This is a genomic window from Nocardia neocaledoniensis (assembly GCF_029868625.1).
Taxonomy (GTDB): domain Bacteria; phylum Actinomycetota; class Actinomycetes; order Mycobacteriales; family Mycobacteriaceae; genus Nocardia; species Nocardia neocaledoniensis_A.
Genome location: NZ_JARWOJ010000067.1, coordinates 1 through 40464, shown reverse-complemented (window position 1 = coordinate 40464; position 40464 = coordinate 1). Strand labels below are relative to the sequence as shown.

Genomic DNA, 40464 nt, shown 5'->3' with positions numbered 1-40464 from the left:
CGGCACCTGGAGCGGGTCGTGCAGGCGGAGGGTCCGCAGACCATCGCGGCCATTCTGGTCGAGAGCGTGCCGGGCACCGGGGGGGCGGGCACCCCGGTTCCCCCCAGCCGCACGGTCATCGCGCCGCGCCCCAGCGCACGGCGGCGGCGCCGGCGAAATCACCCGCGTGCGCGAACGCCGACAGCAGCACCACCGACCCGTTGCGTAGGCGTCCGGCCCGGTTCTCCACATCCAGGGTGACGGGAATGCCCGCGGCGAACAGGTTTCCGCACCGGTCGAACGTGTCGGGATGACGTTCGGCGGGCAGTTCGAGCGCGTCGTGCCAGTTGCGCAGGAACAGCCGGTTGGGCTGATTGGTGACGAAGGTGTCGATATCGCGCCCCTTCACGCCGATGTGGTCGCAGACCGCCAGCGCCACCTCGGGGACGAGGCGATTGCCGCGCGCGAACACCTTGGTGATCTTCGATTCGGTGAAGCTCACGCAGCCCTGGCCCTCGCCCGGTTCCCAGTACTTGCGTGGACCGTTGGTGGAGAAGTCCATGTCACCGGCGAATTCGGGGTAGGTGCGGCATTCGATGTCGAGGATCGGCGCCGTGTCGTCCTTGCGCAGCAAGCCGATACCGCAGCCGTCACCCGGCACCGGCGCCTGTGCGAGCTTGCGGATCTCGGGCTGGGTGAACACCGGTCCGGCGCAGTTCTGGGTGGCGACGATCAGCGCGGTGCGGGCATCGCTGGTGGCCATGATCATCCGCGCCAGCGACATCATGTGCACGAAGGCCGCGCAGCCGCCGTTGTGCACGTCGAACACGTGCGCCGGCTTCGCGCCGAGCCGTCGCGCGAGCTCGGGACCGGCGCCGAGCACCGGATTGTCGGGGAGCTGGGTGTGGGTGATGATGATGTCGATCTCGCCGGCGAGGCCGTCACCGTGCCGTTCGCGCAGCGCCGCGAAGGCCCGTTCGGCCATGTCGACGGCGGTTTCGTCACGAGAGACGTGATGACGGCCGGTCGGGGACCGGAACATCACGTTCTTGGCCATCCGGTCGGAACGCGAGAACTGGGTGAAGTACTCGGTCGGGACGGGGTCGCCGGGCAGGTAGCTCGCGACGTCGACGAGGCTGACAGTCGGGAGGTTCATCGCATCCACTCCGGCTTGATCGGCAGCCCGTGCGCCGCGCGGTATTCACAGATGGCCTTGAGGTTGTCCAGCTCGAGCTGGTGCCCGGCGGAGAACATCTCCCAGAAATCGCCCACCCACACCGGCCGCTTCGGCGGCGCTGTCTCGGGATAGCCGTTCTCGTCGTAGAAGGGGTGTTTGCAGTTGACCCACAGCACCACCGAGCCCGGCTTGTCGAACACCACCTGCGCGTCGACCACCCGCATCAGGTAGATCATCCACAGGTGCTCGGACTGGTCCCAGGCGCAGTGGTAGTCCACGGTCATGGCGTCGGGGTGGGCGACGGTTCTGGTGTAGCACTTGGTCGCATCGCCGAGCCGGTCATAGGACAGCCACAGCCCCGGCTCGTCGGTCTCGGTGAATCCGCGCAGGCTGTAGGTCCATTCCTCGAGCGAGCGGGTGTCGGCGAGATACTCGAAGACCTCGCGCGGTGGTGCGGCGATGTAGGTCTGCACCGGGCAGTAGTCGCCGTAGATCTGATCGTGCGGGTACACCGACCGCAGCATGTCCATGATGATCGGCGTCGTGGCGTCCCGGTCGGAGTTCTCGATCCGCAGGACGCCGGGGATCACCGCGTCGGGGATGTCGCTGAGGGCGGGCAGGGCGCTGGTGGTCACGGGGTACTCCTCGAAGCGTCGATGGTCGACAGAAAGGGCAGGAACGGCGGTATCTCGTCGGGGTCGCACAGGATTTCGAGAAAGGACGGGCCGGTGGCGGTGACACCGGCACGCAGGGCTGCGGCGAGTTCGCCGGGCTCGGCGACGGTGCGCGCGGGCAGCCCCGGGAACATGGCGGCGATGCCGGCGCCGAGGTGCGTGCTACGGAACCTGTTGAAGCTGTAGCGATCTCGGTAGTAAAGCTGTTCTCTGGTGACGCACATGGCGTGCGCGTTGTTGTTGAACACCACGAAGGTGACGGGCAGGTCGTGTTCGACGGCGGTGTGCAGCTCCATCCCGTGCATGTAGAACGAGCCGTCGCCGGCGATCACGATCGTGCGATGCGGACCGTCGGCGGCGTGGCGGCGGGCGAACGCGGACCCGATGCCCGCGCCGAAGGCGTATCCCATGCCGCCCATCCCGAGGGCGACGACGAATCGTCCGTCCTCGGGCACCCGTAGGTAATGCACCACGGCCGCGCCGGTGTTACCCGCGTCGACGAAAATGTCCGCGCCGCTGGGGAGTTCGCGCTGAATCGCCTCGACGACAGTGCGATACCGCAGGCCGGGACCGTCGGCCGCGGGCACCGGCATCGGGGTGAGGTCGGCCGCCGCCTCGCCGCGGGCCGGGGCGGTGCCTAGCCGCGTGAGCAGCTCGGTGATGGTCGCGGCGAGGTCGGGACCGTCGAGGTGGCGCGCCGCCGGATGCGGCGGCAGCACCCCGATGCTGAGGACGGGAAGTTCGGTGAGGAGTGCGTCGAGGCCGGCGCGGGCGGTCACCGGGAGGCGGGTGCCGACCAGCAGGCAGGCACTGGCCGACCGCAGCGCCTCGACGAGTTCGGCGTGGCCCATGCTGCCCGCCACGCCGCAGTAGCCGGGCCCGGTGTTCGGGTAGACGTCCTTGGCGTCGGGCGCGAGGCCGATCGAGGCGTCGAGCGCGGCGACGAGTTCGGCCAGTTCGGCGCGCGCGTCGTCGCGGGCGACCTGGTCACCGGCGATGAGCACGATCTTGCCGGTGCGCCGGGCGGCGGCGAGTTCGGCGGCGAGTTCGGCGACCGTCGGATGACCGTCGGCAGCGCGGGGCCGAGTCGCCCTGCTCGGCGGAGCGGGCGGATCGATCGGCATGGATTGTTGCTGAACATCTTTGGGCAGTAGCAGGACGGCGGGGCCGCCGCCTTTCGCCGCGGTCACCGCCGCCGCGAGATGTCCAGGCAGCTCGGCCGGGTCGTCGACGCGCGCGCAGTATCGGCTGACGGTCGCGAACAGTGCTGCCGCGTCGATGGATTCGGCCAGTCCGCTCGAATCCTGAAAGGCGCCGCGCCCTTCCAGGCTGGTCGGTGGTTGTCCGATCAGCGCGAGGACGGGCACCCGCGAGGTGTAGGACTCGGCGAGCCCGGCCACCAGGTTCATCGCGCCACCGCCCGAGGTGGCGACGACGATGCCGAGCCCGCCGGTGCTGCGGGCGTACCCATCGGCCATGGTGGCGGCGGAGAACTCGTGCTTGGCGACGACGCCCACCGGCCCGTTCGCGTCGAAGATCGCGTCGTAGACGTCTTCGATATTGGCGCCGTCGACCCCGAAGATATGGGTGATCCCCAGATCGGCGATCATGTCCACCAGATAGTCGACCACTCGGCCCGGCATCGGCCCTCCTCCTGACACGCCCGCCGTGTCCAGCGGACGACGACGGACGGATCGTCCGTACACGAGTGATACGGCGCCGCGCCGAGGACGGTTCACCGGGCCGCGAAGTTCCCTCTTGCTTGTACGTATACATCTACGTATAGTGAGTTCATGCCCAACAAGACGATCTACGTTTCCGACGACGACCTGTCGCTGTTCCAGCGCGCGCAGGAACTCGTCGGCGGAAATCTGTCCGGCGCGGTCGTCACCGCGCTGCGTCGCTTCATCGACCTGGAGGAAGGTCGCCAGGCGGGGTTCGACGAGATCGTCCTGCAGGTCGGCCGTGACGGCGTGCGGCAGGTGCGCTTCCAGGGTTCCCTGCTGGGCGAGTGGCGCGATGTCGGCGACGAGCGCGTCCTGGATCAGAAGGTCTACCGCAGCCGCAAGGGCAAGCTCGTGCTGCACACGCACACGGCCCTGTGGAAGGACTACCCCACCGGCGAGGCGGCCGGTGACATGAAGGACTGGAAGTACTGGCGCCGCATGTTCGGCATCGGCGACCGGCCCTGGGACTGGGGCGATTACGAATACGAGATCCTCGACGACGTCGCGGCGCTGAAGGGTCGCGTCCCGGACAAGCTCTACCGCAAGGTCGAGGACATCTACTCGCATCCGCAGATCGAGGAGCTCGACATCTAGCGGCTCGCGACAACCACACACCGACAACCAGCACCGCAGCCCCGGAGGGGCTGTGTGGGTAACTCATGCGCTTATTCGCAACAATGAATGCAATTCTCTGGAAAGGGACGACCATGGTCAACTCGGCCATCACCGCACGCGGCCTGCGCAAGGCCTATGGCGAGCACACGGTCCTCGACGGCATCGACCTCACCGTCGCCGAGGGCACGATCTTCTCCCTGCTCGGCCCCAACGGCGCGGGCAAGACCACCACCGTGCAGATCCTCACCACGCTGATCGGCGCCGACGGCGGCGAGATCACCGTCGGCGGCCACGATGTGGTGACCGGGCGGGACGGGGTACGTGAACTGATCGGCGTCACCGGGCAGTTCGCCGCGGTCGACGAACTGCTGACCGGCCGCGAGAACCTGCACCTGATGGGCGATCTCAACCATCTGCCCCGCCGCGAGACCAGCCGCCTCGCCGCCGAACTGCTCGACCGGTTCGACCTGATCGAGGCGGCTGACAAGCCCGCGAGCACCTACTCCGGCGGCATGACCCGACGGCTCGATCTGGCCATGACACTGGTCGGCGACCCGCGGGTGATCTTCCTCGACGAGCCGACCACCGGCCTCGATCCGCGCAGCCGCCGCGCCATCTGGGACATCATCCGCACGCTGGTCGACGACCGCGGCGTGACCGTCTTCCTCACCACCCAGTACCTCGAGGAAGCCGACCAGCTGGCCGACCGCATCGCCGTACTCGACCACGGCAGCATCGTCGCCGAGGGCACCGCGGCCGAACTCAAGCGCCTGATCCCCGGCGGCCACATCCGCATCGACTTCGCCGATCAGCGGGCCATGACCGCCGCCCAGTACGCGTTCGGCTCGACCGCTCGCGTCCTCGAGGGCGGCGACGGGCTCACCCTCGCGGTGCCGAGCGACGGCGGCGTGCGCTCGCTGCGCGCGGTACTCGACCTGCTCGACGCCGAGCACATCGAAGCGGGCGGCATCTCCGTGCACACCCCGAATCTCGACGACGTCTTCCTCACCCTCACCGGCCGCGCCACCACTGAGCAGGAGTCTCTGGCATGAGCACACCGACCGTTTCGAACCATGCGCTCGCGGACACCATGACGATGTTGCGGCGCAACATCATTCACGCCAAGCGCTACCCGAGCATGGTGTTCGGCATCCTCATCATGCCGACCGTCCTGCTGCTGGTGTTCAACTTCGTCTTCGGTGGGGCGCTGGAGAAGTCCTCCGGCGGCGAGTACATCGACTATCTGGCGCCGGGCATGCTGCTGTTGCTGCCCGCGTACATGACGGTCTCGGTGGCGGTCTCCATCGCCACCGACAAGAGCAAGGGCATCGTGAATCGCTTTCGGGTGATGGCGATCTCGCAGTCCTCGATGCTCACCGGGCACGTCATCGGCACGCTCATCCAGGCGCTGGGCGGCATGGCCGTGATGACCGGCGTCGCGCTGCTGATCGGCTTCCGGCCGACCGCGAACCCGGTCGAATGGGTGGCCGCCCTCGGCCTGCTCATGCTGGTGACCTTCGCCTTCGCCTGGCTGGCCATCGCGCTCGGCCTGCTCTCGCCCAACCCCGAAAGCGCGAGCAACGCACCGTTTCCGATCGTGATGATGCCGTTCCTCGGCAGCGGCCTGGTGGCCACCGACACCATGCCGATCGGCCTGCGCCAGTTCGCCGAGTACCAGCCCTTCACCCCTATCACCGAGACCCTGCGCGGGCTGCTGATGGGCACCGAGATCGGCGTCAACGGCTGGGTCGCGCTGGCCTGGTGCGCCGTGATCGCCGGCGGCGGTTACCTCTGGTCGAAGTCCATCTTCCGCAAGCAAGCTGACTGATCGGGCGTCAACGGATCCGGCCACCCCGCGCGGGTGGCCGGATCTTCGGCGTTCACACCTGGGCGACCAGGACGGTGCGCCCGGAATCCACCGACGTGATCTCCACGGCGTCGACGGATTCCGGCGCTGCGTCGATCGTGCGGTCGACGGTCAGTTCGGTGCCGGGCCCGGCGGGCCACTGGTCCAACGGGATTCGCTCGCCGTCCACGGTGACCACCAGGCCGTAGTCGTAGGCGGTGCCGTAGCCGTAGTCGACGCCGCCGTAGCGGCAGGTCATCACCAGGCGGGTGCGGTCGCCGTCGCGGACCAGTTTCACCTCGGCGGTGATCGGGGTCTGCTCGACCGCGCGCATCTGCTGCTGGGCAACGACCTGCTCGGTGGGCGAGTCGGACCCGGCGACCGTCATCGTCACCGGCACGGCGACCGCCACCGTCGCGGCGACCGCGGCCACCGCGCTGCCGATGCCGAGCAGGCGGGTACGCCGCCTGCGCCGCTCGGCCGCCGCGGCCAGGGTGGGCAGCAGGTCGGGAGCGGCGGACGTCGCGGGCTCGGGCGATTCGATCATCGACAGCGCGGTGTCGCGGTCGACCAGCGCGAGCATGCCGGGCAGCCCGGCCAGCTCGGCGACGGCGTTCTGGCAGTGCGGGCAATCGCGCAGATGGGCCTCGAATTCGCGGCGCTCGGCGGCGCCGAGGGAACCGAGCACGTAGGCGGCGTCCCAGGTGCTGTACTCGTCGGCGAGATCGGTCATCTGTTGGTCACCCCCATCTCCTGTAAGGCCAGGCGCATCGCGCGCATGCCGTAGTGCAGCCGGGATTTCACGGTGCCCGGCGGAATGCCGAGCTCGTCGGCGATCTGCTGCATGCCGAGCCCGCGATAGTAGGCGCGCACGATCACCTCGCGGTGATCCGGGCTCAGCTTGCTGAGCGCGTCGGCGACCAGCCAGCCGTCCAGCGCCCGATCGGACTGGTCGGGACTCACCTGCTCCGGCGGGGTATCGGTGCCGAACTCGCGGCGGTGGCGGGCGCTGCGGTGTTCGTCGACGGCGAGGTTACGCGCCACGGTGAACAGCCAGGCGCGCGGCGAGGTCTCGGTCTGTTCCAGCACCGCGGGCCGCTGCCAGGCCCGCAGCAGGGTCTCCTGCACGATGTCCTCGGCCCGGCCGGGATCGCGGGTGAGGCCGAGGGTGAAGCGCCACAGGGCGGGCGCGTGCTCGGCGTAGAGCGCGCGCATCAGTTCGTCGCGACCGTCGTCCATCGGCGGCCGTGCTCACTGCTCGTCGATATTCATGGGTGTCACTCCTGCCTGTTCGAAGGAGTAACGGGGTCAGTTGCGCTCGAGTTCAATCGGATGCGTGGCCAGCAGGGCCAGCGGCAGCGGCTGACGGCGCAGCACGGCCGCCCACAGATCGTGCTGGTCGGTGGCGAGCGGGTCCGAGGGCAGCGCCGAGACCACGACCCAGTCGTCGTTGTCGAGTTCGCCGTCGAGCTGACCCATCGACCAGCCCGCGTACCCGGCGAAGATCCGGACGCCCTCGACGAGCGGCCCGATCTCGGCCGGATCGGCGTCCAGGTCGACGAGGACCACCCGGCCGTCGACCCGCCGCAGCCCGCGGACATCGGAGATGTCGGCCCCGGTGCGCAGCGTGCCGAGGCACAGCGCCGCGTCCCGTTTCACCGGCCCGCCGATGTACAGGTCGGTCGGCGCCGCGGCCAGCGCGCTCCACGCGGGCAGCACATCGCGCACCGGCGTCTCGCTGGGCCGGTTCAGCACGACGCCGAGACTGCCCGCGTCGTTGTGCTCGATGACGTACACCACGGTGCGCCGGAAGGTCGGTTCCACCAGGTCGATCGCCGACACCAGCAGGTTGCCGGCGCGCACGCCCACCGCGGGTTGCCCGCGCCGCCGGTCATCGCCGTGCCCGTCGCGAGTCCGGCGCTCGTCCGGGTCGTCTCCGCGTGGTGCCACCGAGCCATCATCGCACTGGACGGGCGTCGCGCGCTCCCCGGCGACGGCTCCGGACCGGAAAATTTCTCCTCCGACCGGCCGCGGGCGCGCCCGGTAGGGTCGCGGCATGCACTCGCCCGAGGTTGTTCTCGAAGACAGCGACGCCGTGTACGACTACTACCTGCGACATCAGCAGAACCGCTGGAAGGCGCTGGCGTCCTATGCCGTGCTGGCCCGCCGCTTCCGGCCGAGGGTGAGCTTCGCCGAGGGCGCGAAACAGCAGTTGAAGGCCCTGCTCCGCAGCGGTCGTCCGGTGATCTACGCCATCAACCACCTCTCCACCAGCGACCCGTACACCGTCGCGGCGACGGCATGGCGCTCCCCGCTGCGCACGAAGATCGGGCGTGTGCGGGTGCTGGCCAAGGACGAGTTGTTCCTCGACGCGGAGCAGCGCCGCAAGGTCGACATGATGGGCGGGATCCCGGTCTTCCGCGGCAAGGACCACGGGATCAGAGCGGTCAACGCCGCAGGTCAGCGCATGATGGACGTGTGCGCGCAGCGGCTGGCCGCCGGTGACCACCTGGCGATCTTCCCCGAGGGCACCTGCAACGACGCCGATCCGGCGAAGGTCCAGGCCGTGGGCAGCGGGATCGGGCACATCGCCTTCCGCGCGGCCAAGCTGGACGCGCCACCGGCGCTGGTGGCGCTGGCCATGAGTTACGGACCGCATCTGGAACCGACCGCCGAGCAGGTGCGCTCGGCGAGCTTCTACTTCCGCGCGCCCGTGCTCGAGTTGCCGCAGCGGCCCGCCGACATCGCGCGCCTCGTCAAGGACGAATTGCAGCGCGCGGTCGACGCCGCGGTCGCGAACTACTGAGGCAATCCGAACAGGGCCCTGGCCCGCTGCGGCACCAGTGCGATGTAATCGGGGTGGGTCGTGATGAAGTGCAGGACCATCGGACACAGCGGCAGCACCTCGAAGCCCTCGCCGCGGCTGGCGTCCAAGGCGTGCTTGACCAGAACGTTCGCCAGTCCCTGCCCTTCGAACCGGGGAAAGACCTCGGTGTGCACGAGGGCGCGTTCGGCCCCGGTGTCCTGATACTCGATGTAACCGGCGGGCACCCCGTCGGCCGTGAGTTCGAACCGCTCGAGCGCGGCATTTTTCCGGACCTCGGTCGCCATGCGTCGAAACTACTGGAAGGGGACAATGTCGGGATGACCGATGGACCACGTGTGGTGCTCGCCCCGGACAAGTTCAAGGGTTCCCTCACCGCGCCCGAGGTCGCCACGGCCCTCGCGGCCGGGATCCGGCGCGCCGACCCCGGCGCCGACGTGCGCTGTGTGCCGGTCGCCGACGGCGGTGACGGAATGGTCGACGCGTTCGTCGCGGCGGGCTGGCGGCGGGTGGAGGTGGCCGCCCCCGGCCCGGTCGGCGAGCCGTCGCGCGCGGTGTACGCCGTGCACGAGCGGACGGCGGTCGTCGAGTTGGCCGCCGCCGTCGGCGCGGCGAAACTGCGCGGCAGGCTCGACCCGCTGCGCTCGAACACCTACGGCCTCGGTGTCGTCGTCGCGCACGCGCTCGACAACGGGGCGGAGGAGATCGTGCTCGGCCTCGGCGGCAGCGCGTCCACCGACGGCGGATCCGGCCTGCTGCGCGCCCTCGGGCTGCGGCTGCTCGATCGCGACGGCGTCGAATTGGACGGCGCCGCCAGCGACGTAGTGACGCTGCTCGACACCGTGGCCTCGGTCGATCGGGCAGGCCTGCATCCGGCGATCGCCCGGACCAGGTTCACCCTCGCCTGCGATGTGGACAACCCGCTGCTCGGCCCGGCCGGTGCGGTAGCGGTGTTCGGGCCGCAGAAGGGCGCGGGCCCGAAACAGATGCTCGAGCTGGAAGCCGCGCTCACCAACTGGGCGGCCGTGCTCGGCACCGGCTACGCCGAGATCGGTGGGGCGGGCGCCGCGGGCGGCACCGGATTCGGCGTCCTGGCCGTGCTCGGCGCGCAGGTGCGCAGCGGCATCGACGTGCTGCTCGAGCTGCTGGAATTCCCCGACCTGGTCGGCGGTGCCGCGCTGGTGGTGACCGGGGAGGGCTCGCTGGATCACCAGAGCATGCACGGCAAGGCGCCGGTCGGGGTCGCCGCGGCGGCCAAGGCGGCCGGGGTTCCGGTCGTCGCCGCGGTCGGGCGGACGCTGTTGTCGCCGGGGGAGATCCGTGCCGCCGGGTTCGCCGGGTGCTACGCGCTGAGCGACCTCGAACCCGATCCGGGACTGTCGATCGCGCACGCGGCGGAGCTGCTCGAGCGCGTCGGCGAGCGCATCGCGGCGGAGCGCTGGTAGCGGCTCAGATCGCGATGCTGGTGGCGGGGCGCGGTGGCGCGGGCACCGGGGCGGGCGCGGACAGTTCCGCGCGGTGGGCGTCACCCCACTGTTCGAGCGGGACGAGCGCCTGGCGCAGGGTCTCGCCGAGCGGCGTCAACGAGTACTCGACCCGGGGCGGGATCTCGGGATAGATCTCGCGGTGCACCACGCCGGTGCTCTCCAGGTGCCGCAGGTTCTCGGCGAGCACCTTCTCGCTGACGCCGTCGAGCATCCGCCGGATCTGCCCGAACCGCTGCGGGCCGTCGCCGAGCACCCACATCAGGTGCAGTCGCCACTTGCCGCCGACGACGTCGATGGCCAAACTCATGCCGCACACATCGTGATCTACGTCACTGCTCATCTTCGGGGCGCCCTTCTGACCGTATTTCGAACCTCTGGGTAAGCAACCGCACGTCGACGTTCGGTCTTCCCCGACGATACCGACGCGACCACCATTGATCTCGGCGCCGAACCAGCAAGCAACGAGAATCGAAGGGACACCCCATGTCCGAGCAGAACACCCCCCGCTCCGTCTCCGTGCTCGGCCTCGGCCCGATGGGCCAGGCCATGGTGCGGGCGTTCCTGGACGCCGGCGTCGAGGTGACCGTGTGGAACCGCAGCACCGCCAAGGTCGACGCCATGGTGGCGCTGGGCGCCAAGCGCGCCGAGACGGTCGCCGAGGCGCTCGCCGCCAACGAGGTGTCGGTCCTGAGCCTGACCCACTACGCCGCCATGTACGACGTCCTCGGCCAGGCACCGGAGGCGCTGGCGGGCAAGGTGATCGCCAACCTGTCCTCGGATTCGCCGGAGAAGGCGCGGGCCGGCGCGGCCTGGGTCCGTGAGCGCGGCGCCGAGTTCATCTCCGGTGGCGTGATGTCGGCGGGCGACAACCTCGTGCACCCCGCGTCCTACATCTTCTACAGCGGCCCGAAGGCGGTGTTCGACGCGCACGCCGAACTGCTGCGCCCGCTGAGCCCGCAGGAGTACCTGGGCGCCGACGACGGCCTGGCCCAGATCTACTACCAGGCCCTGCTGACCATCTTCCATCCGTGGCTGCTCGCCTTCGACCAGGCCACGGCGGTGATCGCGAAGTCGGGCCACGACATCACCGGGTTCGTCCCGTTCGCGATCCGGGCGAGCGAGGCCTTCCCGCACTTCATGACGGAGTTCTCGAAGGCCAACGCGGCAGGCGGCTGGGCCGATCTGGCCAGCCTGAAGATGATGGACGCCGGCGCGCAGCACATCATCGACGCCAGCGAGGAAGTCGGCGTCGACGCGGGTTTCTCGCACCTGGCGCAGTCGTACTGGCGCAAGGCCGTCGCCGCCAGCGAGGCCGCGGGCAAGGCGATCTCCACCTTCGAGCTGATGCGCGACGGTCAGCGCTGACCCGCACGGACGAAACCGCCCGGCATGAGCTGCCGGGCGGTTCGTCTCACGCGGTCTCGGCGCCGAGCCGGGGGAACGGCTCGGTGGCGAACACCACCTCCACCGCCACCTCGAAATAGGCCGCGATCCGCAGGGCCAGATGCAGGCTGGGACTGTATTCGCCCCGCTCGAGGTAGCCGACGGTCTGATAGTGCACACCCAGCGCCTCGGCCAGGTCCCGTCGCGAGATGCCGCGTTCGGCGCGCAGCATCGCGATGCGGTTGTAGATGACCTCAGAAGGCACGCTGCATCGCCTTTTCCTTTCGCGCCGCCATGGTCGCGCCCGACTCGCGCTCAGCCATCCGGCGCAGCACCACCGGTGCGAGCAGCAGGCCAACGGCGGCCCAGGCACCCAGTACCGCAACGGTTTCCAGATGACGCCAGGACTGTCCGAGCTCGATGGCGACCGCGTCGGCGGGCAGCAACGCCGAGCGCATGCCGAGGCCGAGCCAGTACATCGGGAACACCTGGCCCACCGCCTGCAGCCAGCCGGGCAGCGCGGTGATCGGATAGAAGATGCCGGAGACGGCGATCAGTCCCATCAGCGGCATGGTGAGCAGGAAGGCCGACCTGGTGTCGAGGTAGCTGCCGAGGATCGCGCCGAACGGCAACACGGCCAGCAGGCCGAGCGCGACGACCCACGCGAAGGTCGCCACCGCTCCCGCTCCGCTCAGCGAGGAGCCGCCGATGATCACCATGCCCACCCCGAGCACGATAACGACCTGCGCGAGCACCGAGCCCGCGGTGGCCACGATCTTGCCGACGAAATAGCCGACCATGCCCTTCGGCACCGCCTTCGCGCGCAGCAGCGTGCCGTCCTCGCGGTCCTGCACCAGCACGTTGAGCAGGGCGTACATGCCGTTGAACGCGATGATGCTGCCGAGCAGACCCGGCACGGCGAGTTCGGCGACCGACATGCCGCTCTCGCCGTACATCTTGTCGCGCAGCAGGAACAACACCCCGATTGTGATGGCGGAGGTGAGGAATTGACCGATCAGGTCCGTCGCGTTGGTGAACTGTTGCCGCAGCTCGATCAGGCCGCGGCTGATGCCGATTCGGATCGCGTTCATCGGGTGACCTCCGCGAGAGTGTGGACGGGGGCGGCGTCCTCGCCGGATTCCGCGCGCCGGACCAGTGTCATGTAGGTGTCCTCGAGGGAGGCGCGCCGCACCTCGAGGTCGCCGACCGCCTCGCCGTGCTGCTTGAACAGCTCGTGCACGTACTTGGTCGACTCGGTGGTGGTATGCACGAAGCGCTGCCCGTCGACGGTCCAGCTCACCTGCGCCTCGCCGGCGATCGAGCGGGACAGCTCATCGGGCGAGCCGTCGGCGATGACGCGACCACCGGCCAGGATCAGGATCCGGTCGGCCAGCTTCTCGGCCTCGTCGAGGTCGTGCGTGGTGAGCAGCACGGTGGTCTCCTCCAGGTCGGCGAGCCGGTGCACCAGGTCGTGGAAGTCGCGCCGCGCCGCCGGGTCGAAACCCGCGGTCGGTTCGTCCATGAACAGCAGGTCCGGCTTGCCCACGACGCCGATCGCCACATCCAGCCTGCGCCGCTGTCCACCGGAGAGGGTCGCGATCTTGGCGTCGGCCAGCTCGGTGAGTCCGACCAGCTCGATGAGTTGGTCGGTGTCCCAGGGTCGTTGGGTGCGGGCCGTCGCGTAGGGGCGGTAGTACGTGCCCAGATGGGTGAGCAGTTCGCGGACCCGCCATTTGGCGTGATCACGCCAGGACTGCAGCACGACGCCGATCCGCGCCCGCCACTGCTCGTCACCGTGTTCGGGATCGGTCCCCAGCACCTCGACCTGACCGGCCGACCTCCTGCGGAACCCCTCGAGGATCTCGATCGTGGTGGTTTTGCCCGCGCCGTTGGGCCCGAGCATCACGAGCACCTCCCCGCGCCCGGCCTGAAATGTCACGTCGTGCAGCACATCCGTCTCGGCATACCGCATACGCAGTTGACGGACGTCGAGAACAACGCCGTTGCTCGAAGCCATGAGTCCTCCCAGTCATCGACCTTCGATGGTATGTAGCATATGTACTACATTTCATCGTGGCAATACTTCAGGGGAATCCGACATACCGGAAAGTGAGAGCACTGCTCTTGACAACTGCCCCCGTCGCGCGCATGCTTCTATCAACAGAGAGCAGTGCTCACAGTTCAGGAGTGATCAAGATGGACAACGCGACCCGCTACCTCCGCCCCACCGGCCTCGACCCGATCATGAACAAGATCGCCAACCTGCTGCCCAAGCTGGGCATCAGCGTCGCTGGTTCGCGGCTGCTCGCCGTGCGCGGCCGCAAGAGCGGCGAATGGCGCACGGCCATGGTCAACGTGCTCACGGCCGCCGACGGGTCGCGCTACCTGGTCGCCCCGCGCGGGCACACCCAGTGGGTGCGCAACCTGCGCGTCGCGGGCGACGGTGAGCTGCGCCTCGGCCGCAAGGTCGAAACCTTCACCGCCACCGAGGTTCCCGACGCGGCGAAGGTGCCGCTGCTGCGGCTCTACCTGGAGAAGTGGGGTTGGGAGGTCGGCAAGTTCTTCGAGGGCGTCGACAAGAACGCCGACGACGAACAGCTCGCCGCCATCGCGCCGGGGTTCCCGGTCTTCCGTCTCGCCTAACGCGAGCCGAGGAACTCGATCGCGGCGGCGTAGCCCTGGATGCCGAGGCCCGCGATCACCGCGGTCGCGATCGGGGAGACGAACGAATGGTGCCGGAACTCCTCGCGGGCGTGCACATTGCTGATGTGCACCTCGACGATCGGCACCTCGGGGATGACGAGCGCGTCGCGCAGCGCCACCGAGGTGTGGGTGAGTCCACCCGGATTGATCACGATGGCCGACACCTGGCCGCGCGCCTCGTGGATCCGATCGATCAGCGCGCCTTCGTGATTGGACTGGAAGGCCACCACCTCGCGCCCGAACCGGGCAGCCGTCTTCGTGCACAGCGCGACCACGTCGTCGAGGGTGTCGGCACCGTAGATCTGCGGCTGACGGGTGCCGAGCATGTTCAGGTTCGGCCCGTTGAGTACCAGGATCGGACCGGTGGCCTGCACGTTCTCCATGCAGGCCACCTTAATTCACAGTCCGGTCGGGCCCTCCGAGCGCAGGTCGTCGACCTTGCGCATGGCCTCGCGGAGTTCGGCCAGCCAGCTCTCGGCGTGCTTGCCCGCCAGCTTCACCGTCCAGGCCAGCGCGTCGGCGCGGGAGCGGGCGACGCCCGCGTCGATCAGCGTGTCGAGGACCTGCCGTTCGGGCTGGCGCAGCCGCGTCATCACCGGAACCGCGAGGTGGGTGAACAGGACGCGCTCCCCGTCGAGCCGCACGCCCCAGGCGACGCTGCGGCGATAACGGCGCTGGGCCTCGTCGGCGATCTGCATCCGGGCGGGGCGGGTCGACTCGCGCCAGCGGGCGAGCGCGCCCTCCTTCGTGGCCGCCGAGACCGGCGCTCCGTCGGCGGCTTCGGGCGGCGGCAGTTCGCCGACGACCACGATCTCGTCGCGGTCGATCTCGATCTCGGGCGGCCCGGTGAACCAGTCGGCGGGCAATCGTCCGGCGAACCAGTCCGGCGCGTCGGACGGGTCGGGGAGGTCCGCTTGCTGCCAGCCGCCTGGCCGGCCGAATCCGCGTTCGCGATGAGCGTTCCGCATGGCAATCACCTGCTGTCTGTGTAGCGCACGTTGCGTTGATTACAAGATTACGCCGATATATGCGCGGTGACTTATGCTCTGCGAGAACGTCGCTTCCGGGTGGATTCCGATCGTCGGTCGCCGGGGTTGAGCGGGGGCGGGCCTGGGTATCCTCGCGTTGAATCGCCGGGACAATGCGAGATGCACACAACCGGGCGGGCCTGCCGGTACGGTTAGCGCGCCAGTTGTTGCCACTGGCTGGGCGAGGTTCGAAATCGGCCCCTCGGCAGGGGGAGATATCGGGCACAATCGAGGTGCTGTGGTCGGGTAGTCGTCCCGTGTTACCGGGGCATCGGAGACGGGTCAACTTCCGGTACGGTGGATTTGTTACCGGAGTGGCAAGAGTGAAGAGTGGGCGATATGGATGTGTGGGGATCCCGCCGCTTTCGGGTCCGGGGCGCAATGGCGATCGCGGGGGTCGCGACCCTCGCCATCGCGCTGTGCTCGTGCGGGGTGGGGGACAAGTCCAGTGAGTCGGAATCGGTTGTCCAGCGGTTCACCGACTTGCTCGACGAGCAGGACTACACCAAGGCCGCCGACCTGACCTCGTACCCCGCCGCCGCTTCGGCAACCATGAAGCAAATGTTCGAGGGCCTCGCGACCGGCACGGTCGACTACGAGAAGACCCAGGTCATCGATCTCGATCCGCAGTCGGCCATCTTCAGCATGGACGTCGCCTGGAACTTCGGTGAGCGCAAGGACTGGACCTATACCCTCCAGGGCACCGTCCGCAAGCTCGCCATCGGCTGGCGCATCACCTGGGAGCCCGCGGTCGTGATGCCGCAGCTCACCAACAATCGCACCGTCAAGCTGGTGCGCACCACCGCGAAGCCGCCGCCGCGGGTCGTCGACCTGGCCGGTGAGCCGCTGATGACCGAGCAGACGATCAATGTCATCAAGATCGATCCGAGCCGCACCGGCGACCTCGTCGGCTCGACCAACGCGCTGGCCGAGGCCATCGAACCGGTCGCGCCGCTGATCACCGGGCCCTCGCTGATGCAGCAGCTGGCCGCGTCGCAGGGACAGCCGGTGGTCGCGGTCAACCTGCGCGAGGGCGATTTCGCGATCCTGGAACCGCGGATGGCCAAGGTGCCCGGTGTGGTGATGGAGAAGCAGCCCAAGCTGATCTCGGCCGACCGGCGCACCTGGTCGCCCATGCTGGACGCGCTGCGCGAGGTGTGGTTCGACAGCCAGGAGGCCACCGCGGGCTGGGGCGTGCAGATCTTCGAGGCCGATGGCCGGTTCGTCAACCAGGTCGCCGGGTACCAGGGCCCGGCCGGGCCGGACATCTCCGCGACGATGGACCAGCGGTTGCAGCGCGCGGCCGAGGACGCGGTCGTCAGCGTCGGCACCCCGGCCTCGGTGGTGGCGATCCAGCCGTCCACCGGCGCGGTCGTCGCGGTCGCGCAGAACAGCTACGCCACCGAGAAGGGGCCGATCGCGTTCACCGGTCTGTACCCGGCGGGCGGCACGATGGAACTGTTCCGCACCGTCGCCGCCGCGACGAAGAACAAAGCGCCACAGGATGTCTCGGAGCAGGAGGCGGCCGAGGCGGCCACCGCGCTCGGCGTCGGCGTCGACTTCAAGGTGCACGGGCTCGACGAGGTGACCGGCCGGATCGCCGCGCCGGGACGCAGCACCGAACAGGTGCGGCAGGGAGCGGGCTCCGACGCCGTGCTGGCCAGCCCGTTCGGCATGGCCATCGCCGCCGCCGCGATCACCCGCGGCTCGGTGGTCCCGCCGATGATCGAGAACGGCAAGCCGAGCACCACCGAGACCCCGGTGCCCGCGCTCCCGCAGCCAGCGGTGGACCGGTTGCGCGCCATGATGCACGAGGGCATCGGCAAGCCGGAGGCCGCCGCGCTGCGCGGTTTCCGCGATGTCACCGCCTTCACCGCGACCGGCGGCTCCGACGGCTGGCTGCTCGCGGCCATGGGCGACCTGGTCTTCGCGGTGCACATCGCCGACGCCGACAGCGGCGACGCCACCTCGCGACTCGCGTCCGTCCTGCTGAAATCCCTGGCCACGCCCGAACCGTAAGCGCGGATGTGCGTGCAGATCGCGCACTGGTCAGGGGCGGTGGGGCCGGTCTCGATGTCGATCATGAACGGTTAGGCTCCAGGCGTGAGGAGATTCGCGCCGTTGCTTGTCGATGCCCTGCTGGTGATCGTTTTCTGTGCGATCGGTCGGCGCAGTCACGACGAGGCGGTGCTGGCGGGTCTGCTGAAGACGGTGTGGCCGTTCGGGATCGGGCTGCTCGTCGGCTGGGCGGTCGCGGTGTTCATCGCGCGTGGCAGTCGATTCGACGCGACGGCGGTGTGGCCGAGCGGGCTCGTCATCTGGGCGTGCACCCTCGTCGGCGGCATGCTGTTGCGGGCCGTGAGCGGGCAGGGGGTGGCCGTGAGCTTCATCATCGTCGCGGCGAGCGTCCTCGCGCTGTTCCTGCTCGGCTGGCGCGCGGCGATCCGGGCGCTGCGCTAGATCCGGCGCTGCCGCTTGAACTCCTGCTCGTACTCGTCGTCGTCGGCGTGTGGGGTGCGGTAGAGGAACGCGAAGACGATCCAGCCGACGATCGCGACGAGGATGAAGCTCACGAACCGGTAGACGAACGCGGCCGCCACCGCCTGTGAGGCGGGCAGACCGGCGCCGGCGGTGAGGCCGTAGATGAGAGTCGCGTCCACGTAGACGATGCCGCCCGGCGCGAACGGGATGGAGCCGACGGCCTTGCCCGCGGTGAACGCGATGAGCAGGCCGGACAGCTTGGGATCGGCGCCGACCGCGTAACAGGCCGCGCCGAGACAGGCCACGTCGGCGAACCGGTGCACCAGCGCCCACACCCCGACCAGCGCCGCGTCCTTCTTGCCCAGGTCCACCGATTCGAGCTGGGCCCTGATCTCGGCCAGCTTCGCGATGCCGTTGCCCGCGGGCTTCTTCCTGATCCGGTTCACCAGCGCGAGCACCCGCTTGAGGATCGCCTCCAGGGTGCCGGGATGCCTGGCCAGGTAGTTCGCCGCGATCAGCACCACGCCGAGGATCACCACCGAGGCGATCAGCTTGCCGCCGATCTGCGTGCCGACCAGCAGAGCGCCGCCGATGCCGAGCAGGGCCAGCCCGGCCGCGGCCACCACGCCGGAGAACACCAGCTGCCAGGACGCCACGATCGGGCTCGCTCCCCAGCGCCGGGTCTGGCGGTAGGTGAACGCGGTGGAGAACACCTGACCGGCGGGCAGCGTCACCGACATGGCGGTCGCGCCGTACACCACCGACACCGACTTGCGCTGGCTGACATCCACCCCGCCCGCGTGCAGCAGCTGCTTCTGCACCCGGCCGAAACCGCTCATCGACATCGCCTGCAACACGATGCACAGCAGCAGCCAGCCCCAATGGATCTCGGTGAGCGTGCGCCAGGATTCGTGCAGCCGCGGCCACAGGTAGACGCCCTCGCCGACGAGCAGGGCGAGCAGCACCGCACCGAGCACCCACTTGACCCACCGGAACCGGCGGCGGCGCTCGGTCGGTGGCGAGGCGGGTTCGCCTGCTAGGTCGCCGTCGGCCGTCACGGTCTCAGCCTAACGAACGCAGCTGTTCGCCCTGCTCCTCGTCGGGCGCGACCGCCGCCGGCTTCGGCCAGGCCAGGCGGGTTTTTCTGCGTCTGCCACGCAGCTGGACCTCGTCGCCGGTTTCCCAATGGTCTTGCTCGCTTTCGTCGGCGAAGTAGAGCGCGCTGCCCGAAGCGAGAACGCGGCCGGGTTGATCTTTGGCCAATTCGGTGAGCCGCGACGCCTCGTTGACGGGGTCGCCGATCACCGTGTATTCGAAACGATTTGCGGCGCCGATGTTTCCGGCGACGGCCAGGCCGGCCGAGACGCCGATGCCGACGTCGAGGCTGGTCACCTCGCGCAGTGCCTCCCGCAGATCGCGGGCGGCGGCCAGCGCGGCGCTCGGTGCGTCCGGACGGTCCAGCGGCGCGCCGAAGATGGCGAGCGCGGCGTCGCCGACGAACTTGTTGACGAAACCGTGGTGGCGATCGATCACGTCGACCACCACCCGGAAGAACTCGTTGAGCAGGCTGACGACCTCGGTCGGCGGTCGTTCGGCCGCCGCGGCCGTCGAGCCGACCATGTCGACGAACAGCACCGCGACGAACCTCGTCTCACCGCCGAGCTCGGTGCCGTAGTCGAGCGCGCGCTGGGCCACCTCCTCGCCGACGTGCTGGCCGAACAGTTCCTGCAGCTTGCGCCGCTTGGCCGCCTCTTCCATCATCCGGTTGAAACCGACCTGCAGCAGCCCGATCTCGCTGCCGTCGTACACCTCGACCTGCACGTCGCGCGCGCCGGCCTGCACCCGGTCGATGGCCTGGGACAGCTGCCGCACGGGGTCGGAGATGGACGAACCGGTCAGCATCGACAGCGCCAGCGCCTGCATGATCACCACGCCGCACAGCAGCAGGATCGAGATGGCCAGCGAGTTCGCGGAGAACTTCACGTCGGAGGAGATCTGGGTGACGCACAGCAGCACGATCGCGATGGTCGGCGCGAAGGTGCCCATGCCCCAGGTCATGGCCATCCTGGTGCCGACGCCCGGGGTGAGGGTGTGGTCGAAGGTGCCCTCGGTGAGCGCCTCGGCGGCGACCGGGCGCAGGATGCGTTCGCCCAGCATGTAGGTGAAGCCGAACACGATGGTGGCGGCCATGCATTCGGTGATGATCACCGCGCCGGCCAGCTCGGGCGATTCGACGATGATCAGCGCCGCCAGGATGCCGCCGCCGATGATCCACAGCACCAGGTGCACGATCGCCTGCCGAAGCGGCACATGCAGGGCCGCCATCTGCTCACGCCTGCTCGGCGGGCCGCCGCGCATCTGCCAGCGCATCACCGGCCGCAGCATCAGCGCCGCGGCGAAGATGCTGAGCACCGCGGCCGCGCCGAAGACGAGCACCGGCGCGAGCAGCCCCGTCTGGCGCACCGCACCCGCCTCCCCCTCGGGGACCGGCAGACCGTACTGGATGAACGCCCACACCAGTACGGCGCCGAAGGCGTTGGCCAGCAGCACCGACGTCAGATACAGCGGCCAGCGCGTTCGCATGGTCTGTTTGACCGCTTCCAGTGGCGCCGACACGACCACCAATCTAGCGTTCGGACCGATAGGCTCTCTCGGGTGACCGACCAGAAGGTAGATTCCGTGTCCCCGCCCGCGCCTTGGCGCGCGGACGCGGAGGCAGTACATCCCCTGGTCCGGAAAGCGGCGGCATGGAGCTGGCGGCTGCTGATCATCTTCGCCGCCCTCCTCGCGGTCGGCATGTTGGTCCAGAAATTCGCCACCGTGGTGATCCCGCTGGCGATCGCGCTACTCGCCGCCGCGCTGCTCGCGCCCCTGGTCGACTGGATGCAGCGGGTGGGGATTCCGCGCTCGCTGGGCGTGTTCGTCGCCCTGGTCGGGTCGATCGGGCTGCTCGCCGGGATCATGACGTTCGTCGTCGAGCAGTTCGTCGACGGTGTGCCCGGCCTGTCCAACGAGGTCACCAACAGCGTGCACAAGGTGCAGGACTGGCTGATCAACGGCCCGGCGCATCTGAGCGATCAGCAGATCCGCAGCGCGGGCGACACCATCGTGCGCACCGTCCAGGACAACCGCGAGGCGCTGACCAGCGGCGCGCTCACCACCGCCACCACGATCGGGCACATCCTCACCGGTGCGTTCCTGATCCTGTTCATCCTGATCTTCTTCCTCTACGGCGGCGACCAGATCTGGCACTTCATCACCAGGATCATTCCCACCGCGCATCGGGAAAAGGTCCGCACCGCCGGTGAACTGGGCTTCGGCACACTGGTCGGGTTCGTCCGCGCGACCGTCGTGGTGGCCGCGGTCGACGCGATCGGCATCGGTGCCGGCCTGGCGATCCTGCACGTGCCGTTGGCCCTGCCGCTGGCGTCGCTGGTGTTCATCAGCGCGTTCATCCCGATCATCGGCGCGTTCTTCGCCGGGTTCGTCGCGGTCTTCATCGCGCTGGTCACCAAGGGCCTGGTGACGGCGCTGATCGTGCTCGGCATCATCATCGCGGTGATGCAGCTGGAAGGCCATGTGCTGCAGCCGCTGCTGCTCGGGCGCGCGGTGAGCATCCATCCGCTGGCCGTGGTGCTGGCGATCGCCGCGGGCCTGGTCGTCGGCGGGATCGCGGGCGCGCTGCTGGCCGTGCCGTTGATCGCGGTCGGCAACACCGCGATCCGGTATCTGCTGGCCGACAGTCCCGAGGAGGTCTACGGCGAACTCGCGGGCGGCGAGGAACGCAGGCTCTTCTCGGCCGAGCCGGACAAGCCGGAACCCGGCCGGTTCGACATCACGCGCACGCTGCGCAAGGCGGAGTCCGGCGATGCGGACCCACACAGCTGAGCTGAGCTCGACCGACGCGGCGACCGCGCCCCTGTGGCGGGCCGCCCAGGCCTTCCGGCTGGTCACCCTGCTGTACGCGATCGGCCAGCAGATCGCCTCGGCGCCCTACTATCAGCATCCGCGGCTGAGCTGGGTGCTGATCGCGGTGATGGTCATCTGGTCGGGCACCTCCGCGCTGTTGCTCTCGCAGTGGTACTTCCCCGCCGCCACCGGGCGGATCCGCGGCTGGGTGGTCTTCGGCGACCAGGTGGTGACGGTGCTGCTGATCGCCTCGACCCGGCTCGTCGCCGATTACGGCTGGTACCACGGCCATCAGACGCTGCCGACCACGTTGTGGATCGCGAATTCGGTGATCTCCATGGCGATTCTGCGCGGCCCTGTCGCCGGGGTGATCGCGGGGCTGGCCATGTCGGCGGTGGTGGTGACCGTGCGCGAACAGTGGGGGCAGGACGTGTGGGGCGACGCGACGGCGCCGGTGCTCGTCTCCGTCGGGCTCGCACTGGGTTTGGCCGCCAACACCGCGCGCCGCGCCCAGGTGCAGGTCGAGCGGGCGCTGCGGATCACCGCCGCCGCCCAGGAGCGGGAGCGGATCGCGCGCGAGGTCCACGACGGTGTGCTGCAGGTGCTGGCCTACATCAAACGGCGCGGCTCCGAGATCGGTGGTCCTGCGTCCGAACTCGCGCAGCGGGCCGGGGAACAGGAAGTGGCGCTGCGGGTCCTGCTCTCGGAACAGGCCGAACTGCCCGATGCGGGCGAGGCCGAGGTCGATCTGCGGCCGCTGCTGACCGCGCAGGCCAGGCCGAAGGTGACGGTGGCGACGCCCGGTGACCCGGTGCTCGTCGCCCGCTCCGCCGCGCACGAGATCGCCGCCGCCGTCGCCACCGCCCTGTCGAACGTCGACCTGCATGCCGGGCCGGACGCGAAAGCCTATGTGCTGCTGGAGGACACCGGTGACATGCTGGTGGTGAGCGTGCGCGACGACGGCGTCGGCATCCCCGCAGGCAGGCTGGCGGCGGCGGAAGCAGAAGGGCGGATGGGGGTTTCGCGCTCCATCGTCGGCCGGATCACCGAGCTCGGCGGCACGGTCGAACTGCTGAGCGAGGGTGACGACCTCGGCACCGAATGGGAATCCCGGATTCCGCGCCGGCCGGCGCGGTGAGCGAAGGAGCGGCGATGACCGACGACGCGATCACGGTGATGGTGGTCGACGATCACCCGATGTGGCGCGAGGGCGTCTCCCGCGACCTCACCGAGGCGGGCTTCGCGGTGCCCGCCACCGCCGACGGCGTCGGCACCGCCACCCGGCGCGCCGCCGCCGTCCAGCCCGACGTGGTCCTGATGGACATGCAGCTCACCGACGGCAACGGCGCCACCGCCACCGCCGAGGTGCTGCGGGTGTCTCCGCACAGCCGGGTGCTCGTGCTGTCGGCCTCGGCCGAACGCGACGACGTGCTCGACGCGATCAAGGCCGGGGCCAGCGGTTACCTGGTGAAGAGCGCGTCGGCGGCGGAGCTGATCGAGGCCGTGCGCGCCACCGCCGCCGGTCAGCCGGTGTTCACCCCCGGCCTCGCCGGTCTCGTCCTCGGCGAGTACCGGCGGATGGCGACCGCGCCGGAGGCCGCCGACCAGCCGCATCGGCCGTCGCTGACCGAGCGGGAGACCGAGGTGCTGCGGATGGTCGCCAAGGGGCTCTCGGCCAAGCAGATCGCCTCGCGGCTGAGCCTGTCGCATCGCACGGTGGAGAACCACGTGCAGGCCACCCTGCGCAAACTTCAGCTCGCCAACCGGGTCGAGCTCACCAGATACGCCATCGAGCAGGGCCTCGAGTGAACGGAATTGGGGGTTTGCCCTGATGTGCCGACCCTGATCCGCTGGCTACCCTCGATCACATGGGCGGTCCCGAATCCCTCTCCGTACCCGGCGCCACGGCCTTCGGGCCGGTCGGCGACCGCGACCTGCGCGTCTCCGACGCCGAACGCGAACACGTCGGCCAGCTGCTGCAACGCGCCGTCGGGCTCGGCATGCTCTCGCTCGGCGAGTTCACCGAACGCATGGACACCGCGCTAGCCGCGAAGACCCGCGGCGAACTCAACGCGGTGCTCGTCGACCTGCCCGGCATGCGCGTCGCGGGCGCGCCGCAACCCGCCGCCATGCCGAGACCGCGCCCCGTTCCGCCCGGCGGGTCGACGCCCGGTCTGATCCGCAGCCGCCTGTCCGGCGTGCACCGGCGCGGGCCGTGGCAGGTGCCGCCGGTGCTGCACCTCAACAACCTCATGTCGGGCGTGACCCTCGACTTCACCGAGGCCGTCATGCAGACCCAGATCGTCGAGATCAAGATCGACGACTACTGCACCGGCATCACCCTGATCGTCCCCGCGGCCGCCACCGTCGACCTCAACGGCCTCGACCTCATCGGCTCCAGCGTCAACAACAAGGTCCGCACCGGCCCGCCCATCGGCCCGCTGCACCTGGTGGTGCACGGCCGCGTCCGCTTCGGCTCGGTCACCGCGAAGTACCCGCTGATGGTGCAGTGGCGCCGTTTCCTCGGCGCCTGACCGTTTTCGGGTAGGACCCCCACGCCCCACCGGGTGTTTCTACTCATGTCCTGAGCTGGCCGTTCGCCGACCATGAGGACATGAGTACCGCCATCGATCCCACCCTGGTCGCCCGCCTCGCCGACGAGTTCACCACCCTCGGCACCCAGATGGGCCGCCTCGGCGTCGACCTGGACGCGCTGCGTGCGCAGTTGCAGGGGTCCCGCCTGTCGGCCGCCGAGGAGGGGCCTGACGCACAGACCGCTGTGGACGCCTGTGGACAGTCGGCTCCACCATCGCGTGCGGACGACCCGCCACGGCGTACCGAGAGCTCGGGACCCGGCCGCGCTGCGGGCGCGCCACCCGCGGCCCAGCCTTCCGGCGTTGTGGGCGACACGGCTGTGGATGACGCGGAATCGAAGCGCGGTCGGACCGCTGTTCCGGCGGCGGGTGTGGGCGGTGCGGGGATGCCGGGATCCGCTGCGGCCGGGTCGGGTCTTCCAGCTGGGTGGGGGTATGGCGTGCCCGTTCCCGGTGGGGTTCCAGGCAACGCTGGTTGGGGGCGAGGTGGGTGGAGCGGGCATGTCGTTCCTCCGCCGGGTGTGGGCGCGCAAGGCGTTGGGGCGCAGGGGCAGCCGGGGCCGTACTCGGGTCCGCCGATGATGCGGGGTGGACGGGCGGCGCCGGGCTGGCATGGTGCGCCCGGCTATGCGCGCGGTGGGCCGGTGGCGGCTGGGCAGGGCGGTTGGGCCGCGCGGCCGCCGCGGACTCCGTGGTGGCAGCGGGAAGGGGTGATCTCGCGGGCGCTCGCGGTGGCGGGCGTCGGGGTGACCCTCGTCGGGGTGTTGATGCTGTTGGTGTTGGCGGCACAGGCCGGGTTCTTCGGGCCGGTAGCGAGAGTTGTTGCCGGTGGCGTCTTTTCGGCCGCGCTGGTCGGTGCCGGGTTGCGGGTGTTCGGGCGGCCGGGCGGCCGGGTCGGTGGGATCGCGTTGGTGGCCACCGGGATCGCCGGCGGATATCTCGACGTCGTCGCGGTGACCGGGTACTACCACTGGGTGCCGGCCGGCGTCGGGCTGGTGGCGGCGCTGGCTGTCGCGCTGTTCGGCCTCGGGGTGGCGATGCGGTGGCAGTCGCAGCCCCTGGCGGTCGGCGTGGTGCTCGGTGCCGCGCTGTTGTCGCCCGCGCTCACAGTCGAATTGATGCTGCTCGGCTTCCTGTTGGTGCTACAAGCGGTGGGAGTACCCGTGCAGATGCGCCGGAGTTGGCCGGTCCTGCATGTGGTGCGCACGTTGCCTGTCGTGTTCGCGTCGCTGTGCATGGTCGCGGTGCACGGTCTCGCGGGGGCGACTTCGACCAGCGAGGTGGTACGGCGCGGTGGGCTCACCGCCGCCGTTATCGCCTGCGCGGCGATCGGTGTGGTCGGCGCGCTGCTCGTGACACGCCGCCGCCCCGGCGATATCACCGCCGGCATCACCATCGCGGTCACGGCGCTGCCGGTGCTGGCCGTTGCGGTGCTGTTCGATCGGCTGCCGTCGGCGGCGATGACGGGCGGACTCGCCGCCGTCCTGCTCGCGCTCGCGGCGACCACACTGGTTCCCGCGCTCGCGAACGAGCTGCGCATCCCCGGGCACACCGCCCTGGTCTGCGCGCTGACCGGCGCTGTTGCCCTGCTCCAGACCTGCACCACGGCCACCGGTGCCGAGCCCGATCTGCTGCCCACCGCGCTCTTCGCTGTCGCGTTGGCCTTCCTCGCCGTCGCGGCGACCACCCACACCCGCGTCGGTGCCGGGCTCGGCCTCGCCTTCGCCGTACTCGGCGGCCTCATCCTGTTCGCGACGGCGAATCCGGAAACCCTTGCCCTGCAACGCCTCGCTGACCAGAACCTCGATCTCGCGACCGCCGTGTCGGCACTGCTCGGCCTCGGAGTCGCGGCCATGGTCGTCTGGACGGTCCCCCGGCTCCCGGGTTGGCGTGAGCAGGTGCTCGTCACCGGGGTGTGGATCGCTGTGAGTATCGGCGGACTCTACTTCGTGCTGGTCGCCGCCGTATCACTCGGCGTAACCTTTGGTGCCGCAGACGGTTTCGTCGTCGGCCACAGTCTCGCGACGATCGTCTGGATGGCCGCCGCGACGGTCTCGCTGTTCTACGGGCTGCGCAGGATCACCCGCTCGCCCGCGGTGGCGAAGGTCTGCCTGGCCTCCGGCCTCCTGGTCGCGGCCGCCGCACTGGCCAAGCTGTTCCTGTTCGACCTCGCGACGCTGTCCGGACTCGTGCGGGTCGCGGCCTTCCTCGCGGTCGGAATCCTGTTGCTGCTCACCGGAACGCGGTATGCCCGTGCCTTCGCCGACTCCGGCGTGTCCAAGACGTAGGGTCCCCCGGCAGCGAGCGAGACGAGCGCCTGCGAGACAACGGAACCCACGGCGCGATTCTCGCCGTGGGTTCCGCCGTGTCAGCTGATCGGCCCGCTCAGTCGGAGTCGTCCTCGCGGCGACGCAGCAGTTCGTTCACGCTCACCGTGCGTCCGTCACCGGCCTGGTGACGACCCTCGTCGGGGGTCGTGCTGCCGCGTCGCGAGGACCGCAGCTGCGCCATCCAGTTCTCGATCTCGTTCCGGTTGTTCTGTGGCGCATCGGCTGCCTCGTCGCCGGAGTCGTCGGTGGCGCGCTCACCGCTCGGCGTCGGCACGGCGGTGAATCCGGCGGGAGCCTGCCACTGACCGGCCGACTCCGCGGGGCCACTCTGCGAGTCATCCGCACCGCGGCTATCGGATTCGTTTGCGGCGCGCGTCGCGGACTCGGTATCGCCGGTGGGCACCGCCGTGAACCCCGGCGGCGCGACCTGCGGCCGAACCTCACCGCGCACCGAATCCTGCTCCGCCGCAGCCTCAGCCGGCGAGAAGCGTGCCCCGCCGTCGACCTGCGGGGCCTGGAACCCGCCGGGCGCACCCAAGGAGGCACGGCGAGGTCCGGCTGCATTCTCGCCACTCTGCGCCGGCTCGGCCGCACCGTCTCCGCGGCTCGTCCCGTGCGGATCGGCGGCCCTGTTGCGATGGCCAGTCGCCGCGAGGCCCTCGCGTCCCGGCGTGCTCGGTTGTGTGGTGCCGTAGCCGCCGTCGGCGGGTGCTGTGCCGCCATGACCCGGCGAAGCGGGGTGGGCGGCGCTGTCTCCGCGGCCCGGCGCGATCGGATCCGCGTCGTATCCGCGATCCAACGGTGCCGAGCCGGTCGCGCTGGTGCCGCGATCCGGCGTCACCGGGTCGGCGGGGTGCTCCGCGCGACTCGCCGCATCCGGCTGCCCGTCTTCGAAGTCCGGGGCGGCTCCGCGACGCGGCAGCGGCGGATTCGCGGTGCCGTTCTCGCGGCTACCGAGTGGGCCGACCGCCGGCGGGTTGGCAGGGGCGGCACCGAATCCACCATGGGCGGGACCGGATTCAGGGGCGCGGAATTCGTTCGCGGCCGTGGGGGCGCCGGCTTCCCGCCAGGAGGGCGAGGGCGACTGGGGCTCCACCGGGACCGGCGTGCCGAAGACGCCGCGTGCGGCGGGCTGGTCGGCGTCGGGGGTGTCGCCCGCAGGTGCGCGGTGGGCGCCCGGCGTCGCTTGGCTCGGCGGCGGGAAGGAGCGCGAATCCTGTTCGGGCGCGGGCCCTTCCGGCTCCGGTGCGGCCTCGTGACCGACCGGGGTGAATCCACCGAACGTGCCACCGGCGGGCGGGTCGACCGGTCGCGGCGTGGGCGAGACGATGCTCGGCGGCTGCGGGTTGGCGATCCTCGGCACCGGCGGGACGAGACCCGGCGGTGGGTTGACGATGCTCGGCGCGGGCGGCGGCACGATGCCCGGCGGCGGCGTGCTCACGCTGGGCCGCGACTGGTTGACGATCGGTCGCGCCGAATCCTCCACGGGCGCACCGAAGCCGGGCGCCTCATCGGGCGTCGACACCCTCGGCACGGGCGGCCGGTCGGCCGAAGGCGGCGTGAAGCCCGCCGGGGGCTGCACCCGCTCCGCACCGCGCGGCGGCGTGGTCTCGCGAGGGACGCGGGTCGGCAGCTCGCCGCCGATGACCCCCGGCGTACCACCGTCGCCGAAGCCTCCACCGATGACGCCGTTCTCGCTGAGCCCGGAACCCGAAGCACCACCGGTACTCTCGGTATCCCCGAACCGTGCCCGACCTTCGCCCGGCATGCTGAGCCGAGGCCCACCCTCCGGCTCGGAAGTCGCCGCGCCCGACGCACCGAAGGCCGAGCCGACGTTGGGGTCGGCCGAGTCGGGCCCGCTCGATGCGCCGCCGGAGCCGAGGTCTTCGCGCCCGCCGAAGCGATGTTCAGCCGACGCGTCGGAGGGCAGATTCAGGCGAGATTCGCCGGGGGCCACGGCGTGTGCGCCGCCGCCCGCAGGACCGCCCGGTGCGCCGAAGCTCGGGTTGCCGGAGGCCTCCGGGCCCGAAGTGCCGCGTGCGCCGAAGCGAGTTTCGCGCGCCGTGCCCGGCCCCGGCTCGCTGGACCCGCCGAAGCGAGGCTCAGGAGTTGTGCCGAAGCTCGGCCCGCCTGAGGTGCCGGAATCCGGTGTGTCGGCGACAGGATCGCCGAAGGCGCTGAAGTTGCCGGGATCGTCACCGCCGGTGCGGGATCCGGGTGCGGTATCGCCGAGGCGGGGGCCGAAGTCGCCGCTGGGCGGCTGCGGATCGGTGCCCTGGCCGGGCGAATCCGCTCGGCCGCGACCCGTTTCGGGGGGCGCCGCGTCGGGCTTGACGATCGGCAGGATCTGGGTGGGATCACCACTGCTCGGCGGATCCACTCGGCCCTGATCGGGTTTGGGCGCCTCGGGCTTGCGCGTCGGTCCGCCCGAGAGCATCGGGGCGCGAGGACGAGTCGGATCCGGCGACATCGGCGGACGCGGGCGGGCAGGCTCCGCGGGGTCGGTGTGCTCGGTGATCTTGTCCAGGTGCGCGGTCGGCGCCTCGGCCTCGATCTCGGCGACGGTGCGCGGGCGGCGCGGGGTCTTGGCCAGCTTGCTGTCGGGGACCGAGGCCAGCTGCATCGTCGGCGGATCGGTGATCGGGGTGGTCTTCACCAGGTCGACCACAGAGCCCTTCTGCGGGCGCTCGTCGTCGAGGATCGGCTCGCCGAGACCGATCTTCTCCTGGATCCGCTTCATCCACTTGGGTGCCCACCAGCAGTCGTCGCCGAGCAGCTTCATGATCGCGGGCACCAGCAGCATGCGCAGCACGGTGGCGTCGATGAACAGCGCCGCGATCATGCCGTAGGCGATGTACTGCATCATCACCATGTCGGAGAACGCGAACGCGCCGGTCACCACGAGCAGGATCAGGGCGGCGGCGGTGATGATCCGGCCGGTCTGCGCGGTGCCGATCCGCACGGCCTCGGTCGTCGACGCGCCCTGGGCGCGCGCCTCCACCATGCGCGAGAGCAGGAAGACCTCGTAGTCGGTCGACAAGCCGTAGATGATCGCGATGATCAGCATCAGCACCGGCGCGCTGATCGGCTGCGGCGTGAAGTTCAGGATCCCGGAACCGTTGCCGTCGATGAAGATCCAGGTGAGGATGCCCAGCGTCGAGCCGAGCCCGAGCGCGCTCATCAACGCGGCCTTGATCGGCAGCACCAGCGAGCCGAAGGTCAGGAACATCAGCACGAAGGTGGAGAACAGGACGATCAGGATCATCCACGGCATCAGTTCGAGCAGCGTGTCGATACTGTCGGCCATGAGGGTCGGCTGCCCGGTGACGTACATCGTCACGCCCTCGGGGACTTCGATCGCCCGCAGATAATCGATGGTCGGTTCGGCGTTTCCGGTGGGATCGACCAGGGTCGCCGAGGTCCGGTAGACGGTGCGGTCGTCCGGCGGGTTGGACGGCACCGCGAAGGGCTCGACCAATCCCGGCGCCTGGTTCGCCTGCTTCCAGACCTGACCGATGGCGTCGGTGTCGGACTTGTCCCCGGACTCGACGACGAACACGAGCTGGACCGGGTCGGTCTTCTTCTGCGGGAAGACCTCGTAGAAGTGCTCGAGCGCGGCTCGTGTCGAGTTGTCCGGCGGCAGGTACTTCTCGTTGATACCGCCGAAGGCCAGGTTCTTGACCGGGATGATCAGCAGCAGCAGCCCGACGGTGACCGGGATCGCGATCTTGAGCGGATGCCGCATCACCCAGCGGGTGAGCTTGCCCCAGAAACCGTTCTCGATCTCCTCAGCGGTCTTGTTCTTGCGGAACCGCTTGAGGCCGAGCATGTCCACGCGCGGGCCGAGCACGGCCAGCATGGCGGGCAGGATCGTCACCGCGGTCAGCGCGGCGAGCGAGACCGTCGCGATGGTGCCGTACGCCACCGAGCGCAGGAAGCCCTGTGGGAACAGCAGCACGCCGCCGAGGCTGGCGATGATCATGGTCGCGGAGAAGACGACCGTTCGTCCCGAGGTCACCACTGTTCGCCGGATGGCGGCCGGGGTGTCGTAGCCCTCGGCCATCTCTTCGCGGAAACGGCTGACTATGAACAGGCCGTAGTCGATCGCGAGACCGAGACCGATCATCGACACGACACCGGTGACGAACGAGTTGACGTCGGTGAAGTTGGTCAGCGTCATCACGATGCCGTTGGCGCCGATGATCGTCAGACCGCCGATGATCAGCGGCAACCCGGCCGCGACGATGCCACCGAAGATGAAGAAGAGCAGGATGGCCACCGCGGGCAGGGCCAGCACTTCCATCCGCTTGGTGTCGTGCGCGATGGTGTCGTTGAGGGTGACACCGAGCGGCTGCAGGCCCGAGACCTCCACATCGACGCCGGGTATGTAGAAGACATCCGCCACGACCCGGTAGTTGGCCATGATGGTGGTGTCGTTGTCACCGACGATCGCGATCGAGGCGAACGCGTGCTTCTTGTCCTTCGAGCCGAACGCCGACGGCACGGCGGGCGCGTCGCCCACCTTCCAATAGGTGCCGTTGATCTTGGCGATCTGATCCGGGTGCTCGGCGAGGGCCGAGGTCAGATTGCCGACGACCTTCTGCTGGAACTCCGGGTCATCGATCGTCTTGCCCTCCGGGGCGTTGTACATGACGATGACGTCGGCATTGTGGTCACGTCCGAAGGCGGCGTCGGCGATCTCCGCGCCCTGCACCGACTCCGAGCCGGGGTCGAACCAGCCGCTCTGCGTCAGGCGGTCGCCGAGTCCGGTGCCGTAGGCACCCAGCGCCAACAACGCGGCACCGACAACACCGATGACGGCGAATCGGAACCGATAGACCAGATCGCCCCAGCGGGTGAACACTTAAGCGACTCCTTGACCAGGGCGAGACGTGAGCAGTGCCGACAGCGGCCGGAACGGCTGCAGCCAGGCACCCTCGTCGGGCAGCGAATCGAGGCTCACCCGCGGTAGCGGTTCCCGGAATACGCCGGGGATGTCCTCGAGATCGACGAACTCGAGAGTATCGGAAGTGACAGCCCAACTCGCGTGCTCACGGAATCCGAGGACCTGAGCTGGGATTCCCTTGGCGGCGATCGCCTCCAGCGGTTCCCGGAACGCTTGACCGTCGGCCGAGGCGACCATGATGCCTGCCAGCCCGCCGGTGCGCTCGCGCAGCGCGATGTGGGCCAGCATGTCGGCGTCGACGTCGGAATCCTCGTCGATCTTCGGTTTGGCGAAGACGGCGAAACCCACATTGCGTAAGGCCTCGACCCACGGCCGGACCACATCGGCGGTGCCGGGCGCGATATTGGTGAACACGGTGGCCTCGGGTTCGACGCGGCCCTTCGCGCCGACCGACAGCTCGGCCGTGCGCGCGAGCAGCCACCGGCCGAGCGCGTCGAAACGGGGGCGATAAGCGGCGGTGGGACGTCCACCGAGGATGGCGCCGAGTCCCATGTCGAGGTTCGGTGCGTCCCAGACGAGCAGGACGCGCCGGACGTCGGAGCCGGAACTACCCAGCGCCTCGCTGCCGGCTGCTCCCTGGGCGATATCCGGCATCTCGGTGGCGATCTCACTCACGCTCATCTGTCGATCTTCCCCCATATGAACTCGTTGATGGCGCTACCGGCACGCAGGCCTTTGCCCTCGAACTTGGTGACGGGCCGTTCGAAACCGATCGGCGCGGTGATCCGGCTGGCCGCGCTGTCGCCACCCGTGGTGTCGTTCAGGCCGGTCAACAGTGGTTCCGCCGAGCCTACTTCGAGAATGTGCTCGGCGTAGTCGGCGTGGTCGGTGGCGACGTGCAACACACCGCCCGGCTTCAGCCTGCTGGCGATCAGCGCGAAGGTCGGCGCCTGCAGCAGCCTGCGCTTGTGGTGGCGCGCCTTGGGCCACGGGTCGGGGAAGAACACGCGGACGCCGGTCAGCGACTCCGGGGCAACCATGTTCTCGAGCACGTCGACGGCGTCACCGCGCAGCAGCCGGATGTTGCTGATCTCCTCGCGCTCGATCTGCTGCACGAGCTGGGCCAGCCCCGGCTGGTAGACCTCGATGCCGATGAGATTCAGGTGCGGTTCGGCCTGCGCCATGGCGGCCGTCGCGGTGCCGGTGCCGCAGCCGATCTCGATGACCAGCGGCGCGCTGCGGCCGAACCAGGCGTCGGCGTCGAGCGCCTCGTTGGCGACATCGCGGCCGATCACCGGCCAGGTGCGCGCCCAGGAGGCCTGCTGATTCGGCGTCAGCGCGCCGCGCCGCGAGCGGAAGCTCGTGACGCGGGGGTAGAGGCGCGATCCGGTGGTCGAGCGACGGCCCGCCTCGTGCGGGATCTCGGACAGCTTCGGATGGGACGGCTGCCCCGGCACCGACTCGACTGGGTGGTTGGCGGCGTCGTTCACATCGCCCATTGTCCAGCATGCGCCGAGCTACGTCGCAGCCGCGTGCGCCGGGTCGGCCCGCGCGGGCGAGGGCCCCGTCGTGTTGCGGCGGTGTTGCCGCAGGTCGGCAGACGGTTCGCGACGGCCGCCGCGCCGCCGATCTGACAGAATGCCCTCCGAAAAGGGGGTGTGCAGCATGTCGACAGCCACCGAATCCGCGCAGACACGGGCATCCGACCAGCTCGATCAGCTGATCTCGACGCTCGCGGCCGGTCGGGGTGGTGATCCGGCGGTCGCCGACCGGCTCGCCGCCGCGGTCGCCCTCCGTCGACGTCCGCTGCGGATCCAGGTCGCCGGGCGGGCGTCGAGTGGGCGCAGCACGGTGCTGCGCGCGCTGGCCCTGCTGTCGGCGGAGGAGACGGCGCCGGTCGACCAGCCGGGGGAGCCCGATCCGGTGCTCGACGGCGATCTCGTCATCTATGTGCTGGCCGGTGCGCCGCAGGCGGCCGATCATCGGGTGCTGGCCACGCTGCCACCGGGGCGGGGTGTCGTCGTGCTCAACAAGGCCGACGCCGTGGGCGCGCGCTGGGGTGAGGCGGTGGCCGCCGCCGACCGGTACGCGCGCGAACTCGGCCTGCCGATCGTGCCGGTCGTCGCCTCGCTGGCGGCCAGGACCAGGGCGGGCACGGTGGACCCCGCCGACCGCACCGACCTGCGCAGACTCGCGGTCGGCCCCGACGTGCCGTCGGTGCTCGCCGCCGACCTGTTCATCGGCAGCGGCTCCGACCAGGACGCGCGCCGACGGCTGCTCGCCAACTGGGACCTCTACGGCGTCGACTGCGCGCTCACCGCGCTGCGCGCCGACGCCGAGCTGAGTTCGGCCGCGCTGATCCAGATCCTGCACTCGGCCAGCGGCGTCGATCCGCTGCACCGGCTGGTGCACCGCCGCTACGAGCAGGTGGAAGCCGTGCGCGGCGGCGAACTGCTCGACGAGCTCATCCGGCTCGCCGCCAGGGCGGTGCCCGGTGACGGCGGCCGTGCCCGCGAACTCATCGAGCACTACCTCACCGGCGACGACGCCCTGTGGGCCGGACTCTGCGCCGGACTGGCCTGCCCGCAGGTCTCGCACCTCGCCGCGGGATACCCCTCGCCGACCCCCGCCGACGCCGACGAGGCCCTGGCCCGCGCCACCCGCTGGCGCGCCGTCGTCTCCAGCGATATGCCGCCCGCCGCCCGCCGCGCCGCCCTGCGCGTCCACAACGGCTACATCCGAGCCTGGGAACGGATGAGCAGTGCCGGACTCTGACAGACCGGCCCTCGATCCGGCGGCCGAGGCTCAGCTCCTCGCCGTGATCGAGCGGTGGAACCCGCAGGGTGTCGCCCTGTTGCGGGCGGTGGGGCAAGTCGGACCCGGCACCGGGACCGGAGTCGCGCTCCATGCCGTCGACGACGCCAACACCACCCTGCTGCGCACCGAACTGGCCCGCTTCGAACCGCGCATCGACCTGGTCGACCCCGCGGCGCCGGACCCGGCGGCCGCGCTGGTCCTCTTCGACGCGGGCAGCGTCCTCGGTGCCGACCTGCTTGCCCTCATCGACCGCCTGCGCGCCGCGGACCGACCGATCGTGCTCGCCATGAACGGCTTCCACGCCTACGCCGATTGGCAGGCGATCCGCGAGCGCAACCTGGCCCTGCTGGCCGACCGCGGGTGCGCCGATCTCGACATCATCGCGGTCTCGGCGCGCCTGGCCGCTGCGGCCCGCGCCGCCGACGACTCCGCCCTGCTCGACCGGTCCGGCCTCGCGGGCCTGCACGCCACCCTGGCGGCGGCCACCGCGCAGCTGCCTTCCGACAGTCCCCAGCGCGGCGCCGCCGTGCTGACCAGGGCGATCGCCGATACGCGGGCACGGATCACCGAGCAGATCGCGGCGCTGCGCTCCGGCGCCGAGTCGAGCCGGATCAGGGCGGAACGGGTCGCTCTGCTGGCCGAGCGCGACGGCGGCCGTCAGACCGGTCTCGCCTCGGTGCGCAGCCAGGTGCAGCTGGCCCGCGTCGACCTCACGACCGAGGTCGGCGCGATGATCCGCGCGCTGCACACCCGCTCCCGGGCCGAACTCGACCGCTGCGACCGGACCGAACTGCGCGAGTACCCGCGCCGCCTGCACCACGCGACGGCCGAACTGGCCACCGCGGTCGACCTCTCGATCGACGACCGCGTGCTCGAGACGGCCCGCCGGATCGGCACCGCCGCGCCCGCCGCACGCAGGCACGATCCGGCGCCGCGACTGGGACCCGACCCCGACCCGCGACACCGCGGTGTCGAAGATCACCTCATGATCGCGGTCGGCGCGTCGGCTGGCGTCGGCCTCGGTCGTCTGGTTGTCGCGCCGCTGTCGCTGGTGCCCGCGCTGGACGTCGCGACGGTCCCTGTGACGCTCCTACTCGGCGCCGGCGCGGCCTACTGGGTGGTGCGTGCGCGCGGCCAGCTCGCCGAGCGCAACCACATGGCGCAGTGGGTCGCCGAAGCGCTGGTGAATATAAAGGCCCAGCTCGAGCAGCGTGTCGCGGCGGTTCTGGTGGATGTGGAGGCAGAATTGGCCGAGCACGTCGTCCGCGAATCGACGGCACGGGCGGTGGCTGTCGACCGGCGCGTGGCCGAGCTGGACGGCTTGGCCCGGCGTTTGCAGGCCGAGCGCCCGGCGCAGCTGGCCGCGTGCGAGCGCGACCTCGCCGTCCTCGATCGCGGCGCGGGCACGATTGTTTGATCGACCTGTGGGTAAGTATCAGGGAACCCGATTCCGTATCGATCGTCATATCGCGTTAACCTTTAACCAGGAACCTGGGCGTCCGCTCCGTGCCAGTCGATGCGCGGCCTCCGTCCGTGGACGGCGCTGTACGCCGTCCATTTGGGGTTGTGCGGTGGTTGGTTCGCTGCGGACGCCTTCCCGCCCGGTGGCGATCGATGGACTTCGCATCGAAGAACCGCCCATCTCAGGAGAGTTTTCATGACCTCAGCGACCATTCCTGGTCTTCGTGGATCCGACGGCACCGCGCCGACCGAGCACAGTGAACTGCTCGCCTGGGTACAGGAAGTCGCAGAGCTCACTCAGCCGGACCGCGTGGTCTGGGCCGACGGCTCCGATGCGGAATGGGATCGCCTGACCACCCAGCTGGTCGAGGCGGGCACCTTCAAGAAGCTCGACGAGAAGAAGAAGCCGAACTCGTTCCTGGCGCTGTCGGACCCGTCCGACGTCGCCCGCGTCGAGTCGCGCACCTACATCTGCTCCAAGACCGAGGCCGACGCAGGCCCGACCAACAACTGGGTCGACCCCGCCGAGATGCGCGCCACCATGACCGAGCTGTACCGCGGCTCGATGAAGGGCCGCACCATGTACGTGGTGCCGTTCTGCATGGGCCCGCTCGGTGCCGAGGACCCCAAGCTGGGCGTGGAGATCACCGACTCCGAGTACGTGGTCGTCTCGATGCGCGTGATGACCCGCATGGGCCAGGCCGCGCTGGACAAGCTGGGCAGCGACAAGCCGTTCGTGAAGGCGCTGCACTCCGTGGGCGCCCCGCTGGCCGAGGGCCAGGCCGACGTGCCGTGGCCGTGCAGCGACACCAAGTACATCACCCACTTCCCCGAGGACCGCGAGATCTGGTCCTACGGTTCCGGCTACGGCGGCAACGCCCTGCTCGGCAAGAAGTGCTACTCGCTGCGCATCGCCTCGGCGATGGCGCACGACGAGGGCTGGCTGGCCGAGCACATGCTGATCCTCAAGCTGATCTCGCCCGAGGGCAAGAACTACTACGTCGCCGCCGCGTTCCCGAGCGCCTGCGGTAAGACCAACCTCGCGATGATCCAGCCGACCATCCCGGGCTGGCGCGCGGAGACCCTGGGCGACGACATCGCCTGGATGCGTTTCGGCGCGGACGGCCGCCTGTACGCGGTGAACCCGGAGTTCGGTTTCTTCGGCGTCGCGCCGGGCACCAACCACAGCTCCAACCCCAACGCGATGGCCACCATCGACGCGGGCAACACCGTCTACACCAACGTCGCCCTGACCGACGACAACGATGTGTGGTGGGAGGGCCTGGAAGGCGAGCCCGAGCACCTGATCGACTGGAAGGGCAACGACTGGGTCCGTCGCGAGACCGAGACCCTGGCCGCGCACCCGAACTCGCGCTACTGCACCCCGATGTCGCAGTGCCCGATCCTGGCGCCGGAGTGGGACGACCCGCAGGGTGTGCCGATCTCGGCGATCCTGTTCGGCGGTCGCCGCAAGACCACCGTCCCGCTGGTCACCGAGTCGTTCGGCTGGGAGCACGGCGTGTTCATGGGCGCCACCATGGGCTCCGAGCAGACCGCCGCCGCCGAGGGCAAGGTCGGCACCGTGCGCCGCGACCCGATGGCGATGCTGCCGTTCCTGGGCTACCACGTGGGCGACTACCTGAACCACTGGATCACCCTCGGCAAGAACGCCGACGCGAACAAGCTGCCGAAGATCTTCTACGTCAACTGGTTCCGTCGTGGCGAGGACGGCCGCTTCCTGTGGCCCGGATTCGGTGAGAACTCCCGCGTGCTTGAGTGGATCGTCGGCCGGATCGAGGGTCGCTCGGGCGCCGAGGCCACCCCGGTGGGCAACGTGCCGTCGGCCGCCGATCTCGACCTGGAAGGCCTCGACGTGGTCGTCGCCGACGTCGACGAGGCGCTCGCGGTGAACGTCGACGAGTGGCGCAAGGAGATCCCGTCGATCGAGGAGTGGTTCGAGTTCGTCGGCGACAAGCTGCCGTCCGGCGTGCGCGACGAGTTCGAGGCCCTCAAGGAGCGCCTGGGCTGATCGGCCCATGAACCGCGAACCGCCCGTACCGATTTCGGTACGGGCGGTTTCGTCTATTCGGCGAACGGCGCGAGCTTGATCAGCTGGAGGAAACCGGTCCCGTTGAGCCAGTGGATCCGGCCGTCGGGTACGGCGGCGGCCTCGGCGGTGAAGCGGGCGATCAGCTGGCGTTTGAAGTCGTGGCGCGGGTGGCGGGCGAGCAGCTCGTCGACCCAGTCGGGGGCGAGGTCGGCCAGTCGTCGGCCGATGACGTCCACCGAGGCGCCCGCGGAGACGAAACCCCCGGCATCGCCGAGATTTTCGGCCGCATTCGGATTGAGATGCGCGGCGATCGCGGCACCGATCGCCTCGGCCCGGTCCGCCGGGGCGCCGTGCCGCACGGCGAACCCGTGTGCGGATTCCCCGGATGCCACCGCGAAACACCTTCCCGGCGTGGGCTTTTCGAGTTTCAGGTCGTGCAGCAGACTCGCGACATAGGCGATCTCGTCGTCGTACTCGACACCGTCCAGCTCGGCCAGCGCGCGCGCGAAGAAATAGGTACGGAACGAATGTTCCAGCAGTGAGTCCGAAAGGTGTTCGCGTGCTTCGATTTCGGCGGCCCTGGCGAGTGCGGTGTCGGGAACACGCGCCTCGTTCAGGTCGAGTCGGCCCGCGCCGCGTCGGCCCAGCGCCTGGCGAACGCGCTGGGGCACCAGCGCCGGCACCACACGTACCAGGCCGACGGTGAGCGCGCGGCGCTCGGCGGCGGTGAGATTGCCGCCGGAGCGGGTGGCCCAGTCCCAATCCAGGGTGGGTGTCGCGATGGGCATGGTCGGTCTCCTCGAACGCCGAAGTTCACTGTCTCCTCGAGTGTGGCGAGGAGGACGACGGCCGTGAAGTGGCACGAATGCCAGCGATGCGTGGATTCATGCCAAACTGGAGGACATGATCGAGGTCGCGGCGCTCGCCCTGGACGGGGTGATGACCTTCGACCTGGCCTGCGCGGTCCAGGCGTTCCGGCACGGCCCCGGTGTCACCGGCGAGCCGGCCGGCTTCCGGATGCGTACCTGTGGGATCACGCCGGGCCCGGTGTGGACGCCGAACGGCTTCGACCTGCGTGTCGAACACGGCCTCGAGCTGCTGGCCGAGGCCGATCTGATCGTCGTCCCCGGCATCGGCCTGCCGACCCTGCCCACTCCCGAGCCCGCGCTCGACGCCCTGCGCGCCGCCGCCGAGCGCGGCGCCACCATCGCCTCCATCTGTATCGGCGCGTTCGTCCTGGCCCAGGCCGGCCTGCTCGACGACCGCCCGGCCACCACGCACTGGGGCTACTGTGACCAGTTCGCCGCGCTCTACCCCGCCGTGAAGCTCGACCCCACCGCGCTCTACATCGACGACGGCGACATCCTCACCTCGGCGGGCCTGTCGGCCGGGCTCGATCTGTGCCTGCACATCGCGCGCCGCGAACTCGGCGCGGCGGCGGCCGCCGACCTGGCCCGCTGGAACGTCGTGCCGCCGCACCGGGAGGGCGGACAGGCGCAGTACATTCCGCAGCCGATGGGTGGCGGCGATCCACACGGCGGCCTGGCCGCGACCCTGTCCTGGGCGATCGCGAATCCCGCGGCCGCCGTGGATGTTTCCGCCCTCGCCGCGCACGCGCTGATGAGTGAGCGCACGTTCATCCGGCGCTTCAAAGCCGAAGTGGGCGCCACGCCGGGCGCCTGGCTGGACGCGCAACGGCTCGGCCGGGCACGCGAATTGCTCGAACGCACCGACCTGCCCGTGGAGACGGTCGCGCAGCGCGCCGGCTTCGGCAGCGTGACCGCGTTGCGCGATCACCTCCGCGCTGTGACGGGCCTCACTCCATCGGCGTACCGGCGGTCTTTGCGCCGCTGACCAGAGTTCCTGTGCGGCGCCGAATTTCACCGCCGGAATCGGGCCTCAGGGCGGCGGAGACCGGTGCAAGCGAACTCGGAGTTTTCGCACGCCGGGGACATCGGACGATTTCCCCGGCTCGATTCTGGGTATATCTATCGATGTCAGAGGGTCGCTGGCGGTGGAAGGGCGTTGTCACCTATATTCCTGCGCAGGCTCCTCCGCACGTCGCACCATCCGAGCTAACTCCCCTTCGAGACTCCACACCGCCACAAGCGGTCCCGATGAGATCGACGCTGAGAGGTGGTTGACGCATGACCGATCTGGTGACCAGATCCGAGTCGGACACGTACTCCAGCACGCCCTTGCAACGGGTGGCAGGTCGGCTGCAGCGTGCGCTGCCGCCGGGGGGGGGGGGGGGGGGGGGGGGGCGGGGCCCCCCCCCCCCCCCCGGGCGGGCGCCGCCGGGGGGGGGGCGGGGGAGGGCGCGGCCAGGGACGAGACCACACCGCTGACGGCGCTGGCCTGCCACACGCTGCTGCGCCGCGCGGCGATCGACGTCGGCGCCGATCCCGAAGTACACCAGCTGGTCCAGGGCGGTGCCGCGGTCGGCGAGATCCTCGTCGAGGACTCCAGGGTG

At 70.0% G+C, this 40464-nt stretch carries 38 protein-coding genes; 19 read left to right on the top strand and 19 right to left on the bottom strand.

From position 1 onward, the window contains the following. Window positions 1-115: 115 nt before the first annotated feature. Genes QH270_RS04230 through QH270_RS04220 form a run of 3 tightly spaced genes read right to left on the bottom strand, consistent with a single transcriptional unit; the run spans window position 116 to window position 3473 of the window. Window positions 116-1135: a 3-oxoacyl-ACP synthase III family protein gene (locus QH270_RS04230; protein ID WP_280338987.1), complete on the bottom strand. Its 1020-nt coding sequence runs from the start codon at window positions 1133-1135 to the stop codon at window positions 116-118. Further along, complete coding sequence (locus QH270_RS04225) at window positions 1132-1791, bottom strand: SRPBCC family protein (RefSeq protein ID WP_280338986.1); 660 nt, start codon at window positions 1789-1791, stop codon at window positions 1132-1134. Before QH270_RS04225 ends, QH270_RS04230 begins: the two co-directional genes overlap by 4 nt. Continuing rightward, on the bottom strand, window positions 1788-3473 hold the full coding sequence (locus QH270_RS04220) for a thiamine pyrophosphate-binding protein (protein ID WP_280338985.1): 1686 nt from the start codon (window positions 3471-3473) through the stop codon (window positions 1788-1790). Before QH270_RS04220 ends, QH270_RS04225 begins: the two co-directional genes overlap by 4 nt. Before the next feature lie 150 nt (window positions 3474-3623). Between QH270_RS04220 and QH270_RS04215 the strand changes: the two genes are divergently transcribed. The 3 genes from QH270_RS04215 to QH270_RS04205 all read left to right on the top strand — a co-directional run bounded on the left by QH270_RS04215 (window position 3624) and on the right by QH270_RS04205 (window position 6000). Beyond that, complete coding sequence (locus tag QH270_RS04215) at window positions 3624-4151, top strand: EXLDI protein (protein ID WP_110037770.1); 528 nt, start codon at window positions 3624-3626, stop codon at window positions 4149-4151. Between the two features lie 113 nt (window positions 4152-4264). After that, on the top strand, window positions 4265-5224 hold the full coding sequence (locus QH270_RS04210) for an ATP-binding cassette domain-containing protein (RefSeq protein WP_280338984.1): 960 nt from the start codon (window positions 4265-4267) through the stop codon (window positions 5222-5224). Then, a complete protein-coding gene (locus tag QH270_RS04205; RefSeq protein WP_280338983.1) occupies window positions 5221-6000 on the top strand; it encodes an ABC transporter permease in 780 nt (259 codons plus the stop codon). The genes QH270_RS04210 and QH270_RS04205 overlap by 4 nt, the downstream gene beginning before the upstream one ends. 52 nt (window positions 6001-6052) lie before the next feature. On the opposite strand, the gene QH270_RS04200 is transcribed toward QH270_RS04205, so the two are convergent. From QH270_RS04200 to QH270_RS04190, 3 genes are all read right to left on the bottom strand, one after another. After that, window positions 6053-6751, bottom strand: a complete 699-nt coding sequence (locus tag QH270_RS04200) for a zf-HC2 domain-containing protein (RefSeq protein WP_280338982.1) — start codon at window positions 6749-6751, stop codon at window positions 6053-6055. After that, a complete protein-coding gene (locus QH270_RS04195) occupies window positions 6748-7257 on the bottom strand; it encodes a sigma-70 family RNA polymerase sigma factor (protein ID WP_280338981.1) in 510 nt (169 codons plus the stop codon). The genes QH270_RS04200 and QH270_RS04195 overlap by 4 nt, the downstream gene beginning before the upstream one ends. A 69-nt stretch (window positions 7258-7326) precedes the next feature. Then, window positions 7327-7968: a YqgE/AlgH family protein gene (locus tag QH270_RS04190; protein ID WP_280338980.1), complete on the bottom strand. Its 642-nt coding sequence runs from the start codon at window positions 7966-7968 to the stop codon at window positions 7327-7329. A 106-nt stretch (window positions 7969-8074) separates the two neighbouring features. Between QH270_RS04190 and QH270_RS04185 the strand changes: the two genes are divergently transcribed. Continuing rightward, the gene (locus QH270_RS04185; RefSeq protein ID WP_280338979.1) at window positions 8075-8824 is read left to right on the top strand and encodes a lysophospholipid acyltransferase family protein; all 750 of its coding nucleotides are present in this window, start codon (window positions 8075-8077) and stop codon (window positions 8822-8824) included. Here the strand turns inward: QH270_RS04185 and QH270_RS04180 are convergent. Next, complete coding sequence (locus QH270_RS04180; protein ID WP_280338978.1) at window positions 8818-9129, bottom strand: GNAT family N-acetyltransferase; 312 nt, start codon at window positions 9127-9129, stop codon at window positions 8818-8820. The genes QH270_RS04185 and QH270_RS04180 overlap by 7 nt on opposite strands. Before the next feature lie 33 nt (window positions 9130-9162). Here QH270_RS04180 and QH270_RS04175 point away from each other — a divergent pair, with 33 nt between their 5' ends. Further along, window positions 9163-10287, top strand: a complete 1125-nt coding sequence (locus QH270_RS04175; protein ID WP_280338977.1) for a glycerate kinase — start codon at window positions 9163-9165, stop codon at window positions 10285-10287. 4 nt (window positions 10288-10291) lie between these two features. Here the strand turns inward: QH270_RS04175 and QH270_RS04170 are convergent, their stop codons facing one another. Then, on the bottom strand, window positions 10292-10669 hold the full coding sequence (locus QH270_RS04170) for a winged helix-turn-helix transcriptional regulator (protein ID WP_110037761.1): 378 nt from the start codon (window positions 10667-10669) through the stop codon (window positions 10292-10294). A gap of 143 nt (window positions 10670-10812) precedes the next feature. Here QH270_RS04170 and QH270_RS04165 point away from each other — a divergent pair, with 143 nt between their 5' ends. Next, entirely contained in the window at window positions 10813-11694 is an 882-nt protein-coding gene (locus QH270_RS04165; protein WP_280338976.1) for an NAD(P)-dependent oxidoreductase, read from the top strand. A 46-nt stretch (window positions 11695-11740) separates the two neighbouring features. Here QH270_RS04165 and QH270_RS04160 read toward each other — a convergent pair whose 3' ends face one another. The 3 genes from QH270_RS04160 to QH270_RS04150 are packed head-to-tail and all read right to left on the bottom strand — an operon-like array spanning window position 11741 to window position 13729. Continuing rightward, entirely contained in the window at window positions 11741-11977 is a 237-nt protein-coding gene (locus QH270_RS04160) for a helix-turn-helix transcriptional regulator (RefSeq protein WP_232995771.1), read from the bottom strand. After that, window positions 11967-12803 (bottom strand): ABC transporter permease, encoded by an 837-nt coding sequence (locus QH270_RS04155; protein WP_280338975.1) that lies wholly within the window; start codon window positions 12801-12803, stop codon window positions 11967-11969. The genes QH270_RS04160 and QH270_RS04155 overlap by 11 nt, the downstream gene beginning before the upstream one ends. Further along, a complete protein-coding gene (locus QH270_RS04150) occupies window positions 12800-13729 on the bottom strand; it encodes an ABC transporter ATP-binding protein (RefSeq protein WP_280338974.1) in 930 nt (309 codons plus the stop codon). Before QH270_RS04150 ends, QH270_RS04155 begins: the two co-directional genes overlap by 4 nt. Before the next feature lie 179 nt (window positions 13730-13908). On the opposite strand from QH270_RS04150, the gene QH270_RS04145 reads away from it, so the two are divergent. Then, window positions 13909-14355, top strand: coding sequence for a nitroreductase/quinone reductase family protein (locus QH270_RS04145; RefSeq protein ID WP_280338989.1), 447 nt, complete (start codon window positions 13909-13911; stop codon window positions 14353-14355). Here QH270_RS04145 and aroQ read toward each other — a convergent pair. Continuing rightward, complete coding sequence (gene aroQ / locus QH270_RS04140; RefSeq protein WP_280338973.1) at window positions 14352-14798, bottom strand: type II 3-dehydroquinate dehydratase; 447 nt, start codon at window positions 14796-14798, stop codon at window positions 14352-14354. The two genes, QH270_RS04145 and aroQ, sit on opposite strands and share 4 nt — an antisense overlap. A 15-nt stretch (window positions 14799-14813) precedes the next feature. Then, window positions 14814-15383, bottom strand: coding sequence for a hypothetical protein (locus QH270_RS04135; protein WP_280338972.1), 570 nt, complete (start codon window positions 15381-15383; stop codon window positions 14814-14816). 441 nt (window positions 15384-15824) lie between these two features. On the opposite strand from QH270_RS04135, the gene QH270_RS04130 reads away from it, so the two are divergent. Beyond that, complete coding sequence (locus tag QH270_RS04130) at window positions 15825-17462, top strand: NTF2-like N-terminal transpeptidase domain-containing protein (protein ID WP_280338971.1); 1638 nt, start codon at window positions 15825-15827, stop codon at window positions 17460-17462. Between the two features lie 84 nt (window positions 17463-17546). After that, entirely contained in the window at window positions 17547-17903 is a 357-nt protein-coding gene (locus tag QH270_RS04125) for a DUF3054 domain-containing protein (protein ID WP_280338970.1), read from the top strand. On the opposite strand, the gene QH270_RS04120 is transcribed toward QH270_RS04125, so the two are convergent. Then, window positions 17900-18982 carry a lysylphosphatidylglycerol synthase transmembrane domain-containing protein gene (locus QH270_RS04120; RefSeq protein ID WP_280338969.1) on the bottom strand — a complete coding sequence of 361 codons (1083 nt, stop codon included), beginning with the start codon at window positions 18980-18982 and terminating at the stop codon, window positions 17900-17902. The two genes, QH270_RS04125 and QH270_RS04120, sit on opposite strands and share 4 nt — an antisense overlap. A gap of 4 nt (window positions 18983-18986) precedes the next feature. Beyond that, window positions 18987-20540, bottom strand: a complete 1554-nt coding sequence (locus QH270_RS04115; RefSeq protein WP_432420291.1) for an adenylate/guanylate cyclase domain-containing protein — start codon at window positions 20538-20540, stop codon at window positions 18987-18989. Between the two features lie 39 nt (window positions 20541-20579). Between QH270_RS04115 and QH270_RS04110 the strand changes: the two genes are divergently transcribed. The 5 genes from QH270_RS04110 (at window position 20580) to QH270_RS04090 (ending at window position 26715) form a co-directional block, all read left to right on the top strand. Then, window positions 20580-21812, top strand: a complete 1233-nt coding sequence (locus QH270_RS04110) for an AI-2E family transporter (RefSeq protein ID WP_280338968.1) — start codon at window positions 20580-20582, stop codon at window positions 21810-21812. Beyond that, window positions 21793-22971, top strand: coding sequence for a MacS family sensor histidine kinase (macS, locus tag QH270_RS04105; RefSeq protein WP_280338967.1), 1179 nt, complete (start codon window positions 21793-21795; stop codon window positions 22969-22971). The genes QH270_RS04110 and macS overlap by 20 nt, the downstream gene beginning before the upstream one ends. Window positions 22972-22985: 14 nt before the next feature. Next, window positions 22986-23642, top strand: a complete 657-nt coding sequence (locus tag QH270_RS04100) for a response regulator transcription factor (RefSeq protein WP_280338966.1) — start codon at window positions 22986-22988, stop codon at window positions 23640-23642. A 59-nt stretch (window positions 23643-23701) separates the two neighbouring features. Beyond that, window positions 23702-24367, top strand: a complete 666-nt coding sequence (locus QH270_RS04095) for a DUF1707 SHOCT-like domain-containing protein (protein WP_280338965.1) — start codon at window positions 23702-23704, stop codon at window positions 24365-24367. Between the two features lie 638 nt (window positions 24368-25005). Further along, window positions 25006-26715, top strand: a complete 1710-nt coding sequence (locus tag QH270_RS04090; RefSeq protein ID WP_280338964.1) for a DUF2339 domain-containing protein — start codon at window positions 25006-25008, stop codon at window positions 26713-26715. A gap of 97 nt (window positions 26716-26812) precedes the next feature. On the opposite strand, the gene QH270_RS34500 is transcribed toward QH270_RS04090, so the two are convergent. From QH270_RS34500 to trmB, 3 genes are read right to left on the bottom strand one after another with little or no spacing between them, the layout of a single operon-like run. Beyond that, window positions 26813-31621, bottom strand: coding sequence for an MMPL family transporter (locus QH270_RS34500; protein ID WP_348537630.1), 4809 nt, complete (start codon window positions 31619-31621; stop codon window positions 26813-26815). Beyond that, on the bottom strand, window positions 31622-32317 hold the full coding sequence (locus QH270_RS04080) for an NYN domain-containing protein (protein ID WP_373867087.1): 696 nt from the start codon (window positions 32315-32317) through the stop codon (window positions 31622-31624). Between the two features lie 23 nt (window positions 32318-32340). Beyond that, window positions 32341-33162 carry a tRNA (guanosine(46)-N7)-methyltransferase TrmB gene (gene trmB, locus QH270_RS04075; protein ID WP_280338963.1) on the bottom strand — a complete coding sequence of 274 codons (822 nt, stop codon included), beginning with the start codon at window positions 33160-33162 and terminating at the stop codon, window positions 32341-32343. Window positions 33163-33328: 166 nt separating this feature from the next. Between trmB and QH270_RS04070 the strand changes: the two genes are divergently transcribed. The 3 genes from QH270_RS04070 to QH270_RS04060 all read left to right on the top strand — a co-directional run bounded on the left by QH270_RS04070 (window position 33329) and on the right by QH270_RS04060 (window position 37970). Next, complete coding sequence (locus tag QH270_RS04070) at window positions 33329-34438, top strand: hypothetical protein (protein ID WP_280338962.1); 1110 nt, start codon at window positions 33329-33331, stop codon at window positions 34436-34438. Beyond that, window positions 34425-35897, top strand: a complete 1473-nt coding sequence (locus QH270_RS04065; protein ID WP_280338961.1) for a hypothetical protein — start codon at window positions 34425-34427, stop codon at window positions 35895-35897. Before QH270_RS04070 ends, QH270_RS04065 begins: the two co-directional genes overlap by 14 nt. Window positions 35898-36137: 240 nt before the next feature. After that, window positions 36138-37970 (top strand): phosphoenolpyruvate carboxykinase (GTP), encoded by a 1833-nt coding sequence (locus QH270_RS04060; RefSeq protein WP_280338960.1) that lies wholly within the window; start codon window positions 36138-36140, stop codon window positions 37968-37970. A gap of 53 nt (window positions 37971-38023) precedes the next feature. On the opposite strand, the gene QH270_RS04055 is transcribed toward QH270_RS04060, so the two are convergent. After that, the gene (locus tag QH270_RS04055) at window positions 38024-38863 is read right to left on the bottom strand and encodes an HD domain-containing protein (protein WP_432420292.1); all 840 of its coding nucleotides are present in this window, start codon (window positions 38861-38863) and stop codon (window positions 38024-38026) included. A 31-nt stretch (window positions 38864-38894) separates the two neighbouring features. On the opposite strand from QH270_RS04055, the gene QH270_RS04050 reads away from it, so the two are divergent. Beyond that, complete coding sequence (locus QH270_RS04050) at window positions 38895-39845, top strand: GlxA family transcriptional regulator (RefSeq protein WP_280338958.1); 951 nt, start codon at window positions 38895-38897, stop codon at window positions 39843-39845. Window positions 39846-40131: 286 nt separating this feature from the next. Next, window positions 40132-40464 (top strand): hypothetical protein (locus tag QH270_RS04045; RefSeq protein WP_280338990.1); only part of this gene is annotated, 333 nt, incomplete at its 3' end.

What these genes read in the sequence shown, in the direction of transcription:
- QH270_RS04165 (WP_280338976.1), top strand. Translation starts at nt 10,813, where the DNA reads ATGTCCGAGCAGAACACCCCCCGCTCCGTCTCCGTGCTCGGCCTCGGC.
- QH270_RS04180 (WP_280338978.1), bottom strand. Translation starts at nt 9,129, where the DNA reads ATGGCGACCGAGGTCCGGAAAAATGCCGCGCTCGAGCGGTTCGAACTC.
- QH270_RS04205 (WP_280338983.1), top strand. Translation starts at nt 5,221, where the DNA reads ATGAGCACACCGACCGTTTCGAACCATGCGCTCGCGGACACCATGACG.
- QH270_RS04100 (WP_280338966.1), top strand. Translation starts at nt 22,986, where the DNA reads ATGACCGACGACGCGATCACGGTGATGGTGGTCGACGATCACCCGATG.
- QH270_RS04170 (WP_110037761.1), bottom strand. Translation starts at nt 10,669, where the DNA reads ATGAGCAGTGACGTAGATCACGATGTGTGCGGCATGAGTTTGGCCATC.
- QH270_RS04155 (WP_280338975.1), bottom strand. Translation starts at nt 12,803, where the DNA reads ATGAACGCGATCCGAATCGGCATCAGCCGCGGCCTGATCGAGCTGCGG.
- QH270_RS04130 (WP_280338971.1), top strand. Translation starts at nt 15,825, where the DNA reads ATGGCGATCGCGGGGGTCGCGACCCTCGCCATCGCGCTGTGCTCGTGC.
- QH270_RS04080 (WP_373867087.1), bottom strand. Translation starts at nt 32,317, where the DNA reads ATGCCGGATATCGCCCAGGGAGCAGCCGGCAGCGAGGCGCTGGGTAGT.
- macS (WP_280338967.1), top strand. Translation starts at nt 21,793, where the DNA reads ATGCGGACCCACACAGCTGAGCTGAGCTCGACCGACGCGGCGACCGCG.
- QH270_RS04145 (WP_280338989.1), top strand. Translation starts at nt 13,909, where the DNA reads ATGGACAACGCGACCCGCTACCTCCGCCCCACCGGCCTCGACCCGATC.
- QH270_RS04200 (WP_280338982.1), bottom strand. Translation starts at nt 6,751, where the DNA reads ATGACCGATCTCGCCGACGAGTACAGCACCTGGGACGCCGCCTACGTG.
- aroQ (WP_280338973.1), bottom strand. Translation starts at nt 14,798, where the DNA reads ATGGAGAACGTGCAGGCCACCGGTCCGATCCTGGTACTCAACGGGCCG.
- QH270_RS04090 (WP_280338964.1), top strand. Translation starts at nt 25,006, where the DNA reads ATGATGCGGGGTGGACGGGCGGCGCCGGGCTGGCATGGTGCGCCCGGC.
- QH270_RS04060 (WP_280338960.1), top strand. Translation starts at nt 36,138, where the DNA reads ATGACCTCAGCGACCATTCCTGGTCTTCGTGGATCCGACGGCACCGCG.
- QH270_RS04230 (WP_280338987.1), bottom strand. Translation starts at nt 1,135, where the DNA reads ATGAACCTCCCGACTGTCAGCCTCGTCGACGTCGCGAGCTACCTGCCC.
- QH270_RS04095 (WP_280338965.1), top strand. Translation starts at nt 23,702, where the DNA reads ATGGGCGGTCCCGAATCCCTCTCCGTACCCGGCGCCACGGCCTTCGGG.
- QH270_RS04210 (WP_280338984.1), top strand. Translation starts at nt 4,265, where the DNA reads ATGGTCAACTCGGCCATCACCGCACGCGGCCTGCGCAAGGCCTATGGC.
- QH270_RS04220 (WP_280338985.1), bottom strand. Translation starts at nt 3,473, where the DNA reads ATGCCGGGCCGAGTGGTCGACTATCTGGTGGACATGATCGCCGATCTG.
- QH270_RS04150 (WP_280338974.1), bottom strand. Translation starts at nt 13,729, where the DNA reads ATGGCTTCGAGCAACGGCGTTGTTCTCGACGTCCGTCAACTGCGTATG.
- QH270_RS04135 (WP_280338972.1), bottom strand. Translation starts at nt 15,383, where the DNA reads ATGCGGAACGCTCATCGCGAACGCGGATTCGGCCGGCCAGGCGGCTGG.
- QH270_RS04070 (WP_280338962.1), top strand. Translation starts at nt 33,329, where the DNA reads ATGTCGACAGCCACCGAATCCGCGCAGACACGGGCATCCGACCAGCTC.
- trmB (WP_280338963.1), bottom strand. Translation starts at nt 33,162, where the DNA reads ATGGGCGATGTGAACGACGCCGCCAACCACCCAGTCGAGTCGGTGCCG.
- QH270_RS04195 (WP_280338981.1), bottom strand. Translation starts at nt 7,257, where the DNA reads ATGGACGACGGTCGCGACGAACTGATGCGCGCGCTCTACGCCGAGCAC.
- QH270_RS04050 (WP_280338958.1), top strand. Translation starts at nt 38,895, where the DNA reads ATGATCGAGGTCGCGGCGCTCGCCCTGGACGGGGTGATGACCTTCGAC.
- QH270_RS04215 (WP_110037770.1), top strand. Translation starts at nt 3,624, where the DNA reads ATGCCCAACAAGACGATCTACGTTTCCGACGACGACCTGTCGCTGTTC.
- QH270_RS04175 (WP_280338977.1), top strand. Translation starts at nt 9,163, where the DNA reads ATGACCGATGGACCACGTGTGGTGCTCGCCCCGGACAAGTTCAAGGGT.
- QH270_RS04185 (WP_280338979.1), top strand. Translation starts at nt 8,075, where the DNA reads ATGCACTCGCCCGAGGTTGTTCTCGAAGACAGCGACGCCGTGTACGAC.